Genomic DNA, 54,376 nt, shown 5'->3' with positions numbered 1-54,376 from the left:
CGGGATGCTCGACGACGGCCGAGCCGCCCATCAGGACGTCACTTCGGGACCGGACCAGCAGGCCGTCGCGCCGTGACTTCAGGTGACCTCAGGTGACCTCAGGTGAGCTCCGGCTGGCGACCTGCGGCCCAGGGCATCAGCTCGGCGACGACGATCTTGCTCCACGGTCGGGCGAGAGAGCGCAGCTCCTCGCAGCCTGCGGCGCCGAGCGCGGTGTACGGTGCCATCCCCATCCGGTCCGTCGCCTCCTCGATCTCCTCACGCCACTTGCGGCCTTGCTCGGTGAGAGCTCCCTCGAAGAGCCAGCCGCGCTCCTCCAGCCTCTGTACGGCGGCAGTCCAGTCGGCCTCGGGCCAGCCTCGCGTGCTTCGGAGCACCTCGGACGTCACAGCGCCGGTGGCCGCGTGGGTGACCAGGGCTTCGATGCCGCTCAGGCCGGCGGTGAGGAGGGCGGCGAGATGGCCGTCGCCGCGATACTCGCGCAGCAGGCTCTGGGCGTGCCAGAGCACCAGGTGGGGAGCCTCGGGCCAGGGCAGTGCCGTGTGCGCGGCGTACAGAGGCCGCCCGCTGAGCTCGTCCGCCACGGCTTCCGCCGCCCGGCGGGCCAGCGCTGCCGCCCGCGACATCTCCGGGGAGTCCACGGCATCGCCCAGCACGCGGCGCAGCGTGGCGTCGGCCGATTCGAGCCGGGCGGCCAGGATGTCGGACGGCGAGGCGATCTGCCAGGCGGCCGGGATCGCCTGCCGTACCAGATCAGGGTTGAAGTTGTAGAAGGTCGCGATCACCGTTTCGGCGGGCACCGGACCGAGGGCGGCGGCTCGGGAGGCGAAGTAGCCCATCCGGCCGCTCAGCCCGAGGCTCTCGTAGGCGGCGCTCGCCTCGGGAGAGAAATAGATCATGCCGTGCAACGGCTCCAGAGTGCGCCAGGTCCGGCGTTCCAGCGTCATGCTGGAGAAGATACCGACCGGTAAGTATGGTGTCCACAACCGGTGTGTCGGGCTACGTCCGGCCGTGGACCGGCGGGTGTGACCACGCGATGCCCATCCCTATCTCGGGTGGGTCGCTGGGGTACGGCGGCGCCCTGGCGTAGTGGTGCCTACGGGGCTTCGCCGCGCCGGCCGGGGGGTGGCGCGCACGGAAGTGGGCCGCGCCAGTGCTGGGGGAGACTGGCGCGGCCCGTTTCGCCGGGGAACCGCCGCATGCCCGGAGGGCGGTCCGGCGAGATCAGTGGGCGAACTGCTCCTCCTCCGTCGACCCCCGCAGCGCGGTCGTCGAGGAGTCAGGCGCCACGGCCGTGCTGACCAGGTCGAAGTAGCCGGTGCCGACCTCGCGCTGGTGCCGCGTCGCGGTGTAACCGCGCGATTCGGCGGCGAACTCGGCCTCCTGCAGCTCCACGTACGCCGTCATGCCGTCCGTGGCGTACCCCTGGGCCAGGTCGAACATGCCGTAGTTCAGCGAGTGGAACCCGGCGAGCGTGATGAACTGGAACTTGTACCCCATGTGTCCCAGCTCCCGCTGGAACTTGGCGATGGTGGAGTCGTCCAGGTGCTGCTTCCAGTTGAACGACGGTGAGCAGTTGTAGGCGAGCATCTTGTCCGGGTACGCCGCCTTGATGGCCTCGGCGAACTCGCGGGCCACGTCCAGGTCGGGCGTGCTGGTCTCCATCCAGAGCAGGTCCGAGTACGGCGCGTACGCCAGGCCGCGGGCGATGCACGCCCCCAGCCCGTTCCTGACCCGGTAGAAGCCCTCGGGCGTGCGCTCGCCGGTGGTGAACGCCTGGTCGCGCGGGTCCACGTCGCTGGTCAGGAGCGTCGCGGCCTGTGCGTCGGTCCGCGCGATGATCAGCGAGGGGACTCCGGCGACGTCCGCGGCGAGGCGGGCGGCGGTCAGGGTCTTGATGTGCTGGCCGGTCGGGATGAGCACCTTGCCGCCCAGGTGGCCGCACTTCTTCTCGGAGGCGAGCTGGTCCTCCCAGTGCACGCCCGCGGCGCCGGCCGCGATCATGCCCTTCATCAGCTCGAACGCGTTCAGCACCCCGCCGAACCCGGCCTCGGCGTCCGCCACGATCGGCGCGAGCCAGTGCGGGGCGTCGGTGTCGCCCTCCGACCAGGTGATCTGGTCGGCGCGCAGCAGCGCGTTGTTGATGCGGCGCACGACGGCGGGCACGGAGTTGGCCGGGTACAGGCTCTGGTCCGGGTACGTCTGCCCGCCCAGGTTCGCGTCCGCGGCGACCTGCCAGCCGGACAGGTAGATCGCCTTCAGTCCCGCCTTCACCTGCTGGACGGCCTGGTTACCGGTCAGCGCGCCGAGGGCGTTGACGTAGTCCTCGGTGTTCAGCAGGTCCCACAGCCGGCCGGCGCCGAGCCGGGCCAGCGTGTGCTCCTCCTGCACACTGCCGCGCAATCTGATCACGTCTTCGGCGCTGTAGGTGCGCTCGACGCCCTCCCAGCGAGGGTCGTTGTCCCATTCGTCCTGCAGCTGCTCAGCAGCTCCCTTGAGGCGATCGATCATTGTTCACTCCCTTGTCGTCCCCTGGGGCTCACAGCCGAGTGTGTGCCCTGGGAGGGGCCGCCCATAGTCATGGATGACGAGAAGAACGGCGAAAATTTCCAGACCATGCATTACTGGCGGGTATTCAACAGTGAAGAAATCGATAGTTTTCCCGTTGGCCTAGACCAATCCGAGCGACACGGCACTCGGGCTCCGACCTGTTCAGGAGACTAGAAAATGGGCCGAATTTCTGTCTAAGATGCCGACATGGCGCCCTTGCTAGGTGAAGAACCGCTGTCTTTGACGCAGGAGCTTGACCTCATCGCGTTCGGCCAGCGCCTCCGGCACCTGCGCAAACAGCGCGGCCTCACCCTCTCCGACCTGGGGTCGCGCGTCGGCAGAGCGCCCAGCCAGCTGTCGCTGCTGGAGAACGGCAAGCGCGAGCCCAAGCTCTCGCTGCTCAAGGGGCTGGCCGCCGCGTTGGGCGTGCCCATCGAGGAGCTGCTGCGCCGCCAGCCGCCCAACCGCCGCGCCCAGCTGGAGATCGCGCTGGAGGAGGCGCAGCGCGACCCCATCTACGCCGGGCTCGGGCTGCCCCGGCTGAAGGTCTCCGCCCGCGTCCCGAACGACGTGCTCGAACACCTCCTCGGCCTGTACGGCGAGCTGCGCGCCCGGCAGGCCCGCGGCACCGCCACCCCGGAGGAGGCCAGGGCCGCCAACGCCGAGCTGCGGCGCAGGCAGCGGGAGGTCGGCAACTACTTCGGGGACATCGAGGAGGCCGCCGCCAAGGCGCTGGCCGCGGTCGGCTACCGTACGGGCGCGCTGTCACAGAGCATGATCCAGAGCCTGGTCACGCACTTCGGCTACACCGTGCACACCGCGCAGGACCTGCCGAGATCCGTACGTTCCATCACCGACCTCCGCAACCGCCGCATCTACGTCAAGCACGAGCAGCTCGGCATGCACACCCCGCGCACCATCCTGCTGCAGACGCTCGGCCATCTCGCGCTCGGCCACGACAAGCCCCGCGACTTCGCCGACTTCCTGCGCCAGCGCACCGAGGCGAACTACTTCGCCGCCGCCGTCCTCGTCCCCGAGAAGGCCGCCGCGCTCTACCTCCAGGAGGCCAAGGCCGACCGGGCGCTGTCGGTGGAGGACCTGCGGGACGTGTTCGCGGTGTCGTACGAGATGGCCGCCCACCGCTTCACCAACCTCGCCACCCACCACCTGGGTCTCGTCTGCCACTTCGTGCGCAACGACGCCGGGGGCACCATCTACAAGGCGTACGAGAACGACGGCATCGTCTTCCCGGCCGACGAGCAGGGCGCCATCGAGGGGCAGCGGATGTGCCTGCAGTGGTCGGGGCGGCAGGTGTTCGCCTCGCCCGACCGGTTCTCGGTGTACTACCAGTACTCCGACTCGCCCACCGGGACCTACTTCTGCGTGGCGCACGTGGATCCGTCGCGGGAGCGGGACTTCGCCATCACGCTGGGGGTGCCGTACAAGGAGTCGCGCTGGTTCAGGGGCCGTGAGACCACCAACCGCACCAAGTCCAACTGCCCCAACGGCGACTGCTGCCGCCGCCCGCCCGCTGAGCTGTCCGAACGCTGGGAGGGCTACGCCTGGCCGTCCGCCCGCGCCAACTCCCACGTCCTGGCCGCGCTGCCGCCGGGGTCGTTCCCCGGGGTGGACGAGGCGGACGTGTACACGTTCCTGGAGCGTCACGCCACCACCGCATAATCTGAAGTGTGGGGATACGGGGGGAGGGGTCGCATGCTGCCTGAAGTGCGAGGATGGTTGCGGCACCGTACTTCGTCCGCCGCGGACTGGCCGCTCCGCGACCTGAAGGCCGCCAAGGGGGAGACCACGGTGAGCGTGGTGCTGCCCGCCCGCGACGAGGGGGAGACCGTGGGCCAGATCGTCGGGGTGATCCGGCGTGAGCTGGACGGGCTCGTCGACGAGATCGTGGTGATCGACTCGCGTTCCTCCGACGACACGGCGCTGGTGGCGCGCCGCGCGGGGGCCTGCGTGCACGCCCAGGACGAGATCCTGCCGCAGCTCAAGCCGATGGACGGCAAGGGCGAGGCACTGTGGAAGTCCCTCGCCGTGACCTCGGGGGATGTGCTGGTGTTCGTGGACGCCGACATCCGGAAATTTCGCGCTTCTCTGGTATTCGGCCTGCTCGGGCCGCTGTTCGCGGACCCCAGCGTGGTCTACACCAAGGGTTGCTATGACCGCCCCTTGCACGGCACCGCCAACGGCGGCGGCCGCGTCACGGAGCTGGTGGCCCGCCCGCTCATCAACCTCCACTGGCCGCAACTGGCCGGTTTCGTCCAGCCCCTGGCCGGGGAGTACGCCGGCCGCCGCTCGGCCCTGGAACGCGTGCCGTTCCTGACCGGTTACGGCGTGGAGCTGGGGCTGCTGATCGACCTGCTCGACCTGGCCGGGCTGGACGCGTTCGCCCAGGTGGACCTGGGCTCGCGCGAGCACGCCCCGCAGTCGACCGAGGCGCTCGGGAGGATGGCGTCCCAGATCATGCTGGCCGCCTGGTCACGCCTGCTGCGTCAGGGCAAGATCGAGACCCGCCACGAGCCGTCCGTCCGGCTGGCACAGTTCCGGAGGGGGCTGGACGGGCACGACATCCTGCTGCGCGACATCGGGATAGGCGAGCGCCCACCCATGATCACCGTGACTCCTTGAACACGATCACCGTGGCTCCTTGGTCACGATCACCGTGACTCCTTGAAGCCTGCCCCGACGAACGCGGCGATCTGGTCGCGCATGGCCTCGTGGTCGTCCGCCGCGTCGCCCAGGATGATGCGCCCGAGCTGGCGCATCATCGAGGGGAACAGCGCCAGCCCGGTCATCATGAACACCATCCGGGCCACCTCCGGCGACGGCTCCACACCCAGGCCCTCCGCCAGCGAGGCCGTCTTGCGGCGGCAGCGCTCCACCCGCACCTCCTGCCCGGCCGGCAGCCTCTCCTGGTCCCGGTAGTTGAGCGCCTCCCACATCAGCAGCCGCACCAGCTCGGGATGTGAGTGGTAGTAGTCCGTCAGCCGGGCCACGTAATCGGCGGGATCGGCGCCCGGGAGGGCGATCTGCGTCGTCAGGTCGTCGAGCGCCTCCTTGATGACCTCGTCGAACAGCTTCTCCTTGCTGCCGAAATGTCCGTAGATGCGCTCTTTGTTGACGCCGGCGCGCTCGGCGATGCGATCCACGCGGGCGCCCGCCACGCCGTACGCGGCGAACTCCTCCCGCGCGGCCTCCAGCAGGGCGGCGCGCGTGGCGGCGGTCGAGACCTTGGGTGCCATGCCGCCCATGATAGCCACCAACTGGTTGGTTGTAATCCAACCAAACTGTTGATATCCAACTAGTTGGTTGGCTACCGTCCCGACACATGACGACCACCTTTTCCCCCGCGCCGCACCACCTCGCGGCGACCTCGCCGGCCCGGTTGCCGTTCGGGCGCACGCTGGCGGCCTTCACCCTCACCGCCGTGCTGGTCAGCGGCCAGCTGTACATCGTGATCCCGCTCCTGCACGACATGGCCACCGGGTGGGGCGCCTCGGCCGGCGGGCTGACCTGGCTGGTGACCGCGTTCGGCATCGGGTACGGAGCCGGTTTCCTGATCTTCGGTCCGCTGTCCGACCGGTACGGGCGCCGCAGGCTGCTGATGATCGGACTGCCCCTGGCCGCGCTCACCTCGGCGGCGGTGGCGTTGAGCCCGAACCCCGAAGTGGCGCTGGCGTTGCGGGCGGTGCAGGGGCTGGCGGTGGCGATGTTCCCGCCCGCGGCCCTGGCGTACCTGGCGGAACGGGTCGAGCCGCGCCGCCGCGTGGGCGCCATCGCGGCGATCACCGGCGCGTTCCTCGCCTCGGCCGTGCTGCTCCAGGTCGCCGCTCAGCTACTGGTGGACGTGATCGGCTGGCGCGGGCTGTTCCTGCTGTCGGCGGCCGGGTTCGTGCTGGCGTTCCTGGGCGTGCGGGCCGTCGCACTGCCCGATCTGCCGCGGGAGGGCGGCGGCTCGCCGCTGTCGGTCTACCGTGCAGTGCCGGGCCTGCTGTTCCACCGCGTTCTCAGCCTCCGTTACCTGGCCACGATCATGCTGATGGCGGGCTTCGTGGCCGTTTACACCGGTCTGCAGATCTACGGCGTGAGCTCGTCCTCCGAACTCCTCGCCCTCCGCGCGGCCGGGCTCCCGTCGATCGTCCTGGTGCCGCTGCTCATGCCCTGGCTGGCCCGGATCCACGCGACGATCAGGGCGGCGGCGTTCCTGGCGGCCGGAGCCCTCGCCCTCGCCGCCGTCGGCCTCACCGGTACGGCCGTGCTGGTGCTGCTGCTGGCCGTCTACGTCGCCGCCATCACCGGCGGCCTGCCCAGCCTGAACGAGGCGATCTCCGCCGGTGCCGGACCTGCGCGGGGGACGGCGCTGTCGCTGTTCTCCTTCGCGCTCGCGGTCGGCGGCAGCGTCGGCCCGCAGCTGGCCGCCGCGTTCGGGGGATTCACCCCGCTCCTGTACGGCCTCGCGATCGGCATGGCGCTGGCGGCCCTCGCCGCACTGCTCTCCGGGGTATTCCATCGCGTAGCTACCGACCGGTAAGGTGTCCTGTTACCACTGGTAACATCGGGTCGAGGAGAGTGCGCACATGACCGGCTTCTGCCCGGAGCCCAGCGACGACGTGGTCGAGGTACGCGACTGGGTGCACGCGTTCGCCCGCGACGTGATCCGCCCGGCGGGCGCCGAATGGGATGAACGCGAGGAAACCCCCTGGCCGGTCATCCAGGAGGCGGCCAAGATCGGCCTCTACTCCCTCGACTTCTTCGCCACCCAGTGGTTCGAGGAGAGCGGGCTCGCGCTGCCCGTGGCGTTCGAGGAGATCTTCTGGGGCGACGCGGGCATCGGCCTGGCCATCGTCGGCACCGGCCTGGCCGCCGCCGCCCTCGCCGCGAACGGCACCCCCGACCAGATGGGGGAGTGGCTGCCGCAGATGTTCGGCACGGAGAACGACGTCAAGCTGGGCGCCTTCTGCGCCTCCGAGCCCGACGCCGGCTCCGACGTCGGCGCCATCCGCACCCGCGCCGTCCAGGACGGCGGCGACTGGGTGCTGGACGGCGTCAAGACCTGGGCCACGAACGGCGGCATCGCGAACGTCCACGTGGTCGTCGCCTCGGTCGACCCTTCACTCGGCACCCGGGGCCAGGCGTCCTTCGTCATCCCGCCCGGCACCCCGGGGCTGTCCATGGGCCAGAAATTCCGCAAGCACGGGATCCGCGCCTCCCACACGGCCGAGGTCATCCTGGACGGCGTCCGCGTACCGGGCTCCTGCCTGCTCGGCGGCAAGGAGAAGCTGGACGCCCGGCTGTCCCGCGTACGCAACGGGGAGCGGGCGGGGGAGCAGGCGGCGATGCGCACGTTCGAGACCACCCGCCCGTCGGTCGCCGCCATGGCCGTCGGCATCGCGCGCGCGGCCTTCGAGTACGCCAGGGACTACGCCCGCGAGCGCGAGCAGTTCGGCCGCAAGATCGGCGAGAACCAGGCGATCGCCTTCCTCCTCGCCGAGATGGCGACCCGCGTGGACATGGCCCGCCTGCTGACCTGGCGGGCCGCCTGGATGGCCCGCAACGGCAGGCAGTTCTCGCAGGCGGAGGGCTCGATGTCGAAGCTGGTGGCGGGGGAGACGGCGGTGTGGGTGACGGAACAGGCGATCCAGATCCTGGGCGGCGCCGGATACACCAGGGAGCACCCGGTGGAGCGTTTCCACCGGGACGCCAAGATCTACACCATCTTCGAGGGCACGTCGGAGATCCAGCGCCTTATCATCGGCCGCGCGGTCACCGGCCTCCCGGTTCGCTGAGAACTTCGCACGTTGGATGGGGCGGCGTCGTCGCCGGCCCTTGGCCTTGACCGGCTTCGGAATGACCTTGGCAGCGACCAGCGCAGGCTTCCACGTGCGCGGCTTCCCGCTGGGCTTCTCCCAGGGCAGGGTGTACGGCCGCGGCGTGTGGGCGTGTGAGCTGGTGCAGCGCATTGCCCGGCAGGCCGGGATCACGCCCAAGGTGACGCCGCACCAGGCGGCGCTGGGCTCCACGCCCACCCATCCGACCCCGTTCGCTGCGGCACACGTGGGCGTCGATCGCGGAGGCGCGCGAGATCCAGGAGGCCTTGGGTCATGAGTCGTTCGAGACGACCCTGATCTACCTGCATTCGCGGGATCAACTGGAAAGAGCTCCTTCCCGATTGGTGGCGTCGGCCGTCGAGCAGGGCTCCGAGCGCGTCAGCTGATCATGAGTCCACCTGTACCGGGAGGGGATTGACCAGCACTGTCGCAAATTGACGGTTTCGCGGGTCTCTTCCGGGAAAGGACATGCCCACCCCCCGCTTGGGAAGCGTTTCACCTGGGAGATGCCATGCTTTCGCCTGCTGTCCCTAACCCCGCCAAGCCTCATGTCACGTCCGCGGGCCGCCGGGCCGGCAAGTTAAGCCGGGGCGCTGGTTCACGGAAGTTCTGCTCGGGCGACCCGTACGACTTGGCGGGCAACGCTCACCTGTGGAGCGAGTTCGGCGAGGATGATCAGGGCACGCTCTACCGGTGCGATATCTGCGGCGTGACGGATGTCGGGTGACTCGTGTCGGCCGGCTACGTGTCTAGGTCGAGGTCGAGCGCGCTGGACACGTCGGCGTGGGTTCGTCAGTGCGGCGCGATCGAACCTGGGCATGTGGACCGACCGTGCGGTGTGCGGCGGGTGCCGGTTCCGTGCGGACCACGCCGAGGACGTCGAGCATTACCGGCTCGCGGGCGTCTGGTGATGCGGGGCGCGAATCTTCGCAGTCATCGCGTTCGGGGACTTTTAGGATGATGATCGCGCAGGATTCGCGCCTCTCAAATCAGGCTCACGAGGCCGCGCCGCAACTCCGGCCTCCAATCGTCGCCACCGCCGGGCCGACAGCCTCTCCTCCGGCACCGGCCCCTTCGAGCGCAGCGCCTGCGTCCCGCCCTCGCGCCAGGCCTTGCGCCGGGCGGGTCACCGACCGCTCGTGCACCCGTAACCGTGCGGCGACTGTCTTTGGTCGACTCGCCGGCCTCGAACCACTCGGCCGCTTGCAGCCGTACACGTTCTCGCCGTTCCTGCTCGGCAGGCGTGTACTCACCCCTTTGCCCGTACCGCATACCACGCCTGAAGACTCTACGCATTCAAGTAACGTGGCAGCTTTACGTGGGTGAATCCTGTGATGTTCTGCACTGTGCAGCCGTTTCGGCAACGGTCACAGCTGCCCGCCACGGCAGCAGGTGTATTGGCAATGGCCATAATAGTGCGGTCGGCCGCGTATGAGAAGACTGCAATTAGGGCATACGAGGGTTTGTACTGGATTGACGCGGATGACGGCTGCATCTTTCAGCGCCAATATGCCTTCCACGATTTCGCGCCCGTGCTCCTCGATGCCCTGTTTGAGAAACTCATACATTCCGTAGATGTGTCCGCACCTCGGACAGTCGATGCGATTTGAATATCCATTGATGTCCAGGTCGAAGTCCGCCTTGATTTGCCTGGCCTCCTCGTCGGAAACGGGCTCGGTTCCGGTCTCCTTGAGGCGCTCGGGCGTCCAGTAGCGCATCATGACCTCTTCGTGCAGTGCGCGTGGGACATAGAAGGTGGCCTTCTTGTTCTCATCGGTTGCTCTAAGTATCGCGTCAACGATCATCGAGTCTTCGCTAGAGATGACGGTTTTGCCCTGCTTTACCACGGTAATGATCGAAGCAATGTCCATTTCTGGCATGCCTCCCCACCTATCTAGCCCCTTTTGTAGGGTGGTTTGTTGAGTGATATCGGAACTCTTCCCTTGCCGGGGCGGGCTTATTCGTGACATGCCCTGCTTTGATCAACTCCAGTCCGGCCCCTGACCGCCATTTTTCCAAGCTGCATATTGGGAGGCCTCAGTTCTGTGCGTCGATGCTAGTGATGACAAATGACCACAACTGATGGCAGGCGTTTTTCCAGGTAGGAGTGGTTTCCGGGAGAAAATGCCCAAATTGGGTCTTTCCTGTATCGCGGATCTACGCCATCTTCCAAGCTTGTCTTTTAACCTCTGGTCTTCGCATTTGCTCTGACAGGCGCCAATGGTGATGGAACCCGCATAGCGGGCTGTGGTCGTGTGGCCATGTCGATTCGGGAGAAGAGAGGTGGCCACCGACCCAATCGTCAAGGTGTGCATTGCCGCGTTCGAGACCGAACTGATCGTCTGAGGTCAGTAGGATTTGCCAGATGAAACGGCGCGATTATGAAGGACCCGGCGACCTGTGCGCGATGCAGGACCTGACACGGCGGCTCTGGTCGCCCGAGAGTCGTTGGCACATCGGAGACCTGGCTTGGTCTCGTTTTCAGCACGTCGGCAGGGAGCCGGAGTGGCCTACGTCGTTGTGGGAGCACGATGGTCAGGTCGTCGCGTGGGCGTGGGCGCAGCGGCCCGGCACTCTCGACCTGCGGCTCGACCCCGCCTACCCCGAATTGGCGGAGGAGATTCTGCGCTGGTTCGAAGGCGCAGTCGAGGGTCTGGAGCGCGACGTCACGCTGCTGGAGTCCGAGACGGACCTGGCAGAGGTCCTGCGCCGGCACGGATACCGCGCGCAGGAGTCCGGCGTGTTCTTCACCCACATGCGCCTCGACCTCGATGCCCTGCCCGAGCCGAAGGTCCCTGCCGGCCATACCTTGCGTGCTGTGCGCGGCGAGCAGGATGCCGAGGCCAGGGCGGCGGTGCATCGGGCCGCGTTCTCGCTGCCGGGCCTGCCGCCCTCGCGGGTCACGGGTGAGAGTTACCGCCAGGTCATGGGGGCCTGGCCCTATCGCGCTGAGCTCGATTGGCTTGTCGAGGCGCCGGACGGCACCCCGGTGGCCTTCTGCCTGGTCTGGCTGGATGAGGAGCACGGGGCGGCGCTGCTGGAGCCCGTGGGTACCGATCCGGCGCACCGTCGGCTGGGCCTGGCGAGCGCTGCTACGCTCGCCGCCCTGCACGCCGCGCGGCGGCTGGGCGCGCGGTCGGCCTTCGTGGCGCCCCGGGGCGACGACGGCCATCCGATGGCGCGCAGGACCTATGAGTCGCTGGGCTTCCGCGGCTTCGTGCGCACGGTGACCTTCGTCCGCTGAGATCTGCCCGGTCACCGCTGGCTCGACGTGCCCGTGGCCGATGAGAAGGGCCGGCTGGGCCATGACGGCGGTGTCGTCGACGGCCCGGGACTGTACGCCCTGGGGCTGCCCGTGCTGCGGCGGCGCAGGTCCACGTCCATCCACGGCATCGAGGCCGACGCGCGCGAGGTGATCGACCACCTCGCGCGGTACCTGGCCACCTCGCGCGGTACCTGGCCGCATCCCGCTGATCTCGGCCGTCAGGCCGACGTGGGCAGGTCGAGGTGCGCCGCGCTCGGGCGCGGCGGGCAGGCCCGGTGCGTCCGGGGCGGTGGGCCGCCGCGTCGCGGGCCCGGCGGCGTCGAGCTCCAGGCGGGCCGGTCCCGGCTGAGGGGATCCAGGCTCGCCGGCTGCGGTGGCCCCAGGCGAATCATGGTGCTTGAGGGCTCAGCGGGTCCGCAGCACCAGTTCGCCGATCTCGGGGAGTACGGCGTCCGCGACCGAGATCTTCTCCTGGATCAGCCCGTTGGCGTGGAAGAGATCGGCGGCGTGCTGCTCCTCGGCGACGAACTCCTCGCTGACCGGGTGCAGCCCCCAGGGGCGGGTGCGCAGCGCGTGCTCCCAGGCCTCGAGGTCGCCGTCGAACAGGGCGGCCGCCTCGCGCGGGTGAGCGGCGGTCCAGCGGTCGGCATCCTGGAGCGCGGTGACGATCCTGGCCAGCTCGTCGGGCGGCCAGCAGGGTGGGGTAGGCGTCCACGCCCAGCTGGGCCGCGCGCCGGAAGTCGGCTTCGGCGGCGGCGCGCGTCGCGGGTGCCTCGACGTCGGCGGCGACGGCGTCGGCGTCGAGTCCGGCCGCCTCGGCGACCCTCCGGTAGGTGTCCGGTTCGGACAGGCTGTGCCCGTCGATGTAGAAGGCGTTCTGGAGTGCCGCGGCCAGTTCCGCCGCCCGGCCGGGGGCGGTCTGACGCAGGGCGGCCATGCCCCGCGCGGCGGCCTCGGAGTCCATCACGAAAGCGCCGTCGGCGATCAGCCGCTCGTAGCCCTCGCCGAACTCCGCGCCGGTCAGTGTGCTGATCTTGGCGTTCGCGCCCTGGATGTAGCCGAACCTGCTGATCGGCACCCGGCCGGCCCCGGTGAACAGGCCGCCGGAGACGACCTCCACGGGGATGTCGGGATGCCTTTCGGTGATCTCCAGCAGGGTGCGGGAGAACCCGTGTGACCAGCCGCAGTACGCGTCGAAGACGTAAACGAGTCTCATGGGAACCTCAGGGATGTGGCGCCCGCCCTGCGCGAGCGATTCATCTGAGGTAACAGTATCTGACTTGTCAGTTATTTCCTCTCAGCGCAGGCGGGGAAGCATGTCCCGGGCCGAGTGGCTGAGCAGTCGCAGGTCCTCCGCGAAACGCTCGCGATGGGCGGCCGGGAGCGGCTCGAGGAAATAGCGCTTGATGTTCTCCAGATGGATCTCCGACGCGCGCACCGCGGTCTCCTCCCCGAGCGGCGTCAGCCGTACCAGCCGGCCGCGCCGATCGTCGGGATCGCCCGTGCGCTCCACCAGGCCGGCCGCCTCCATCCGATCGACCAGCCGCGTCACCCCGCCCGTGGTGAGCACCTGCTCACGGCTGATCGTCCTCATCGACAGCCCTGGGCCGCCCGCCCGCGCCAGGATGAGAAGCACCTCGTACATCAGATGGCTGATGCCGCACTCCTCCTCGATCGCCCTGCCGAGGATGTAACCCAGCCGGTTGGCAGCCCCCTGCAGCCGCCCGAAGGCCAGGATGAGCTCATGGTCGGCCGCCTCCTTCGCCGTCGAGATCCGTTCCTGCCCACCCACGACGCCACCGCCTTTCCTCACGCCGGAACCTACCGCGTCGCTGACGGGTCCTCTGCGGGACGGGTGTCCCCGCTCGCCTCCTCCAGCCGCAAAAGGTGACGAACGCCACCACCTCTCCTTGAGCGTGGCCGTACGGACCGGCCCTATCTTTGTACTGACTGGTCAGTTTAAAGGCGGGTGGTTGTGGTGATCGTTGCGGAAGGGCTGGCGATCGAGGGGGTGTACCCGGAGGTCTCGTTCAAGGCCGGGGCCGGCACTCTCACGGTGGTCGCGGGTCCGGCGGGAAGCGGGCGGACGAGCCTGCTGCTGACGCTGGCCGGGCGGATGAAGCCCACCAAAGGCGCCCTGAACGTCGCCGGGCACGCCCGGCGCCGCGCCATCCGCAAGGCCGTGGCGCCGGCGCTGATCGACGGGGTGACGGATCTGGACCGGTCGCTGACGGTCGGGGAGCACCTGCGGGAGCGGCGGCGCCGGCCGTACCAGGAGATTCTTGACCGGGTCGGGCTGGCGGGCCAGGAACGGGTGCTGGTGCGGGCGTTGGATCGCGAGCAGCACGTGCGGCTGGGCCTCGCGCTGGCGCTGCTCGACGAACCCCAGGTGATCGTCGCCGACAACGTGGACACGGGTCTGCCCGTCGAGCGGCAGCAGGCGCTGTGGGAGCTGCTGCGGAGCCTGGACCGAGCGGTGGTGGCCTCGTGCGTGACGCCGCCCGCCCGCTTCGACCAGCTGGTGGAGCTGTCATGAAGGGCATGCTGCGGTCGCGGCTGACGAGGGCGGCGCTGGCGGCGGTGGTGGTGCTGCCGCTCCTGTACGCGGGCCTGTACCTGTGGTCGTTCTGGGACCCGCAGGGCAATCTGGACCGCGTGCCGGTCGCGTTGGTCGTCGAGGACCAACCCGCTCAAGCAGGGAGCAAGACCCTGCACGCGGGCCGCGACCTGGCGGGCGAGCTGGTGAAGCGCGACGTGTTCGGCTGGCACGAGACCACCGCGAGGCAGGCGGCCGACGGGGTCGCGGACGGCACGTTCTACCTGTCGCTGACCGTGCCCGCCGATTTCAGCGCCAAGCTGGCCTCACCCGCCGACGACGCCGCCGCCCCGAGCCCGGCACGGCTCGGGCTGCGCGTGGACACGGGCCGCAGCTACATCATGGGCAGCATCTCGGACGCGGTCTTCAACGAGGTACGGGCGGCGGCCGAGCGCACGGCGATCCACGACTACTTCGACAACGTCTTCGTCTCGATCGGCGACATCCACGACAAGACGGTGGAGGCCGCCGAAGGCGCGGACAAGCTGCACGACGGCGCAGTGCGGCTCGGCGACGGCGTCTCCCGGCTCAGCAGCGGCCTGGGCACGGCCGAGAACGGAGCCCGGCAGCTCTCCTCCGGCCTGAACACCGCCAACAGCGCCACGGGCAGGTTGCGTGACGGCTCGGCCCAGGTCACGCAGGGCCTCACGCAGGCACAGCAGGCGATCGGGCAGCTGCGCGACGGCCTGAACAAGCTCCACGCGCAAGGAACGTCTCCGCTCAGTTCCGGTGCGAAGGAGGCATACCAGCAGGTTCACGCTCAGACCCGCACGGTCAACCAGCTCGCCGATACCTACGTCCCCGTACTGGACGAATGGGGCCCCAAGATCTCCCGGGCCGCCGAGGCGGTCGCCGACGCCGCGGACAAGGTCGCCGGCAGCGGCGGGTCGTCGACCGGCGCGGCACAGGCGGCCGACAGCGCTCGCCTCGCGAACGCCCAGGCGGGAAGCGCGGCCGACAGCGCCAGGGAGGCGAGCTCGCAGGCGCAGGCCGCGATCGACCGCCTCGGCGCGGACGCCGACCCCGAGGTGCGCGAGCTGATGCGGAACGCGGCAGCCGCCGCGCGACGGGCCGCGACCCAGGCGGACCAGGCCCAGGACGCCGCCCGGCCCGGCGCCGGCAGCGGTGCGGGAAGCGGGAGCGACGCCGCCGCCGACCTGCGGAACCAGGCGCGGGAGCTGGCGAAGCAGGCTCGCAAGATCGCGGCTGTGGCGCCTCGGCTCGGGTCCGGGCTGGACCGGGCCAGAGACCAGTTCAACGCCCTGGACGCGGGCCTGGGCAAGCTGGCCGACGGCGCCGCGAAGGTGAACTCGAGCCTGGGCACGGCCGCGACCGGCGCCGACCGGATCTACCAGGGCGCGACCAAGCTGGCCGACGGCTCCCGCCAGGTCACGAACGGCATCGGACGCCTGGGCGGCGGGCTGGTCAGGCTGAGCGACGGCGCGAGCGAGCTGAGCACGGGCGTGGACCGGCTCCACGACGGCGCGGGCCAGGCGGACAAGGGCGCGACCAAGCTCGCCGAGGGATCGAAGCAGCTGGCAGGCGGGCTCGGCGACGGCGCCGCCCGGATACCCGACTACGACGGCAAGCAGCGCGACGACCGCGCGGACGTGATGAGCGACCCGGTGCGGCTGGCCAAGACCGTCGACAACGAGGTGCCCAACTACGGCACCGGCTTCGCGCCGTTCTTCCTGCCACTGGCGCTCTGGGTCGGGGCGATGATCGCGTACATGGTGCTGAAGCCGCTGAACCAGCGGCGGCTGGCGGGCACGACGGGCGCGGTGCGGATCGCGCTGGCGGGCTGGCTGCCGGCGGCGGCGCTCGGGACGGCGCAGGTGGGCGTGCTGGTGGCGGTCCTGCGGTTCGGGCTCGGGCTGGAGGCCGCGCACTGGGCCGGGCTCGCCGGGCTGCTGCTGCTGGCGACCGCCGCGTTCATGGCGGTCGTGCAGGCCGTGAACGCGCTGCTCGGCCCGCCCGGCCGGGTCGCCGCGCTGGCGCTGCTGATGCTGCAGCTCACCTCGGCGGCCGGGACGTATCCCATCGAGACGTCGCCAGGGTTCTTCCAGACGATCTCCCCGTGGCTGCCGATGAGCTGGGTGGTGTCGGCGCTGCGCAGGCTGATCAGCGGTGGCGATCCCACCGTGGTGTGGCAGGCTTGCGGCGTGCTGTCGGCTTTCCTCGTACTCGGGCTCGCGCTCACCACGCTCGCCGTGGAGCGCGGCCGCACCTGGTCCGTCAAACGCCTGCACCCGGAGCTGGCGCTGTGAGCGAACGCAACGAGCGCACCGCCAGGCGCGGGAACAGGCAGGACACCCGGCAGAAGGTGTTCAGGGCGGCCGTGGAGCTGATCGCCGAGCATGGGTACGCCGCCACCACGGTCGACGCCATCGCCGAGCGGGCCGGGGTGGCCAAGGGCACCGTGTTCTACAACTTCGGCAGCAAGGAGGGGCTGTTCGAGGCGCTGCTTGAGCACTCGATCAACCTGCTCGCCGAGGCGCTGGCCGCCGCCGACACCGGGGAGAGCGCGCTGGACGCGCTCGACTCGGTGGTGCTCGGCCAGCTCAGGTTCTTCGAGGAGCACGGGGCCTTCGCCCGGGTGCTGCTGGCCGAGATGTGGCGGACGGCGTGGCAGGAGACGGTGGCGCGGCTGCGGCAGGGCGCGCTCGGCGTTTACGCGAACGTGCTGCGCAGAGCCGCCGCGAACGGCGAGGTCCGGGCCGACCTGGACGTGGAGACGGCGGCGACGGCCGTGTTCGGCATGGTCCTGACGGTCGCCATCGAGCGCCGCGCCCTGTATCCGGACCGGCCGCTCGAGCGGACTCACGCGACACTGGCCGAACTCCTGCACGGCCGCGTCAAGTAAGCCCCGCAGGGCCGGCTCTCCTGACCGCGAACGCGCGCTTTCTCACCGCCGACGGCTGTCATGGAACCTACAAGCGCGTAGCCTGTCCGAGGGCGGGCGTGCCCGCCTCACGATGACGCTTCGCACGCGGACAGGCGGGCGGATCCAGGGAGGGCGATGTCGCTCCGAGGAGAGAGTCCGTGGTGGTCACCGGCGACCTGCGTCAACACGGCCGAGATTCCCCCTCGTGAGGTGTGGAGTGCCTGATCGTGGGGCATCGGGTCCGGGTGGATGTGGTCACGGTGTCCTCCTGGAGGGAGCTGGATGACGCGATCAGCGAGGCCGGTCGCCGCGACGGTCCGGCGCACGCGCATTCCACGCTGGTCTTCCGCGGCCTGGCCCGCAGGACGTACTCGCACATGTCCGGCCTGGCCCGGCTGAGAGGCGACTACGCCGCCCTCGAAGCCCATCTGATCCGTAACTTCCGCAAGTACGCGCACCGGCAGGAGCCGGGTCCGACGATCTGGGACTGGCTGGCGCTGGGCCAGCACCACGGCCTGCCCACCCGGCTGCTGGACTGGACCTTCTCCCCGCTCGTGGCCCTGCACTTCGCGACCGCGTCATGGCCCGAGGAGGACGCCGTGCTGCTCGCGGTGGACTGCGAGGGAGTGCACCGGCTGCTGCCCGAGTCGCTGCGCCGGGGCCTCGAAGATGAGGGAGCGCTCCTGTTCACCACGGAGATGCTCGCCAAATCTGCGCCCGATCTCGTGGGCTTCGACCGGTTGGGCGGGGAGGAGCCGTTCCTGGCGTTCTTCGAGCCGCCGTCGTTGGACGAGCGCGTCGTCAATCAGTCTTCGGTGCTGTCGGTGTTCTCCGACCCGACGTACCAGCTGGAGCAGTGGCTGCAGGAGCATCCGTGCCTGTGGCGCGGATGGGTGGTGCCAGCCGAGGTGAAGGCGGAGATCAGGCAGCGCCTCGATCAGGCGAACATCACCGAGCGGGTGCTGCTCCCCGGGCTCGACGGGCTCGCGGACTGGCTGCGGCGCTACTACTCTCCCGGCTCGATCCGGTACGGCGAGGCCGACGGCGGCGCCACCATGGCGGAGTGAGCTGTTTCTCGATCGGCATCGAGGGCAACGGATGTTCATGGTTCGTAACGTCATGCGAGGCGCCCTGGGAGGTGCCGTCGCCACCGCGGCGATGAGTGTCGTGATGCTCGCCGGGAGCCGCGCGGGATTGATGAGGGGCCAACCGCCCAAACACATCGTCCGAGCGGCGTTACCGGGTCACAAACGCCGGCGCAAGCCTGGCGAGGGTGCGCTCGGAGCGCTGGCTCATCTGGGCTTCGGCGTCACGGCGGGTGCCCTGTTCGGCCTGATGACGAGGGGACGCCGGACGCCGGCCCCCTTGGGCGTCGGTTACGCGCTGACGATCTGGATCTCCAGTTATGAGGGCTGGATCCCGAGTCTCGACATCCTTCCGCCGATCTCGGAGGACCGGCCGGGGCGTCCGGCCGTGATGGCCGCCGGGCATGTCGTGTACGGGACAGTGCTCGCCCTGACGCTGAACCGGCTCAACACCCGGCACTCTCGAGCGGGACAGCTGTGACGTCCTGTCCGAGCCGAAGGCCTTCTTGTCTCCTGCCCGGCGCACCACCGCGGCTCTCAACCGACACCTTGGTATGGTGCCCAGGTTGCACCGCTTGGAGAGTGACGGCAGCGCTCAAGGGAGAGGGGCCGAACGACGATGCAAGCGTCAGAGGTCCGGCGTGCGGTGGCCGCGGCCATGTCGATCGCCTCATCACTTGACCTGACAGCCGACGACGCGATCGTTCTTCATGACTCGAACAAGCTCACTCTGCGTCTGCTGCCGTGTGACGTCCTGGCACGGGTGGCACCTGTAGCGCATCAGGTCGCACAGTTCGAAGTCGACCTTGCTCAGCGGCTCGCCGCAGCCGGGTGCCCCGTGGCCGTTCTCGAGCCTCGAGTGGAGCCACGCGTCCATGAGCGTGATGGATTCGCGGTCACGCTGTGGACCTACTACGAACCCGTGACACCTGGACAGGTCTCACCCGCCGACTACGCCGATGCGCTCGGCCGGCTGCATGCCGGCATGCGCACGCTCGATGTCCCGACGCCGCACTTCACGGATCGGGTCGAGCAGGCTCAACGACTCGTGGCGAACCGCGACCACACTCCGGCGCTCGCCGACGCGGACCGGGAGCTGCTCGGCGACACGTTACGAAACCTGAGACGGGCGATCGGCGAGCGCGGCGGCGCCGAGCAGCTGTTGCACGGCGAGCCGCACCCGGGCAACCTGCTCGCCACGGAGAAAGGGCTGCTGTTCATAGACCTTGAGACGTGTTGCCGTGGGCCTGTCGAATTCGACCTCGTCCATGCGCCCGAAGAAGTCAGCGAGCACTATCCGGGTGTCAATCAGGACCTGCTGCGCGAGTGCCGGCTCCTCGTGCTGGCGATGATCACAACGTGGCGCTGGGATCGGGGTGACCAACTCCCGAACGGGCGCCGGCTGGGCACAGAGTGGCTCGGCCAGATCCGAGCAGCGCTCGATCGCCAAGGGCTGGATGCCCATGGCTGAACTGGCACCGCGAATACCAGATCGAGGACGTGCTGACCTTCCGTGACGTGACGTGACGTGACGTGACGTGGCGCGCTCCGCGCCCGCCGCGGGCATGTTGCACCAGGTCACCGGGGGAGTGGTGGACCTGTTCCGCTCCGCCGGCCGCCCGCCCTTCGACGAGCGGGACCTGCGGCACGTCGCCGCGCTGGCTCCCGGGATCGCCCAGAGCCTGGCCGGCCTGGCCGTCCCCGGCGGGCAGGGCAAGCGTGGCGAGGGCGCCGAGGCACCCGTCGCCGCCCAGCGCGACCCCGGGCCGGCGGTCGTACGGCTGCGCGGCGACAGCGGCGAGCTGGTGGCCCGGCTGTTCGGCGAGCACGCCCTCCCCCTCATGCATGCCCCGGACGCCGAACTGGTGCACGTCTACGACAACTGATCGGCCTGCCCCGCCGGCGTGACGTCTGGCGAGGATCCTGGGCGACGTCGAGCCGTCGGCCCGGCCCGGGTCAGCCCTGCTTGCCCATGGCCTGACGGATCACGTCGCGCACCCGGTCCATCATCGCGATGGGGGTGCCCAGGAGCAGGTTCTTGGTCGCCGATTCGGTGCCGGGGTGCGGGTGGGTGGGAGCCATCGCCTCCGCGGCCTTGACGCCGAGGGCCATGCTCCGGCGCTCGGCCTCGGTGGTGTGGCCGCGCAGCTGGGTGAACTCGTAGCGTTCCTCGCTGCGGGCATGTGCCTCGACGGCGGCACGCAGTACGGCGAGCTTCTCCGCGAAGTCCGGGGCGTTGGGCCCGGCCTGGTCCATCTGCTGCAGGAGTTCCTTGGCCTGGTTCTCCTCGGCCAGGCGGTCGTCGACGACGGCGTCACCGCCGTCTATCTTGAGGCGGGCGTAAGGGTGGACGATCTCCTCCTCGGCCGTCTCGTGCACGGCCAGCAGCCGCACCAGCCGGGTGAACGCCTCGCCCCGCTGGTCCGGCGCGGCCTGCTCGACCTCGTCGAACAGGTCCCTGATCATCGCGTGCTGAGCGAGAAGCAGGTCGATGACGTCGTTCTCGCCCATCGTCTCGGGCATCGTCCTCTGGGTGGTCATGATCGGTCTCCTCTCGGATACCGCCGGTGCCTACCCGTGACGTTGCTGGTCACGCATGGCCTTACCGACTCCGGGGCGTTCTGCGGTGAGCCGCAGAGATTGCCCCCTGAGCCCTCGGGTAAGCCCGGCTTGCGGATGCCACCGCCTGGATTTGACCGCCGTCGACAAGGAGCACGAGGCACATGACTTTCAACCCGTTGCGGGAGCGGGGTATCCCGCTGGACAGGCAGTTGCGGAACTGGCGCGAGCTGAACGTGACTCCGATCGATCCCGACCACGCCGATCCGTACACGCGGTGCCGGATCATCGCGATGAACGGGATCGAGACGGAGGCGATCTTCTTCAGCCACCAGCTCGCCCGCCACTGCCCGGACCTCGAGCTCAAGCAGCAGCTGGCGCGGGTGCGCTACATCGAGGCGCAGCAGCAGAAGGCGGTCAACTGGCTGCTGCCCGGACTGGCCTCGGTCCTGGAGACCACCCTCGCCTACGAGCAGGTCGCCGTGGACCTGACCGCCTGGGTGGCCCGGATGGAGCCGGACCAGTACCTGAAGCAGGCCTACCAGTTCGGCGTGCTGGAGGACTTCGACCACCTCTACCGGTACGCGAACCTGTACGAGATGATCGAGCACCGCAAGGCCGAGAAGATCGTCGACGCGCTGACCGAGGTCATGCCCGGCCGCCCCACGTACCTGCACCACCGGAACCCGGTGGACAACGTGCGCGAGCCGTACGACCGCAGCAACACCGCCCCGATCAGCAAGCTGCACGCCCTCACCATCATGGCGGCCGAGCAGCAGACCATGAACTTCTACATGAACGTCGGCCCCATGTACATGGAGCCGATCGCCCGCCAGCTGTATCAGGAGATCGGCCTCATCGAGGAGGAGCACGTCACCCACTACGAGTCGCTCGTCGATCCGGGCGAGAGCTGGTGGGAGATGCTGCTCAACCACGAGTACAACGAGTGCTACCTCTACCACTCGTTCATGGAGACCGAGTCCGATCCCAAGGTGAAGAACATCTGGGAGCTCCACCTCAACATGGAGCTGGAGCACCTGCGGCTGGCCGCCGAGCTGTTCAAGAAGCACGACGGCCGCGACCCGGAGCAGGTGTGCGCGCCCGAGCTGCCCGCCCCGGTCACGTTCGAGCCGAACAAGGCCTACCTGCGCGAGCTGATCGCCACCCAGATCGACTACACCACCCTGGGGACCGGCTACGTGCAGGAGGCCCACGAGCGCTTCGAGAAGATGCAGGACGCGCTCATGGGCGGCGACAAGGCGCCGTCCGAGCTGGTCATCGAGGAGAACCGGGCGAAGTCCGGCCAGGAGTACCGCCTGCAGACGGAGGGCGAGCACCCCGTCCGCAGCCTTGCCTTCCACCGCTGAGGAGAGTTCGTATGGGTCACCACCACACCCCCTGCACGCCTCGTCCGGCGCGGCAGCTCTTCGAGATCACCGCCCTGGACGCGGCGGACGAGCGGTGGCACACCATCGGGTGGGGGGTGGACCAGGCGGAGGCCGAGACCGTCGCGCAGGACTGCGTCACGCGCCCGGTCTCCCCCTACCGGGCGGCCCGCATCCGCCACGACGGCCGCCTCATCGCCGAGCATCGTCGCCTCGCTCTATGAGGGCGCCGCCTCCGCCGCGCGTGGCGTTGCCGGTGATGTACCACCGTTGGCTGCACATGACGTTCCTGCACTGGCGATACCCCGCCGAGGTTGTGCGGGAGGTGGTGCCGGACGCGCTCACGGTCGAGACGTTCGACGGGTCGGCGTGGGTGGGGCTGACGCCGTTCCTCATGACGGACGTGCACATGCCGGGCCTTCCGGCGCTTCCATGGTTGTCCAGCTTCCCCGAGACCAACTGCCGCACCTATGTGCGCGACCCGCGGGGCCGCTCGGGCATCTGGTTCCTGTCGCTGGACGCGGGAAGGCTCGCGGCCGCTCTCGGCGGCCGTACCGGGTACTGGCTTCCGTACCACTGGTCGGACATGTCCGTACGGGCCGACGGCGGCCGTCGTCGATACCGCTGCCGCAGACGGTGGCCGGGGCCGCAAGGGACGCGCTGCGACGCGGAGCTGGAAGCGGGCGCCTTACTGACCGGGAGCGACGAGCTCGCGCACTTCCTGACCGCCCGTTACCGCTTGTTCACCATGGTGGCGGGACGGCTGGCCGCGGCCGACGTGGAGCATCCTGCCTGGCCGCTGCAGCACACCGAGCTGATCAGCCTCGACCAGGACCTGCTCCGAGCCGCAGGACTGCCCGACCCCGGCGACGCCCCCGTCCTGCACGCCTCACCCGGTGTCGACGTGCGCGTGGGAATGTGGACCTGGTGATCCTCCGAGAGCGCAGGCACGCCTGGCGCTGCTCCCCTCATCACCGGCCGGGTCGTCGACTCGGCCGCCGTGCTCGCATCGGCACGGGCCAGGTGGGCGCGGGCCTCTGACCTCCTCGGCTGGTCAGGAAGCCGGGTCGCTGGGCTGAGCATGGGCGGCTGATCGGCTTCGTCGCCGGTACTCGGTGGGCGTCAGCCCGACCAGCGTACGGAAGCGGCGGGCGAAGTACGTCGGGTCGTCCCAGCCGACGGCGGCGCCGACCCGGGCGGTCGGCAGGCTCGAGTGTGCCAGCAACGTGGCGGCGCGCTCGGCCCGCAGCCGGGCCAGGAAGCCGAGCGGCGTCAGCCCGACATGCCGCCTGAACAGCCGTCCGAGATAGGCGGGATCCAGGTTGACCGTCCGGGCGAGATCGTCCAGCCGCCACGGATGGGCGGGCGCTGCCTCGAGCCGGGCGATGACGGCGGCGACCGCGGGGTGGACGGTGGACTCGAGCGTCTGCCATTCGGGGTCGCGGCCGTCGGCCAGGACGCCGAGCACGGTGACCAGCCGGCCCAGCACCCGGCCCGGCCGGCTCCGACCGGCTGCGAGGTCCCGTTCGAGCAGGCCGATCTCCGCGATGGCCTCTTCGGCGGCGGCCGGATCGACGGCCGTGACCGCCACGCCGTGCGTGCCGGACGCCACCGGATCGGTCCACAGCATCCGGCGCAGCATCGGGATGTCGTACAGCGCCGCCAGCTCGCCCCGCAGCGACTGGGCGGACAGGCAGCAGTTCGCGACGGTCAGGTCGGCGCAGTCGCGGAAGGCGTGCCAGGCGCCGGGGCGGAGCACGATGACCTGCCCGCGCCGCAGCGGGTGCTCGCCCTGGCTGGTCATGTGCCGGCCGTGACCGGTTCCGATCACGGCGATCTCGAGGAAGTCGTGCGCGTGCGGCTCGATGTCGGGGTTCAGGTGGTGGACACCTGCCAGGACCGGGCCCCCGGCGAACAGCGCGTGCTCGTGCAGGACGGCAGGCATGTCGGGATCGTACGACTAGTCGCCGGGATCGGCCTAGCCCGTGGCGGCACGCCTCGACGAGGCTTGCGGTATCGCAACGGCAAGAACCCTGGAGGTCAGCGATGGCAATGATCACGACCGAGCAGTCCGGCAGCGACGTCGGCGCCGATGGCCGGGTGCCGGACGCACTGGTGGCGGCGTACCGCGAACACGGTTTCGTCCGAGTGCGGGGCGTGCTCGATGCCGGCCAGGTCGAGCGGTTCCGGGCCGGCGCCGAGGCGTTCCTGGAGGCGCATCGCGGGGAGAGCCTGGAGAAGCAGGGCACCTTCAGCCAACTGGTCAACGTCTGGCAGCGCGACCAGACGCTGCGGGAGCTCACGTTCGACGCGCGGATCGGGCGGATCGCCGAACAGCTCGCCGGGTTCTCGCTGCGGCTCTGGCACGACCAGATGCTGGTCAAGGAGCCGCACAACAACGCCGCCACGGAGTTCCACCAGGATCGTCCGTACTGGCCGCACACGGGCGACCGGCTCCCGCTGTCGGCGTGGATAGCGCTGGTCGACGTTCCTCCGGAGCGGGGCTGCATGACGTTCCTGCCGGGCACCCAGGATCGCGCCGGCCTGCGTCCGCAGGACCTCCACGAAGAGGAGGACCTGTTCGAGGCGGACCCGTCCCTGCGCTGGATCCCCCGCGTCACCGTGCCGCTCCGCGCCGGCGACTGCACCTTCCACAGCGGCTACACCGGCCACATGGCGCTGCCCAACCGCACCGGCCAGGCCCGGCTCGCGCACGTCACCATCTTCATGGACGAGGCGACCCGCTACAGCGGGGCCGGGCACGTCGTGACCGACCCTCTCGGACTCACCGTGGGCGACCGGCTGGACAGCGACGCCTTCCCCCGCCCCTGGGCCTAGCCGACCGGCGTACGGCGGCCCCCCCGGAAAGATCGGGAGGGCCGCCGGCCCGGTACGGTGCCCGGGATTGCGCTTTGGTCGCCGGGCGTCACACTGGGCGTCATGATGCGATCTTGCGCGGTCATGGTCCTCCTGGGGCTGGTGGCCGGTGCCGCACTGATCTCGTTCATCGTGTGGCCGGGCTGGGCGACGGTGTTGCCGCTGGCCGCGATCATCGGCCTGGGCTGGCTCCTGCCACGGATCTGGAAGTGGCGGGGCATCCGCAAGCTGGCCGCCACAGCCGGCTCCCTGCGGGCCCGGTCCCAGGCCGACCCCGAGGGTTACCTGCCTCAGCTGACCATCGCCCTGGACCAGCACGCCAAGGCCCTGCTCGGCATGGGCCGGGTCGAACAGGCGCTGGAGGTGAGCGCCGAACGGATCGAGCATCACCGCAGCCTGCTGGACGGCGACCCCGACCGCCGCCGCGAGCGTCTCGACGACTTCGCCGAGGCGCTTGACGCTCACCGGGGCCTGCTCCAGCTGGCCGAACGGCCGCAGGAGGCGCTCGAGGCGAACGCCGAGGCTCTGCGGATCCGCAGGGAGGGCCTCGGCGAGTGGCGCGGTGGCCCCGACCACGAGCGTGACGTGGCCCTGACGCTGGCCACCCGGGCGAGCCTGCTCAGTGCCGGCGAGCGGCACGACGAGGCGCTGGCTGCGAGCCAGGAGGCACTGACGGCGTTGCGCACGATCAGCGGGCGCGACGACTACCGCTACCTGCCCGCCCTGGCCGGCGTCCTGGACCTCCGCGCCACTTGCGAACTCGCCGCCGGTCGCGAGCGGGACGCACTCGCGGACGCGCAGGAGGCGGTCGAGTGCTGCGAGCGACTGATCAACGTGTACCGCGGTGAGTATCTTCACCTCCTGGCACGCGTCACCGGCACCCACGCGAAGATTCTTTGCCGGACGGATCCTGACGAGGCGATCTCCAGCAGCGTGCGGATGGTCCAGGTGACACGGTCAGCGGCCGGGCAGGACGCCCTCGCCTACACTCCGGCGCTGCTCTCGGCGCTCACGGCGCACGCGCTCGTGCTGAGCGCCGCCGGACGGACGCGCGAGGGCCGCCGCGTGGCGCGCAAGGCGATCTCCCTGTCGCGCCGGGCGGTTCCGGAGCTGCTCGTCCAGACGCGACAGCAGCTGTCCGGTCTGCTCCGCCGTGGAAGTGCCTCCTGATCGCGAGACGATCAGCGTCGGGTCAGGCGGCAGGATCCGCCCCGGGCGCGGGTGCAGTGGCGGGCGTCGCGGCCACCGGGGGGTACGACGACGTACCGCGCCGATACACGGCGGCATGGCCAGAGGGGACAGGGGCCGTCGCGAGGTCAGGCGCGGCGGATCGTGATGTCGCCGTCGTGGCTGCGGGCGCGGATCTCGACCGCCTCGTCGAACCCTTCCGGGCTCTCGCGGGCGTCGAGGGAGTTGAGCAGCCTGCCGTTGGCCGTGCTCACGTCGAGGAACGCCGCGCTGCCCTGCCGGATGCCGACCTCGAGGTCGCCGGTCGCGCTCGTCAGGACGACCGAGCCGCGCGCGACCTCGCCGATCCGCACGCTGCCGTGCACGTTCTTCGCCTCGACGCCGCCGTGGGCGCGCTCGACCTGCATGTCGCCGTTGGTGCCGATCAGCCGCAGGTCGCCCGTCACCTCGCCGACGTAGCACTCCCCGTCGTGGTTTCTGATCGACGCGGGGCCGGCCACCTCCTGGATCCTGACCTCGCCGGACGCGGTGGAGACCTCGGCCCGGCCGGTCGCGCGCTCGACGACGATCTCGCCGCTGTCGCTGGTCAGCTGGATCGCGCCGGCCTGGTCGAGCCGGATGTCGCCGTAGCCGGTCCGCAGCCGGCACTCTCCCAATCGGCCCGTGCAGTGGAACTCGCCCGCCATCGTCGAGCCCTGGACGTGCGAGCCCGACGGCAGCTCGATCGTCACGCGGACCGGCTCCCCCCAGTCGCCGAACAGGCCGGTCAGTGCTGACAGGCCCCACCCCTGGCGCCGCGCGCCCGCTCCGGCGCCCGCGAAGCGGGACTGGACGGACTCCTGCTGCGCGCCTTTGACGACCAGCTTGCCTGCCGCGTAGCCGATCTGGATCGCGGCCGCCCCCTCCTCGCCGTCGCCCGGCCGCGCGTCGACCACCGTGGTGGTGCGGTCGCTCGCGATGATCGTGACCTCGGCGCCGGGCAGGTCGATGCTGACCGAGATCGGGTCGGGTGTGTCGAATGTCGGCATGAAGCGCTCCTCGTGGTTGTGTGCGTCCGGGCCTCAGCCGACCCAGCCGGTGTAGCTGCGCCCGCTCGCCGAGCCGCGCCCCGCCGCCCGGCGGCCGCCGGGCTCCAGCGTGGCCGCGACGGCGCGGACCAGCCAGGTGTTGACCGACAGGCCCTCCCGGCGGGCGGCCTCCTCGACCTGGACCTTCAGGTGCTCGGGGAGGCGGAGGCTGATGCGGGCGGTGCCGCCGTCCTGGGTGCCCGGCGGGTCCACGGGCTGGACGTCCGCGCCGGACGGCCCGCCGTCGTCGAGGTCGTCGGACGGGTGCCCCGCCGGGGATCGGGTCAGGACGAAATCGGGATCGCCGCGGCGCAGGCGGACCTCCACCGAACCGGGCGCCAGCTCGCGCGTGATCTCGTCGGCGGCCGCCGACAGGACCTCCAGCAGGATCAGCCGGACGGATGACTCGAGCGGTGAGAGCAGTCGGCGGGCGAGGGCGCGCGCGTCCTCGCCGCCTGCCTCCGCGGCGACCGCGAGGTCCCTGTGGAGCCTGTCGACGTACGGCTTGAGATCCATGGCGTCATTATGACGCCAAAATGACGCCAGAACCAGACGTCACCGGGCCATGGCGCGCAGGCGGCTCTTCTGGATCTTGTTCGAGCCGGTGCGGGGCAGGTCGTCCACGACGTCGAGGTACACGGGGAGCTTGTACTTGGCCAGCCGTCCGGCCAGGAACGCCCGCAGCTCGCCGATGGTCAGCTCGCGCCCGGGGACGGTGATCACGAATGCCCGGCCGACCTCGCCCCACGTGGCGTCCGGCACGCCGATCACCGCGACCTCGGCGACCGCGGGGTGCTCGTGGACGGCCGCCTCGACCTCGGCCGGGTAGACGTTCTCGCCGCCGGAGATGTACATGTCCTTGACCCGGTCGACGATGTGGAAGTGCCCTTCGGGGTTCACGTACGCGATGTCGCCGGAGTGGAACCACCGGCCCTCGGAGAAGGCCCGCTCGGTGGCGGCGGGATCGTCCCAGTAGCCGGGGGTCACGTTGGGCCCCTGGATGATCACTTCACCGGGCTCGCCGGGGGCGGTGTCGGTCAGATCGGGCCGGACGCAGCGGACATTGGTGAAGAAGACCGGGACCCCGGCGGACCCGGCCTTGCGTTCGCTCTCGCCCGCCTCCAAGAACGTGGCGCCCGGCGCGGTCTCGGTGAGGCCGTAACCCTGGCAGAAGGTCAGGCCGCGTTCCTGGTAGGCGTGGATCAGCGCGGGCGGGACCGCCGCGCCGCCCGCCATCAGGCAGCGTACGGACGACAGGTCGGCGCCGGCCCAGCGGGGCGACCGGGCGAGCGCGGCGAACATCGTGGTCACGCCGAACATCCAGGTGACGCGGTGCTCGGCGATGAGGTCGAAGCAGGCCTCCACGTCCCAGGACGGCATGATGACCGAGCATCCGCCCTTGAGGAACGTGGGCAGCAGGCACTGGTTGAGCGCCGCCACGTGGAACAGCGGCGCGCTGACCAGCGTCATCTCGTCGGCGGCGACGTCCACCCCGACCAGGAGGTTGTAACAGTTCCAGACCAGGTTGCCGTGGGTCAGCGTGGCGCCCTTGGGCCGGCCCGTGGTGCCGGAGGTGTACAGGACGCAGGCCACGTCGTCGAGGCCGACCGGCACGTCGACGGGCGTGGGGTCGCCGGCGGCGAGCCAGTCCTCGTAGCCGGGGCCCAGCGTCACCACCGTGCGCACGGCCTGTCCGAAGGCGTGCTCGGGGGCGTGGACGAGCACCGTCGCCCCGCTGTGGGCCAGCAGGTAGTCGATCTCTGGCGCGGCGAGCCGGAAGTTCAGCGGCACGAAGACGCCGCCGAGCATGTGCGTGGCGAACATCGTCTCCACGAACGCCGGGTGGTTCTGCCCCAGGTAGGCCACCCGGTCTCCCTTGCGCACCCCGGCCGCGCGCAGCTGCCCGGCCAGCCGGGTGGCGCGGTCGGACACCTCCGCGTACGTCGTCGCGCGGCCGTGGAAGACGAAGGCGGTGCGGTCCGGCGACATCGCGGCCCGCCTGGCCGGCCACCCGCCGAGCCCTGCGTTCAACACCGTCCCGTCACCTCTCAGGCGTAGTGGCGGTAGACGGCACGGGCGACGCAGGCGGGCTTGCCGACGCCGTCGATCTCGACGGTGAAGTCGCAGAGCATCTGCACGCCGTCGCCGGGCACGTCCTCGACCTCGGCGACCCTCGCGGCCAGGCGGACCTTGGCGCCCACGCGCACTGGGCTCGGGAAGCGGACCTTCTCCAGCCCGTAGTTGATGCTCATCCTCACGCCCTGGATGTCGAGCACCTCGTTGAACAGCGGGATGACCAGCGCCAGGGTGAGATAGCCGTGGGCGATGGTGCCGCCGAAGGGGCCGTCCTGCGCCCGCCGGGTGTCGACGTGGATCCATTGGTGGTCGTTCGTGGCGTCCGCGAAGGTGTTCACCCGCTCCTGGGTGATCTCCAGCCAGGCGCTGTGGCCCAGGTCGCGGCCGGCCAGGGCCTTGATCTCCGCGAGTCCGTTCACCGTGGTCATGAGGTCTCCTTGTCGAGGCCCAGCAGGCGGGCGGCGTTGTCCTTGAGGATCTTGGGGCGGACCTCGGGCTTGATGTCGAGCTTGGCGAAGTCGGCCAGCCAGCGGTCCGGGGTGATGACGGGGAAGTCGGAGCCGAAGAGCACCTTGTCCTTGAGCAGGCTGTTGGCATATCGGACGAGCTGGGGCGGGAAGTACTTCGGTGACCATCCGGACAGGTCGATGTGGACGTACGGCTTGTGCGTGGCGACGGCGAGCGCCTCGTCCTGCCAGGGGAAGGACGGGTGGGCCAGGATGACGCGCAGCTCGGGGAAGTCCACGGCCACGTCGTCGACCAGCATCGGGTTGGAGTACTTGAGCCGGATGCCGCCCCCGCCGGGCACGCCCGCGCCGATGCCGGTCTGCCCGGTGTGGAAGAGGGCGGGCACGCCGAGCTCCTCGATGACCTCGTACAGGGGATAGGCCATCGGGTCGTTCGGGGCGAACCCCTGGATGCTCGGATGGAACTTGAAGCCGCGCACCCCGTACCGCTCCACCAGGCGGCGGGCCTCCCGCGCCCCCGCCCTGCCCTTGTGCGGGTCGACGCTGGCGAAGGGGATCAGCACGTCGGCGTGTTCGGCGCAGCTCTCGGCGATCTCCTCGTTGGCGATGCGCGGGTGGCCGGTGGCGTGCTCGGCGTCCACGGTGAACACCACCGCGGCCATCTTCCGCTCCCGGTAGTAGGCGGCCATCCGGGGGATGGTGGGGCGCTCGTGCGAGCCGAAGTACTCCTCGGACGCGCCGAACAACGCCGGGCTCAGCGAGCCGTGGCCGTCCTTGGAGACCTCGGCATGGGTGTGGACGTCGATGGCGACCAGCTCGTCGAGGTTCACCGTCAGGCTCCCTTGGGGGCGGGGATGCCGTAGGTCTCGGGCTCGGCGCCGACGCCCGTGTGCCACTGTCCGGCGATCGCCTCGGCGCTCCAGCCGCCGTCGGCGTACGCCACCGCCTTCTCCTTCGGGTGCGCCCACAGGGCCAGCCGGTCCCCGCCGACGCCGATCGCCTGCCCGGTGACGCCCTTGGAGGCGTCCGAGGCCAGGTACGTGATCAGCCCGGTCACGTCCTCGACCGTGCCCAGCCCCTCGTCCCTGCGCAGCCAGCCGGGCAGCGGCTCCCCGGTGCGCTCGGACTCGGCGATGACCGGCGCGAACGCCGGGATGGTCTTGGTCATCTCGGTGGCCGCGACCGGGATCACCGCGTTGACCATGATGTCGGCCTTGGCCAGCTCCATCGCCCAGGTCCGGGCCATCGCGACGATGCCGGCCTTGGCCGCGGCGTAGTTGGTCTGGCCGAAGTTGCCGCGCTGGCCGGCCGGCGAGCCGACGAGGATCAGCCGCCCGCCCGTGCCCTGCTCGCGCATGCGCACCGCCGCCGCGCGGGCGCAGGTGAACGTGCCCCGCAGGTGCACGTTCACGACGTCGTCGAAGTCCTCGTCGGACATCTTCCACAGCACCCGGTCGCGCAGGATGCCCGCGTTCGTGATCAGCACGTCGAGGCGCCCGAACTCCCGTACGCACGCCTCGACCAGGTGGTCGGCCGCCGCCGTGCCGCCGACGGCGGCGGTCACGCCGACGGCCCGGCCGCCCGCCGAGGTGATCTTCACCACCGCGGCGTCCACCGCCTCCTGGTCGACGTCGTTCACCACCACCGCGGCGCCCGCCGCGGCGAGGGCCTCGGCATAGGCCAGGCCGAGGCCGCGCCCGCTGCCGGTGACGATCGCCGCTTTGCCGGTCAGATCCATGTGGAACACCTCTCAGAACGTGATCACGGGTTTGATCGCCTTGCCCGCGGCCATGTCCCGCGCGGCGCGATCGATGTCGTCGAACGGGTAGTGGCTGATCAGCTTCCGCACCGGCAGCCGGCCGGCGCGGACGAGCCGGACCAGGGCGGGGATGGCGGCCCGCGTCTCGGCGTCGCCGAGGGTCAGGCCGGTCACGCGCCTGCCCGGCAGCATGCCGTTGACGTCCAGGGCCAGCTCGGTGCCGAACGGCGGCGCGCCGACCAGGACGAGCGTGCCGCGGGCGGCGAGCGCGGCGGCGCCCGCGCGGGCCACGGCGACGCTGCCGGTGGTCTCCACGATGCCGTGGGCGCCTCCACCGGACAGCTCCATGACGGCCTCGGCGACGTCGGCCCGGCCCGCGTCCACGGTGTGGGTGGCGCCGAGCTCGCGGGCCAGCTCCAGGCGTTCGGAGATCCTGTCGACGGCGATGACGGCCGTCGCGGGACTCAGGGCCGCCGCCATCACGGCCGACAGCCCGACCGAGCCGGCGCCGAGGACGACCACGGTGTCCCCGAGCCGGGGCCGGAGCACGTTCCAGACGGCTCCCACGCCGGTCAGCACGCCGCAGCCCAGGGGCGCGACCGTCTCCAGCGGCACCTCGGGATCGACCTTGACCAGGCTGCGCTCGTCCACCAGCGCCAGCCGCGCGAACGACGACTGCCCGAAGAAGTGGCCGCCGATCGGCGCGCCGGCGCGCGTGATGGTGCTGCTGCCGTCGGCTCGCCGGCCGCCGATGAGGTTCAGCGGCAGCCAGGAGGCGCAGTAGGCCGGGTGGCCGCCGCGGCAGTTGCCGCAGGCGCCGCAGGAGGTGAAGGACAGGACGACGTGGTCGCCCGGCGCGACCGCCGTGACCGCCGGGCCGACCGCCTCGACGACCCCCGCCCCCTCGTGGCCCAGGACGCCGGGCAGGGGGAACGGCAGACCGCCCGAGGCCACGGACAGGTCGGTGTGGCACAGGCCGGCGGCGGCCATGCGGACGACGGCCTCGTCGTGGCGCGGCTCGTCGAGCTCGACGTCGGTGAGGGTGAAGGGCGCCGCGCCTGACTCGACGACGGCCGCGGTGGTCATGACCATGACGGGCTCCTCAGCCGAGTGAGACGACGACGGACTTGGTCCTGGTGTACGAGGCCAGCGCCTCCGGGCCGGACTCGCGGCCGAACCCGGAGTCCTTCACCCCGCCGAAGGGCACCGCCGGGTCGAGCATCGCCCAGTCGTTCACCCAGACGATGCCCGCCTGGAGCCTGGCCGCGACGCGGTGCGCCCGGGCGACGTCGCCGGTCTGGACGCCCGCCGCCAGCCCGTAGCGGATGCCGTTGGCCAGCGCGATCGCCTCGTCCTCGGAGTCGAACGGCTGGACGGTCAGGACGGGACCGAAGATCTCCTCCCGCACGGCCCGGGAGTCGTCCGGCAGGCCGGCGATGACGGTCGGTTCGTAGTAGTAGCCGCCGTTCAGGTCGAGCCGTTCGCCGTCGCACACGACGCGGCCGCCCTCCTGCCGGGCCAGCGCGACGTACTCCTCGACCTTCTTCAGGTGCCGGTCGGCGGCCATCGGCCCGACGACCGTCGCGGGGTCGCGGGGATCGCCCACCGGGACTCCCGGCACGGCCTCGGCCAGGATCCCGACGATCGTGTCATGGAGCGGCCGGGCCACCAGGAGCCGCGGCCCGGCCATGCAGAACTGGCCGGTGTTGAACACGAAGCCCTTGATGATCGCGCCGATCGCCTTCTCCACGTCGGCGTCCTCGAACACGATGTGCGCGGCGTTGCCGCCGAGCTCCATCGTGACCGGCTTGAGCGCCTCGCCCGCCACGGCGGCGGCGTGCCGGCCGACGGCGGTCGACCCGGTGAAGGCGACCTTGTCGATGCCCGGGTGCCTGAGCAGCGCCTCACCGGCCACCGGCCCGGTGCCGGTGACGACGTTGACCACGCCGTCCGGTACGCCGGCCGCCTGGAACAGCTTCGCCATGAACAGGGCGCTGAGCGGCGTGTCGTCGGCGGGCTTGTGCACCACGGTGTTCCCGGCCGCCAGCGCGGGGGCGAGCTTCGTGCTGGACAGGATCAGCGGGAAGTTGAACGGGGTGATCGCGGCGACCACGCCCACGGGCTCGCGGCGGGTGTAGGCGAAGGCGTTCATGGGCGTGGCGCGGGTGGCGCCGTCGAGGGTCTGCGCCAGCCCGGCGTAGAACTCGTAGTGCTCGATCGCGGTCCGCACGTCCACGGGGCCGCACAGGGCGACCGGCTTGCCGACGTCGAGGCTCTCCAGCCGGGTGAGCTCGCCGGCGTTCTCCCGCATGAGGTCGGCGATCTTGTTGAGCACCCGGGACCGCTCGCGCGGGCTCGTGGTGCTCCAGGGGCCGTGGTCGAACGCCTCGCGGGCGGCCGTCACGGCCGCGTCGACGTCTGTCTCGTCCGCCGCGGCCACGGTGCCGGCCACCTGGCCGGTGGACGGGTCGATCACGTCGGTCCGGCCGCCCTTGGCCGCCTCGCGCCACTGGCCGCCGATGAACAGCCGGCCTTCCTCGAACTCGGGATCGCTCATGGTCGCGCTTCTCTCTCACGGATTCCGCCCGTGGCGGGGCCTCGGAGTGGCCTCGGCCACACGGCAGAAAAGACCGGGTACGCCGAGGACAAGCCGCCTTCGATTGACAGGAAACCTGTCGATTGGCAGTCTTGTTGCCAACAGGTTTCCTGTCAATGGCCTAGCCTGGATCTCCCCGATGACGACTCAGGAGCAGGTGGATGACCGCAGCGGCGGAACAGCAGGCGGGCACGGCCGCGGACAAGGCGCCGCCGTCGCTGCTCTACATGGTCAAACAGGTGGAGCTCGTCGTCCGCTCACGCCTCGACGAGCTGATGCGGCCGACCGGCATCACCGTGACGCAGTACACCGCGCTCACCGTGCTGGAGCGGCACGACGGGCTGTCGGCCGCCCAGCTGGCCCGCGACTCGTTCGTGACCGCGCAGTCCGTGGCCGACCTGGTGCGCGCCCTGGAGGAGCGCGGGCTCATCCGGCGCGAGCGCAACCCGGCCAACCGCCGCGAGCTGCACATCCTCCTCACCGACGCGGGGCGCGAACTCCTGGCCCGCCTCGCCGGGCCGGTACGCGAGCTCGAGGAGCTCATGATCGCCGACCTGTCCTCGCGACAGGTGGGCCAGCTCCGCCACGCGCTCTCCAAGGCGTGGCGGGCTCTTCTCTGAAGCTTTTCGGCGGCGGTGTCAACCGTAGGTCGGACATGAAAGACAGACCTCAGGTGGACGCGCTGGGACGGGTGCGTCCCCAACAATGGCCCGGTGACGTTGACGTTGGGCATGTCGTTGCCGGAGATCGTTGTGGTGCTGGGCGCCGTGCTGCTGGTGGTCGCTCACCGGCTTCCGTCCCGTGCCCGCCGGCCGGTCGCGATCGGCGCGGCGGCGGTCGTGCTGCTCTCCGCGACGGCGCTGGTCCTGGCGGGGGTGCGCTGGCAGTTCGTGCCGGTTCTCGCGGGCGCCGCCATCGTGCTGTCGGTCAGCCTCCCCGTGCTGCTGCGCCGGCCCGCGTGGCGGGCTCCGTGGTGGCTGGCGTTGCCGGGGTGGGCGGCGTGCGCCGGCCTCGTCGCCGCGGGGCCGGTGGCCTCGTGGGCGTTTCCGGTGCCCGTCTTCCCCGAGCCGTCGGGCCGGTTCCCGGTCGGCACCTTCGTGCTGGAGTGGACCGATCCGGGCCGTCCGGAGCCCGCGACGCCCGACCCGGATGACCGGCGCACGGTGGTCGTCCAGTTCTGGTACCCGGCGCGGGGGAGTGCGGCGGGCGCCGCGCGGGCCCCGTATCTCGGACGCACGGAGCGGGAGGCGCGCGTCGTCTCCGGCGCCGCGGCGGCCTATCTCGGGGTGCCCGGTTTCCTGTTCGACGGCGCCTCGGCCGCCCGCACCCGCTCGGTGCCGGGTGCCGCCGTGGCCGCAGGACGGTTCCCCGTGGTGCTGTTCTCGCCGGGGCTCGGGGGCGTGCGCACCCAGAACACCGCCTGGGCGGAGGAGCTGGCCAGTCTCGGCTACGTCGTGGTGGCCCTCGACCACCCGTACGACTCCGCCGCCGTCGTCCTCGCCGACGGCCGGACGATCCGCACCCGGGTCGCCGCGACCGGCGACGATCGCGAGGACGAGCGGCGGGCGGCCGGCTGGACGGCGGTGCGCGCCGACGACCTCGGCTTCGTCCTGACCCAGCTGGGCCGTCTCGACCGGGGTGAGCTCGCGAGCCCGTTGACCGGTCGCCTCGACACCGCTCGGGCCGCGGTGACCGGCCACTCGATCGGCGGGGCCGCCGCGTTGCGGGCGGCCCGCCAGGACACCCGCTTCGCGGCGGTCATCGACCTGGACGGCGCTCCCCACGACCCCGAGCCGCGGCCCTTCCGCCAGCCGGTGCTCGCGCTCACCCACCCGGTGGACCCGGCGGACAACCCGACCTACATTCCTCGCCTCACGCGGGTGCTCGACCTCAGCACCGCCACGAGTTACCGGCTCACCGTCCCCGGGACGGCGCATCTGACGTTCACGGACGCGCCGCTCTACCTTCCGCCCGTGCCCGCGCTGGCCGGGTCGCTGGGCCGTACCGACGGGCTGCGCCTCACGGCTGCCACCAGCGTCGCCTTCCTCGACGCGACCTTACGCGGCAAGCCGGGCGACCTCGCCGCGCGGCTGTCGCCGTACGGCGACCTCACCGTCCACCACGCGGACAGCGAAGTACGATCCGGCGGGTGAACGGGAAGCGCTGGACCGACTACCTCTACGAGCGCCACCCACCGGCCCGGCTGCACGCCTGGGCGCGCGAGCTGGCCTACTTCCGCTTCTGCCGCGCGTACGGCGGACACGCCAACGACGGCGACCAGCTGCTGGCCGCTCTGCGCGTCGAGACGCAGGACGACCTCGTGCGGACGCTGTCCGCGCTCGGCGTGCCCGTGACGTGGCTGCGTCCCGGCGACCCGCGGCCGGTCCCCGGCGTCGCCTACACCGCGGTCGAGTTCGCCCGCTGCCGGGCCGTTCGGTGACACCGCGCCGCCGGATCGAGGCCGCGCTGCGCGCCGGGATCCACTACCTGGACGTCACCGGCGAGACCCTGGTCGCGATGAGCACGTTCGACACCTACCGGGACGATCCGTGGGTGAAGGAGGCGGGCATCGTGGTGGCACCGGTGATGGCGTTCTACGGCGCGCTGGGCGACCTGCTGGCGACCGTCGCGATGGGTGACTGGCCGGCGGCCGACGAGATCTCGATCGCGGTGGCCCTGGACAGCTGGCACCCGACCCCGGGCACCCTGCTGGCCGGGCAGCGCCGGGCCGGGCGGCGGGTGGTCTTCTCGGACCACCACCTGCACGTCGTCGCGGGGGACGAGCCGCAGCCGAAGGGGACCTGGACGTTCTCCGACCCGTTCGGGACCCAGGACGTCGTGGGGCAGTTCTCCAACGCCGACGTGGTCACCGTCTCGCGCCACCTGGACACCCCGCGGATCGACGCCTTCCTGAACGTCGCCCCGCTGAAGGACCTTGGCGACCCGGAGACCAAGGGTCCGCAGGCGGCCGGCGCCGACGGACGATCGGCCCAGGTCTTCCTGGTCGAGGTCGTCGTCCGCCGGGGGGACGAGCGGCGGCGGGTGTCGGCGCGCGGCCGCGACATCTACGCCGTCACCGCGCCGATCGTGGTGGAGGCCGCCGAGCGGATCCTGACCGGCCGCGGCCGGGCCACCGGGGTCGTCACCGCCGGGGAGATCTTCGATGCCGAGGACTTCCTGCGGTCCCTCCCGCTGGACGCGCTGTCGCTGGACGGCGAGTGAAAATTCCCGCCCTATTGCGAACGCCGCGGCAATCGACGTACGACGACGCCGACGAATCTTTCCATCGGCACGTATCCGTGGTGTCGTGAGTCGTAAGAACGCGTGAGATTGTCGCCCAGGACCAGCAGATTCCCGGGCGGTACGGAGGTTTCCGCGAGCCCGGGAAAATCGACGGGCGGCACCGGATCGCCGGGCACCGCCACCGCCCGTTTGATGATGAAATCCGGCTCCTCCCATTGATCGTGGGCCGGCATTCGGTCCCGTTGGACGAGCACCACCTGGCCCCGCCGTACCCGGGCGAACGGCACGCGCCGGACCAGCACCCGGTCGCCGGACTCGTACGCCGGCTCCATGCTCCGGCCGTTCACGGTGACGAGCAGGTGCCGCCTGCGCACCCACAGCAGGCAGGCACCTCCCAGCAGGGCAAGGACGACGATCACCACGTCACGGGCAGTCGGTCCCGAAGCTCGCGCACCCGCAGCGGTGCCCGCTGATGCAGTCGTAGCACAGCTTGCCCCGGTAGTTGCGGTTGCCGATCCAGATGCAGCAGGGAATGCATTCGCAGTTGCACCGGTCGATGGCGGACGCCGTCGCCTGCGGGACGACTTTCTGGAGAAGCCGATCGCTCAATTGCTCCAGCAGTGCTTTCACGATCACCTCCGGTATGGGGTCGTTCCGGCTAGTGTCCCCGTTCACGCTTTCCGGAGCCTGTCGTGGTTCTGTCGATCGACGACAGGCGGGCGACAGGTCCGGGAAAGCGGCGGAGGCCATGATTTCCGGGAGCTTCTCAAATGCGGTCAGCGTGAAGGGAATATCGCCCATGGTGTTCATCTCGGTGGCAGTGGTCCTCGTCGGGGCGCTGTGCCTGCTCGACCTGCTGCTGACGTTCGGCGTCATCCGCCGGCTCCGCGCGCACACCGCCGAGCTGGAGCGGCTCGGCAACAACGGCATGTGGACGAGCGACCTCATCCCCGCCCCGGGCCACAAGGTCGGCGACCTCGCCGCCTCGACGCTCGACGGCGATCCGGTCTCCGCCGCGACGTTCGCGGAGCAGACGCTCGTGGCGTTCTTCTCGCAAGGGTGCTCGGCCTGCGAGGACAAGCTTCCGGAGTTCGTGAGCCAGGCCGGGGCCGTGCCCGGCGGCCGGGACCGGGTGCTCGCCGTCGTCTCCGGGGAGCCCGCCCAGATGACCGAGACGCTCGACGCCCTGTCCCCTGTGGCGCGCGTGGTCGCCGGGCAGCAGGCCGCTCCCGTGATCGACGCCTTCGCGGTGCGGGCGTTTCCCACTTTCAGCCTGGTCGAAGCCGGCACGGTGCTCGCCAGCGACAACGACCTCGCCCGCCTCCCGGCGCCCTCCAGAGCATGAGCCCGCGCCACCCCGCGATGCCGTCCGGCCTCGCACGGGTGGTGTCACCGGTACGGCGCTCGGCTTCCGGCCGCCTGGTGGGGGCGGGTGGCGTCACTGGTACGGTGCTCGGCCTGCGGTCGCCTGGTGGGCGTGGGTGGTGTCACCGGTACAGGGCTCGCGCGTCGTGGAGTCCGTCCTCGGCCTGGGCCGCAGCGTCCTGAGGGGGCTGGGCATGCTCGGCTCGGTGTCCGTGATCAGTCAGCTCGTCACGGTCGTCGTGCTGATGCCGGGCCTGCCCGTGCTCCTCGTGAAGCCGGCTGGGCAGAGGGCGTCGCGGGACATCCACCCGGCCCAGCGGCGTGAGGTGCTCTACGGGGAGCCGCCCGGAGCGGGAGGGCGGCGAACGCGGTCCGGGTAGGCGGCGGCTCAGTACAGCCAGCGGTAGGAGCGCACCACGTCCGCCGCGTCGCGCTCGGCGGCCCAGGCGGCGTCGGACACGCGCGCCGCAAGCCCCGCCCCGACGGCGGCTGATCGCCGGAGGATCAGCGTGCCGTACGGTTGGCAGCACGCTGCTCCCTCGGCGATGATGATCGGCGCAGCTCGATGAAGGAGGCATTCTGCGCCCTGACATGAGCCGGGTAGACGAGGACAGCGCGGGCGAAAGGGACTTCCGGCGCCTGTGGGCGGGCGCGACCGTGAGCCAGCTGGGTTCGGCGGTGAGCATGGTCGCCCTGCCCGTGGTCGCCATCACCGTGCTGGACGCCTCGGCTTTCCAGGTCGCCTTGTTGTCGGCGATTCAGGCTGTCACAATTGTCGTCGTCGCATTTCCCGTGGGGCGGTATATCGAATTCCGGGCCAAACGCCCGGTCCTGATCTGGTCGGATATCGCTAGATGTATTTTGACGCTCAGCATTCCGGTCGCGGCGTTCTCCGGGCTGCTGACATTCGCTCATCTGTGTGTCGCCGCTCTGGGCAACGCCGCCGGCCAGATCGCCTCCTCCGGGGCGGCGCAGGCGCATCTGAAGGCTCTCGTCCCGGCCGAGAGGCTGATGAGCGCCAACAGCCGCCTGGAGTCGACCCGCTGGTTGAGCGTGCTGGTCGGCCCGTCCCTGGCCGGTCCGCTCATCGGCGTCCTGTCGGCGGTCGGCGCGCTGATCGTCGACGCCGTGTCGTTCGTCGTGAGCGCCTGGACGATCCGGTCGCTGCGCACGCCCGAGCCGCCACCGCCCGCGCGCGAGCCGAGCCCCTCCCGGCGCGCGGAGCTGTTCGCCGGGTGGAGCTTCGTACGGACGCATCCGGTTCTGCGGCGGATGTTCGCGAGCTGGCTCATCTTCGCCGGCGCGAGCGCGATGGCGACGCCGCTGAGCTCGCTGTTCTACCTGCGCGACCTGGGCTTCACCCCATGGCAGTACGGCCTGCTCATGGGGCTGCCTTCGCTCGGCGGCTTCCTCGGCGCGCGGCTCGCGCCGAGGCTGGGCAGGCGATTCGGCCTGGTCCGCGGCCTGTGGTGGGTCAGCCTTTGGCGCGGCCCCTGGTACGCGCTCATCCCGCTGGCCTCACCCGGCACCGCCGGCCTGGTCCTTTGCGGGTTCGGCTTCGCGGGCGTGCTGTTCTTCTCCGGCCTGGCGAACTCCACCATGACGACCTACCGCCAGCTCGGCACCCCGGACCACCTGCTGGCCAGGGTGTCGACGCTCTGGATCTTCGCCACGAACGTCACGCAGCCGGTCTTCATCGCCTTCGGCGGCCTGGTCGCGAGCACGCTCGGCACCCGGGCGGGCCTGTTCCTGGTCGCGGCCTGCATGTGCGTCTCCGGCCTGTTCCTGCCCCGGCGTTCGGAAGATCACGTCTGAGACCCCAGCCGGGCGCGGAGCCCGAGCAGGACGTCGATCACCAGGAACGCCGCCAGCGAGATGCCCATCAGCGGCAGGAAGATCCCGACGGCGATGGCGACCAGGCCGAGCGGGACCAGCAGGGCCCAGGACACGTTGCGCCAGCCGCCCCGGGGGTACGGCTTGCCGAAGCCGCGGGTGGGCCGGCGGCGCCACCACATGCGGTAGCCGAGCACGATGAGGGTGATCAGGCCGATGGCAAGGAGCGCGAGGATGATCTGGTTGGCCAGGCCGAACAGCAGGCCCATGTGCCCGTCGATGCCCCACCGGGCGAGCTTGGCGGCCAGCGAGTAGTCGGCGAAGCGCAGCTCGGCGCTCACCTGGCCGGTGGTGGCGTCGACGGCGACCTGGTCCAGGCGGGTGGGCGCGGTCTTGTCGATCTCCTTCACCAGGTAGGGCGCGCCGGCGTTGGCGGGCCAGGTGATCTCCAGCGGGCCGGACAGTCCCTTGCCGGCGGCGGCCTGGGCGACGCGGTCCACCCCGACGTCGGCTCCGCCGGCCTGGTGTCCTGCGGTCGCGGTGTGCGCGGCGTGGTCGCCGCCGGAGACGTCGATCGACGGGGTCGTCCAGTTGAGCGCCGCGCGCAGCTCGTCGACGTTCTCCCCGGCGTACTTCGACCAGGTCAGGCCGGTGGCGGACAGGAACAGCAGGCCGAGCACCGCCCACAGGCCGACCGAGCCGTGCCAGGACAGCGTGCGGCGCTGCCCGCTCGCCGCGCGGTCGGGGACGATGAGGTGGCGCCGGTTGCGGCGGCGGCGGGCGACCCAGAGGGCCAGGCCGCCGAGCGCGACCACCCACAGCCAGCTGGCGGCCAGTTCGCTGTAGATCCGCCCGGGTTCGCCCAGGTGGAGCTGGCGGTGGAGGGTGGAGATCCAGGCGCGTACGGGCAGCGCTCCGGAGCTGCCGTAACTTTCCAGCGTGCCGCGCACCTGGCCGGTGGAGGGATCAACGAACACGGCCAGCTGGGTGCTCTCGGCCAGGCCCGGCTGGTTGATCAGCACGCGGGTGGTCTGGCCCGGCTCGGCGCCGGGCCGTACCGCGGTGACGGCGCCTTGGGGGTGGGCCGCGCGGGCCGCCGCGACCTGCGCGCTGAGGGGCAGGCTGGTCTTTCCGGCGGGCGCGGTGAGCTCGTGCTGGTAGACGACCTGCTCGATCTGGTACGAGGCGGCGTACAGCAGGCCGGTGCAGGCGGCGACGAGCAGGAAGGGGGCGATGAGGACGCCCGCGTAGAAGTGCAGCCGCAGCACCAGCGGGCGCAGCGCGGCCCAGGCGGTGCGGTCACGGGACGGGGGTGGGGCGTGATCGACGGTATTGGTGACGTCGGAGGTCGAGGTCATCAGGCGTTTCTCCACTCACAGCGCGCACAGGTACGTCGCGCTCTCGACAAGGGTTCGAGGTCCGCCCACGCCGTTCACAGGGCGTGGCGGAACGCGGGCCGGCGGCCCGGAAGGGGTCAGATGAGGGAGAAACGCACCGGCGGGCCCCGCCGGGAGATCGCCGCCGCGAACAGGCGCTGGAGGAAGGCGTCGTGGTCGTCCCACGCCGAGGGCCGGCCACCGCGCGGGCTCGGCTCGGCCGGCCCGCCCGTCAGGACAGACAGGACGCTCCACCAGCGGCCGACCGAGGCGACGGCGAGATGGAGCAGCGCGGCGAGAGCGGACTCGCCCCGCGCCAGCCACCAGGCCGAAATGACCGCCGTCATGGCGTGCACGAGGAACATGCCCACGCCCGTGGCGTGCTCATGAGGCGGCGGCACGTCGGCGCCGCGCGCGCCGAACAGGAGATGCATGCCGTACTGGGCGGCGAAGCACGCCGCGAGCAGCACCTCCATGCCGCGCTGGCGGCCGCCGAGCAGGAACGCGCCCGTCCAGGTCAGCGCGAGCGCGCCGAGCAACGTGCCCGTGCGCACCGGATCGCCGCCGGCCAGTCCATGCAGGGCGGCCGAAACCAGCACGCAGACCGCCGCGAACACCGCGGCGCGTATTGCGCGCAAGAAGGGCTGACCGACATGCACCCGGTCATAGTGCCATGTGATCGTGAATTCGTATACACGGAATTCGGATCTTAAAAACTTTGCCTGTTGCTTGAACCCGACGGCGGGAACCCGCGTATCTCTCCTAAAGGCGAGCCATGAGCGCGCCTGGTGGTTTTACGGGAAAGGTTCGCGCCAATGACCCTGTCCGTCGCGGTAAAGGGAATGAGCTGTGGCTGCAGTGCCTCGACGATCCGGGCACAGGTCCTGCCACTGCGGGGCGTCGAGCGGGTGGAGGTGGACGTGCTGGGGGGCCGCGTCACCGTGAGCGGAGGCCCGCTGCTCGAGGAGTCGCAGGTGCGTGCGGCGATCCTCGAGGCGGGATACAAGGTGGCCTCTTGATGGTCAGAGGCGCCTGATCTGAGGACGGCGGCACCGGTGTGCGAAGATCTGTCCGCGATGGGTCCGATGTCGGTGGTGCGGTGGGTGCGCGCGGCGAGCTTCGCCGCCACGTGCGCCGCCCTGGCCATGCTCGGGCACCTGGCGGGCGGGGGCTACTTCGACGCGGTGTCGACACTGGGCGGCTTCCTGCTCCTGCTGCCGGCCGCGCTGGCCTTGACCGGGCGTGAGCGCAGCCTGGGCGCCATCCTGCCGGCGACGGCCTTGTCGCAGGTCATCCTGCACGTCCTGCTGAGCCAGGGCGCCGCCCACCACGCGATGGCCTCCCTCGGGGCCGTCCCGGGCGCGGCGCAACTCCACCACGGAGGCTCCCCGACCTTCGGGATGCTGGTCATGCACGCGCTGGGCGTGCTGGTGACCTCCGCGTGGCTGCGGTGGGTCGAGTCGGGCCTGTGCGCCCTGGTCCGGCAGGTGGCCGGACGGGTGCTGCGCCCGCTGCTGGTGCTGGTTTTCACGGTGGCCGGGTGCACGGCCACCGGGCCGAGGGCGATCGCGTACGCGGGTGAGGACGAAACCCCGCCTATTCGCGCCTTCCTCCGATATGCCCTGGTAGGGCGGGCACCTCCTGGAGCGCACGCAGGGACCGCCTGATCCGGCACCGGCCGGCTGTGCCGATTCCTGGGGCCGATTCCTGGGGCCGATCCCCGGGGTCGATCCCCGGCGCCGATTCCCGGGGCCCTTTTCCATGCCTTTTTCCCGACACCGGGCGTGCCGTAGAGCCGTCCGGGCGTCGCGCGTTGCCGTGATGCGCCGGTCACCGCTGTGACCGGCGCCGGTCTCGCGTGCCTCCAGACTCGACCTCGAAAGAGCATCATCGATGAACCCTTGTCATGTGCGCCGCCCGCTGGCCGCCGCGCTCTGCGCGCTGATGGCCCTGACCGCGGCCGGTTGCGGTGACCCCGGCCGCCCCGCGAGCGGAGCCGCCGCCGTCCCCACCACGTCCGGCTATCCCCTGACCTTCGACAACTGCGGCCTGCGCGTCACCTTCCAGAAGCCGCCCCAGCGCGTGCTGATCCTCAACGGCACCAGCGTGGCCGAGGTGGAGAGCTTCATCATGCTCGGCCTGGACAAGAACGTCCTGGCCAACGCCCAGAGCTACGGCGTCTCCGACGACCCCGCGATGATCGGCAGGATCAAGGCGCTGCCGACGGGCGGGCTGACGATGAACAAGAACTTCGACGTCCCCGCCGAGCAGGTGCTCAAGCTCAAGCCCGACCTGGTGGTCTCCACCTGGTCCGGCGGGTTCGACGCCAGGAACGGCTTCGCCACCCGCGAGCAGCTCGCCGCCGCCGGGATCACCTCGCTCGTCAACCCGGTCAACTGCGCGATGGGCAAGCCCGAAGCCACGGAAGAGGAGAAGCGCGCCTACCGCAACCAGTCGATCAACTCCTCGCTGGAGTTCATCGCGCTGCTGGGGCGCGTCTTCGACGTCCAGGACCGGGCCGCCGACCTGATCGGCCGGCTGCGCGCCCGCGTCGAGACCGTACGGGCGCGGGTCGCGGGCCGGCCCGCCAAGAAGGTCCTCATCGCCTATCCCGGCATGGCCATGATGAACGCCAACGGGCTGCCCGCCGTGATGACCGGCGGCATCTACGACGACGTGATCAAGGCCGCCGGCGGCGTCAACGCCTTCGCCGGGCAGAGCTCGGACACGACCCGCACCCTCAACACCGAGCAGCTCGCCACCGCCCAGGTGGACGTGCTCGTGGTCGGGCAGTTCACGCCGGACGAGAAGCCCGAGGCGGAGGCGGCCAAGCTGTTCGCCGCCTACCCGCACTGGGCCGCGTCCAAGTCCAGGACGTACGCGGTGGTCTCCGACGGGGTGTATCTCGGCCCGCTCAACGCCACGGCCGTGGAGAAGCTCTCCAAGGTGGTCCACCCCGGTGACTGACACCCTCGCACCCGCACCGGCCACCACAGCCGCGCCGTCGCGGCGCCCGCACCTCGTCTCCGGGCCCGCCACCGGGCTGCTGCTGGCCGCCCTCGTCGTCGCGCTGGTCGCGGCCCTGGTGGCGGGCATCTCCGTCGGCTCGGTCAACCTTCCGCCCGGTCAGGTCTGGGGCGTGGTCTGGGCCCACCTGACCGGGCGCGGCGCGCAGGCCGACCCGCTGCTCAGCCAGGTCGTCTGGGACCTGCGCACCCCTCGGGCGCTGCTGGCCTCGCTCGCCGGGGCCGGCCTGTCGGTGGCCGGGGTCGCGCTGCAGTCCCTGGTGCGCAACCCGCTGGCCGACCCGTACGTGCTCGGCGTGTCCTCGGCCGCCTCGCTCGGGGCCGTGCTGGTCCCCGCGCTGGGCAGCGCCGTGCTGGCCGGGACGCTCGGCGTCACCGGGGCGGCCTTCGCCGCCGCGCTGCTGTCGGCACTGCTGGTGTACGTGCTGGCGCAGCGCGCGGGCCGGCTGCTGGACTCCTGGCTGGTGCTGACCGGGGTCGCCGTCGGCTATTTGTGCGCGGCGGCCACCACGTTCGTGCAGCTCCAGCTCAACCCGACCGAGCTGCAGGGCATGATGTTCTGGCTGATGGGCAGCGTCGCGGGGGCGTCCTGGGCCGACCTGGGCGTGCCCGCCCTGATCATCGTCTGCTGCCTGGCCTGGCTGTCCCTGCAGGCCCGCGCGCTGAACGCGCTGCTGGCCGGGGAGGAGGCCGCCATCGCCGTCGGCGTGCCGGTGGCGGTGCTGCGGATCGGGCTGCTCGTGGCCGGCTCGCTGCTGACGGCCACCGTGGTCAGCGTCGTCGGCGGCATCGGATTCATCGGGCTGATGATCCCGCACATGGCCAGGTTCGTCGTCGGGGCCGACCACCGCCGCGTGCTGCCCGTGTCGCTGCTGGCCGGGGCGCTGTTCCTGGTGCTGGTGGACCTGGCGGCCCGGATCGCCGACCGGCCCAACGAGCTGCCGGTGGGCATCTTCACCACCGGGCTCGGCGTGCCGTTCTTCCTGTGGCTGCTGCGCCGCCGTTCGAGTGGAGGCACCGATGCGGCTTGACCTGGCCGGCGTCAGCGCCAGAATCGACGCCCGTCCCATCGTCAGCGACGTCCATCTGACCGCCGGGCCGGGCGAGTTCGTCGCGCTCATCGGCCCGAACGGAAGCGGCAAGTCCACCCTTCTGCGGACCGTCTACCGCTCGCTGCGCCCGTCCGGCGGCGTGGTCCGGCTCGACGGGCAGGACCTGTGGCGGATGCGGCCCCGCCAGGCCGCCCGCCACCGCGCCGTGCTGCCCCAGCACAGTCAGGTCGCCGACGGGTTGTCCGCCGCCGACGTCGTCGGCGCCGGCCGCCACAGCCACCAGCGGCTGCTCGACCGGGAGAACGCCGCCGACCGCGCGGCGGTCGCCACCGCGCTGGAACGGGTCGGCATGGCCTGGGCGGCCGACCGGCTGATGACGACGCTGTCGGGCGGGGAGCGGCAACGCGTGCTGCTCGCCCGCGCGCTGGCCCAGCAGGCGCCGCTGCTGGTGCTCGACGAACCCACCAACCATCTGGACGTCGGCTCCCAGCTCCTGCTGCTGGACCTGATCCGCTCCCTCGGCCTGACCCTGCTGGCCGCCCTGCACGACCTCGACCAGGCCGCCGCCTACGCCGACCAGGTCGTCGTCCTGCGCGACGGCCGGGTCGCCGGGCACGGCCCGCCCCTGGAGGTGCTGACGCCGGCGTTCATCGAGGAGGTCTTCGGCGTGCGCGCGCACATCAGCCCGCATCCCATAACCGGCCGCCCGCACATCGCCGTGGCCTCACCCGCGCCGTGAAAGTGCGCCGCCCGGTCCCGGCACCTTCGCCGGGGCCGGCCGGCGCCGCGTCAGTGGCCCGCGTGCTGATGAGGCTTGGCGGCGACCCACTCCCTGGCCGCCTCGGCGCGATCGCGCAGGGTGGCGAGCAGCGCGGCCAGGTTCTCGTGGTCCATGTACGACGTCCTGCCGATGTCGTCGATGTGCGTGGTCACCTGGCCGGACAGGCCGGTCACCTCGCCGAGTGATGCGAGGATCTCGCGGGTCTCCGCAGCGTTCAGATCGCACATGGCCTCACCGTACGCAGCGCGGGGCCGGTCGCACATAGGCGGGCGAGCGAGGATTCCCGAGCCAACAGGCAAGAAAGGTGCACTTTCCTACGCGATGCTTTATCGATAAAGTAGCCGCCGCCGCTTACCGAGAAAAGGTGTGAACCATGAGTGACGCTGTCGTGTCCGCCGTGCTCAACGTTGACGTCAAAGGCCCCGTGATCAGCAGGCACGTGTACGGCCACTTCGCCGAGCACCTGGGCCGGTGCATCTACGGCGGCTTCTACGTGGGCGAGGACAGCGAGATCCCGAACGCCGGCGGGATCCGGCTGGACGTCGTCGAAGCGCTGCGCGCCTTGAACATCCCGAACCTTCGCTGGCCCGGCGGCTGCTTCGCCGATGAGTACCACTGGATGGACGGCATCGGCCCCAAGGAGCAGCGCCCGGCGATGGTGAACACCCACTGGGGCAACGTCGAGGAGAACAACCACTTCGGCACCCACGAGTTCATGGCCCTGTGCGAGCTGCTCGGCGCCGAGCCGTACATCAACGGCAACGTGGGCTCCGGCACGGTCAAGGAGATGAGCGACTGGGTCGAGTACCTCACCCGCGACGGCGACTCCCCGATGGTCCGCCTGCGCAAGGCCAACGGCCGTGACGAGCCCTGGCGGGTCCGCTTCTGGGGCCTCGGCAACGAGGCCTGGGGCTGCGGGGGCAACATGACCGCGCAGCACTACGCCGACGAGGCGCGCCGGTACGCCACGTTCTGCCGCGACCACGGCGACAACCGGCTGTACCGCATTGCCGCCGGCGCGAACTCCGACGACTACTCCTGGACGGAGACGCTCATGAAGGCGCTCGGCCACCTCGGCTGCGCGCGCCGGCCCGCCGGGTTCTTCCAGGCCCTGTCGCTGCACTACTACACGATCGCGGGCAACTGGCAGGACAAGGGCGCCGCCACGGTGTTCGACACCGACGAGTACTACCGGACCATGGTCAAGGCCGCCCACACCGACGAGCTGCTCACCGGCCACTCCAACGTGATGGACTGCTACGACCCGCACAAGACCGTCGGCCTGATCATGGACGAGTGGGGCACGTGGTGGAACGTCGAGCCGGGCACCAACCCCGGCTTCCTCTACCAGCAGAACACGCTCCGGGACGCGCTGGTCGCGAGCCTGCACTTCGACATCTTCCACCGCCACGCCGACCGGCTGGTGATGGCCAACATCGCCCAGACGGTGAACGTGCTCCAGGCGATGATCCTGACCGACCCGGACTCCGGGGCGCTCGTGCTCACCCCGACGTACCACGTGTTCGAGATGAACAAGGGGCACCAGGACGCCACGTCACTGCGGGTCGATCTCCTCTCGGACGTGCCCACCCGCGAGGTCGGACCGGACACGCTGGCGACCGTCTCGCTGTCGGCGAGCCGCAAGGACGACAAGGTGCTCATCTCGCTGTCCAACCTGGACGCGGCCGACGCGGCCGACGTCGAGCTGGACCTGCGCGGGGGCAGTGTGGGCGAGGTCGCCTCGCGGATCCTCACCGCGGGGGCGCCGCAGACCCACAACACGCCCGACGCGCCCGCCGCCGTCGCCCCGCGCTCCCACGAGCAGGTCACGGTCACCGGTACGCGCCTGCGGGTGCACCTGCCCGCCCACTCCTTCGTCACCGTGGAGGTCGGCGTCGCCTGAAGGCGGTGGCCTCGTGAGGCGCAGTAAGCTCGAACGAGCGGCGGCCACAGTCGGAAGCGGCCGGATCGGATCCGGCCGAAGGGGCAGGACCTGAGGAGCGGCATGGTCACCATGGGCGACGTCGCCAAGTTGTCCGGGGTGTCGAAGATGACGGTCTCCAACGTCATCAACGACCGCGCCGGAGTGAGCGACGAGGTCCGCCGCCGCGTGCTCGAAGCGATCCGCCAGTCCGGCTACCGCGTCAACGTCTCCGCCCGTACCCTCAGGTCCGGGCGGACCGGCGTCATCGGGCTGGCCGTTCCCGAGATCGACCGGCCCTACTTCGGCCAGCTCGCCGCCCACGTGATCGACGAGGCGCGGGGGCGCGGCTTCCACGTCGCGATCGAGCAGACCGGCGCGGCCGCGGCCGGGGAGATCGACGCGATCTCCCATTCGTACACCCTGCAGTTCGACGGGCTGATCCTCAGCGCGGTCGGGATCGACCCCCAGGACTCGCGGCTGACCGGCGGCGACTGTCCGATCGTGATGCTCGGCGAGCAGGACTTCGCCGCGCGGTTCGACCACGTCGCCATGCCCAACGAGGAAGGCGCGAAAGCGGCGACCACGCATCTGATCGACCGCGGCTGCCGCCGGATCGCGATGGTCACCGGCGATTCCCTCGACGGCGTCAACGTGGTGACGCGCCGCTACCAGGGCTACCTCGCCGGGCTCGCCGAACGGGGACTCGACCCCGATCCGACGCTGCTGTTCGCCTTCAGCGGGATGACGCTCGAATCGGGCCGCGAGGCGGCCTACCGGATCGTCGACTCCGGCCACGAGGTCGACGGCGTGGTCGCGGTGAGCGACACCGTCGCCCAGGGAGTCTTCCGGGGCCTGGCCGACCGCGGCGTCCGGGTGCCCGACGACATCCGCCTCGTCGGGTATGACGACATCCCCGAAGCGGCGTACATGGTGCCCTCGCTGTCCACGGTGGCCCCCGACCACCGGTGGATGGCCGCGAAGGCGGTCGAGCTGGTGACCGCCCGCATCCAGGACCCGTCCCGTCCGGCCGGCGAGCACACCGCGCCCTTCGAGCTGATGGTCCGCGAGTCCACCCGCTGACGCCCCCGCCTCAGCCCGCGCGGGGCTCCGGGGACCACCTCGACGGCGAGCCCCTCGGCCCGGCGCTGGTGGCTCCGGGGACCACCTCGACGGCGAGCCCCTCAGCCCGCGGCTGCTCGCCGGTTGACCTCAATTCCAGTTGAGGTTGCACGCTGGGAGGGTCAGTTCGAAAGCAGGCAGGAGTGAGCGGTAATGCGGGTGGTTCGGGTGATCGGGTTCGGCGGGCCTGAGGTGCTGGTGCCCGGAGAGGCGCCGGATCCGGAGGCCGGGCCGGGGCAGGTCGTGGTCGAGGTGGCGGTCGCGGGCGTGACGTTCGTCGAGACGCAGATCCGGCGCGGCACCGACAAGTGGCATGCCCGGCCGGAGTTGCCGTACGTGCCGGGCGGGCTGGTGGCCGGGCGGGTGAGCTCGGCCGGGGAAGAGGTGGATCCGGCGTGGGTGGGCCGGCGGGTCATCGCCGGGACGGGGGAGACCGGCGGTTTCGCCGAGCGGGCCGTGGCCGCGGTCGAGGACCTGTTCGCGGTGCCGGACGGCCTGGGGTTGCCGGAGGCCGTCGCCCTGCACAGCGACGGCAGCACCGCGCAGGGACTGATCGAGGGAGCCAAGGTCCGTCCCGGCGAGTGGGTGCTGGTCGAGGCGGCGGCCGGCGGCGTCGGCAGCCTGCTGGTGCAGCTGGCCCGTACGGCGGGCGCGCGCGTCGTCGGGGCCGCCCGCGGATCGCGCAAGCTCGACCTGATCCGGGAGCTGGGCGCCGAAGCCGCGGTCGACTACTCCGAACCGGGCTGGACCGAGCGGGTGCTGGAGGCGACCGGCGGGGCGGGGCCGGAGGTGGTCTTCGACGGCGTCGGCGGGGAGATCGGGCGGGCCGCGTTCGAGGTGACGGCCCGTGGCGGCCGTTTCTCGGTGCACGGCGCCTCCAGCGGCGAGGCCACCGTCATCGATCCCGAGCAGGCGCGCCGCAAGGACGTGGAGGTGATCGGCATCGAGCAGCTCTTCGACTTCGGGCCGCACGTGGTGCGGTGGGCGGAGCAGATGATGGCGCAGGCGGCCGCGGGGCTCGTCCGGCCGGTCATCGGGCAGACCTTCCCCTTGGAGCGCGCCGCCGACGCGCACGCCGCGATCGAATATCGCACCGCTCTGGGGAAGACCCTGCTGCTGATCTGACCGCGCCGGCTACGGGCGACGGGCGCGGAGGTGGGCGATGCCCTTGTCCGTGCCGGTTACGGGCGGTGGGCGGGGAGGTGGGCGATGCCCTTGTCCGTGCCGGTTACGGGCGGTGGGCGGGGAGGTGGGCGATGCCCTTGTCCGTGCCGGCTACGGGCGGTGGGCGCGCAGGTGGGCGATGCCCATGTCGAGGGCGGCCTCCAGGTGCGTGACCTCGCCGGTGGACATCTGGATCAGGACGCCGCCCTGGATGCCGGCGAGCAGGGCGGCCGCCGCGTGGTCGGGGTCCAGATCGGGATCGATCTCGCCGGCGTCCTGCATGTGCCGTACGCCGGTGGCGATCTCGGCCTGCCAGCGCCGCATCAGCTCGATGACCACGGCCTGGGCGGCGGGTGTACGGCTGCCCAGCTGCGAGGTGACCGAGTTGAGCGGGCACAGGCGGCCCTGGCGGCGGTAGTGGTCGACGACCGTGTCACGCCACCGCTGCCAGGCGGGCCACGAGGTCAGCTCGCCGAGCGCCGGCTGCTGGTTCTCCAGCACGCGGTCGGCCTCCAGGCGGGCCACCGCCAGCAGCAGCTCCTCGCGCCCGCCGGGGAAGTAGTGGAAGAGCTGGCTCTTGCTTGTGGCGGTCGCGGCCAGCACGTCGTCGAGGGTCGTGGCGGCCACGCCGAACTCGCGGATGTGCGCGGCGGCGCCCTCGAGGATGCGCTGCCGCGTCGCGGCGCCCTTGCGAGTGAGCGTGCGCATGGAGACCTCCCCGGGTTTGGACTTGCCGGTCCATTTTAGCGTCGGCATCCTGGACCGCGAATCCACACTTTCGCACGGGAGAATCACCATGTCCGCACGTCTTCAGGGGCGCACCGCCCTGGTCACGGGCTCCACCGACGGCATCGGCACGGCCATCGCCCGCGCGCTGGCCGCCGAGGGCGCGCACGTCATCGTCAGCGGCCGGAACACCGCCAAGGGCGAGAAGGTCGTCGCGTCCATCGCCGAGGAGGGCGGGCAGGCCTCGTTCGTCCGCGCCGACCTCGCCGGAGGGCTGCCTGCCGTCCGCGAGCTCGCCGACGCCGCGCACCGGCTGGCCGGCGGCCCGCTGGACATCCTGGTCAACAACGCGGCGCTGCTGATCAACCCCGCCCCCACGGCCGAGGTGGCGGAGGAGCTCATCGACCAGGCCCTGGCCGTCAACGTCAAGGCCGCCTTCCTCCTCACCGGCCTGGTCGCCCCCGCCATGGCGGGCCGCGGCAGCGGCGCGATCATCAACCTCGGGTCCGTCTCCGGGCTGTTCGGGACGAGCGGCTCCGCGCTCTACAGCACCACGAAGGCCGCCATGCACTCGCTGACCAAGTCCTGGGCGGACGAGTACGGCCCCTCCGGCGTGCGAGTCAACACCGTGGCGCCGGGCCCGACGTTCACCGAGAAGGTCGCCGCGATGGCGGAGCACCTGGCGCCGATGCTCGCCACCATCCCCTCGCGCAGGCCCAGCACCCCGGAGGAGGTGGCCAAGGCGGTGGTGTTCCTGGCCGGTGACGACGCCGCCAACATCCACGGAGCCACCCTCTCGGTGGACGGCGGGCGCGCCGCGATCTGAGGCGGAAGAGCTCGGGTGCCACGGGCCCGCACCCCTGAGCGGCTCGGGTGCCACAGGCCCGCGCCCCTGAGCGGTGGTGGTCAGCGCGGGATGTCTCCGGTGGTCGCGAAGGTCTGCCGGTAGTGCTCGGCCGCCTGGGCCATGTCGGTGCTGATGAGCTCGAAGAACCGGCTGGCGGTCGCCAGCCGGACGCCCGCCGGAGTGCCGGCGCCGAGGATGTCGACACCCTCCCGGACCGTCTCGGTCCACAGCATCATCGACCGCGTGCCCACCAGCCACGCCCGGTACCAGACCTCGGCGTCGATGATGTAGCGCTCGCGCCGGTTGTCACGCTCGCGCCTGACGAGCCCCACCTGTTCGAGCCAGCCGACGCCCTTGGAGATCGACGCGGGGCTGACCCGCAGCCGCTCGGTCAGCTCGGCGACGGTCAGGTTGCCGGTGTCGCTGGTGAACAGGCAGGCCATCACCCTGGCCGCCATCGTCGGCACACCCCCGAACGCCGCGGTGAGCCTCTCCTCGAACTCCCGCACCGCCTGGGGGTCGCGCCTGCCGGCGTCCCCGGCGGCCGCCGGCGCGGCGGGCCGACGGCGGGCGCGCCATCCGGTCGCCTGCTGCGCCCGGCCCGCGTGGTAGCCGTGCGGGCCGCCGTTGCGCGCGATCTCGCGGCCGACGGTCGACCTCGGCCGCCCCAGGCGCCGGGCGATCTCCGCGTAGGTGAGCCCTTCCGCCAGCCCTTCCGAGATCCTGCGGCGGTCGTCGTACGTCAGGTGGCCTCCTGGCATGCGCCCTCCCGGCACGTCATCGTCGTGCGCAAGTATGGCGTCCGGGCACACCTGATTGCGACACGGCCTCCGCGATTGTTGCATTTGCCGACACTGTCGTTGCGCCAATTACTCCGGCCTGAACTGCTAAAACGGCGTTTCCAACTTGCCGAATCCGTGAACGCATTCGTAGCTTTCCCCGTGCGTGAACGATCGACGCTCACGTGGAGGGAAACCGACATGACCCAGTCACATCCCGCGCTGCCGACCGAGCGCGACGCGGAGTACCCCTTGGATCCTCCTCCAGGGTTCGCGCGGCTGCGCGAGGAGGGCCCGCTGAGCCGGCTGAGCTACCCGGACGGACACGTGGGATGGGTGGTGACCGGATACGCTCTCGCCCGCCTCGTCCTCGCCGACCACCGCTTCAGCGCGCGCATCGAGCTGCATCACATGCCGAACGCCGCCGTCCCCAGAACCGACCAGCCCGCCAAGCCGGGGCTGTTCCCGCTGATGGACCCGCCCGAGCACACCCGCTACCGCCGCCTGCTGATCGGCCAGTTCACGGTGCGCCGCATGCGCGTGCTCGCCGAGCGGGTCGAGGCGATCACCGCCGATCACCTGGACGCCGTGGAAGCGGCGGGCTCACCGGTGGACCTGGTGAAGGCCTGGGCGCAGCCGATCCCCGCCCAGGTGATCTGCGAGCTGCTCGGCGTGCCCTACACCTCCCGGATGCTGTTCCAAGGACACGCGCTGGCCCTCGGCAGGCTGGACGCCACGCCCGAGGAGATCGGGGCGGCGGCCGCCGCGCTGCGCGGCTTCATCGGCGAACTGGTGGCCGAGAAGCGTGCCCACCCCACCGACGACCTGCTCAGCGGCCTGACCGCGAGCGACCTCACCGACGAGGAGCTGACCAACATCGGCCTCGCGCTGCTGGGAGCCGGGCTCGACACCACCGCCAACATGCTCGCCATGGGCACCCTCGCCCT

At 71.0% G+C, this 54,376-nt stretch carries 59 protein-coding genes (1 of these 59 running past the window's edge); 36 read left to right on the top strand and 23 right to left on the bottom strand.

From position 1 onward, the window contains the following. Nucleotides 1-98 precede the first annotated feature (98 nt). Together ACFKCF_RS10635 and aceA are read right to left on the bottom strand one after the other, a co-directional pair. A complete protein-coding gene (locus ACFKCF_RS10635; RefSeq protein WP_394492811.1) occupies nt 99-947 on the bottom strand; it encodes a hypothetical protein in 849 nt (282 codons plus the stop codon). Nucleotides 948-1,224: 277 nt separating this feature from the next. Then, a complete protein-coding gene (aceA, locus tag ACFKCF_RS10630) occupies nt 1,225-2,511 on the bottom strand; it encodes an isocitrate lyase (protein ID WP_394492810.1) in 1,287 nt (428 codons plus the stop codon). Nucleotides 2,512-2,757: 246 nt separating this feature from the next. On the opposite strand from aceA, the gene ACFKCF_RS10625 reads away from it, so the two are divergent. After that, complete coding sequence (locus tag ACFKCF_RS10625; RefSeq protein WP_394492809.1) at nt 2,758-4,230, top strand: helix-turn-helix domain-containing protein; 1,473 nt, start codon at nt 2,758-2,760, stop codon at nt 4,228-4,230. Between the two features lie 33 nt (nt 4,231-4,263). Further along, entirely contained in the window at nt 4,264-5,190 is a 927-nt protein-coding gene (locus ACFKCF_RS10620) for a glucosyl-3-phosphoglycerate synthase (RefSeq protein WP_394492808.1), read from the top strand. Between the two features lie 29 nt (nt 5,191-5,219). On the opposite strand, the gene ACFKCF_RS10615 is transcribed toward ACFKCF_RS10620, so the two are convergent. Next, a complete protein-coding gene (locus ACFKCF_RS10615; protein ID WP_394492807.1) occupies nt 5,220-5,804 on the bottom strand; it encodes a TetR/AcrR family transcriptional regulator in 585 nt (194 codons plus the stop codon). Nucleotides 5,805-5,890: 86 nt separating this feature from the next. On the opposite strand from ACFKCF_RS10615, the gene ACFKCF_RS10610 reads away from it, so the two are divergent. The 4 genes from ACFKCF_RS10610 to ACFKCF_RS10595 all read left to right on the top strand — a co-directional run bounded on the left by ACFKCF_RS10610 (nt 5,891) and on the right by ACFKCF_RS10595 (nt 8,776). Next, nucleotides 5,891-7,093, top strand: coding sequence for an MFS transporter (locus ACFKCF_RS10610; RefSeq protein ID WP_394492806.1), 1,203 nt, complete (start codon nt 5,891-5,893; stop codon nt 7,091-7,093). Nucleotides 7,094-7,139: 46 nt separating this feature from the next. Then, nucleotides 7,140-8,348: an acyl-CoA dehydrogenase family protein gene (locus tag ACFKCF_RS10605; RefSeq protein WP_394492805.1), complete on the top strand. Its 1,209-nt coding sequence runs from the start codon at nt 7,140-7,142 to the stop codon at nt 8,346-8,348. Nucleotides 8,349-8,409: 61 nt separating this feature from the next. After that, complete coding sequence (locus ACFKCF_RS10600) at nt 8,410-8,667, top strand: hypothetical protein (protein WP_394492804.1); 258 nt, start codon at nt 8,410-8,412, stop codon at nt 8,665-8,667. After that, the gene (locus ACFKCF_RS10595) at nt 8,591-8,776 is read left to right on the top strand and encodes a hypothetical protein (protein ID WP_394492973.1); all 186 of its coding nucleotides are present in this window, start codon (nt 8,591-8,593) and stop codon (nt 8,774-8,776) included. The genes ACFKCF_RS10600 and ACFKCF_RS10595 overlap by 77 nt, the downstream gene beginning before the upstream one ends. Before the next feature lie 981 nt (nt 8,777-9,757). Here the strand turns inward: ACFKCF_RS10595 and ACFKCF_RS10590 are convergent. Beyond that, nucleotides 9,758-10,270, bottom strand: coding sequence for a hypothetical protein (locus ACFKCF_RS10590; RefSeq protein ID WP_394492803.1), 513 nt, complete (start codon nt 10,268-10,270; stop codon nt 9,758-9,760). Nucleotides 10,271-10,755: 485 nt separating this feature from the next. Between ACFKCF_RS10590 and ACFKCF_RS10585 the strand changes: the two genes are divergently transcribed. Further along, nucleotides 10,756-11,634, top strand: coding sequence for a GNAT family N-acetyltransferase (locus ACFKCF_RS10585; RefSeq protein WP_394492802.1), 879 nt, complete (start codon nt 10,756-10,758; stop codon nt 11,632-11,634). 409 nt (nt 11,635-12,043) lie between these two features. Here ACFKCF_RS10585 and ACFKCF_RS10580 read toward each other — a convergent pair whose 3' ends face one another. Both ACFKCF_RS10580 and ACFKCF_RS10575 read right to left on the bottom strand, forming a co-directional pair. Then, on the bottom strand, nt 12,044-12,871 hold the full coding sequence (locus ACFKCF_RS10580) for a DsbA family protein (RefSeq protein WP_394492801.1): 828 nt from the start codon (nt 12,869-12,871) through the stop codon (nt 12,044-12,046). A gap of 81 nt (nt 12,872-12,952) precedes the next feature. Further along, nucleotides 12,953-13,447 carry a MarR family winged helix-turn-helix transcriptional regulator gene (locus tag ACFKCF_RS10575; protein ID WP_394492800.1) on the bottom strand — a complete coding sequence of 165 codons (495 nt, stop codon included), beginning with the start codon at nt 13,445-13,447 and terminating at the stop codon, nt 12,953-12,955. A gap of 183 nt (nt 13,448-13,630) precedes the next feature. Here ACFKCF_RS10575 and ACFKCF_RS10570 point away from each other — a divergent pair, with 183 nt between their 5' ends. From ACFKCF_RS10570 to ACFKCF_RS10540, 7 genes are all read left to right on the top strand, one after another. Beyond that, nucleotides 13,631-14,191 (top strand): ATP-binding cassette domain-containing protein, encoded by a 561-nt coding sequence (locus ACFKCF_RS10570; protein WP_394492799.1) that lies wholly within the window; start codon nt 13,631-13,633, stop codon nt 14,189-14,191. Next, entirely contained in the window at nt 14,188-16,518 is a 2,331-nt protein-coding gene (locus tag ACFKCF_RS10565; protein WP_394492798.1) for a YhgE/Pip family protein, read from the top strand. The genes ACFKCF_RS10570 and ACFKCF_RS10565 overlap by 4 nt, the downstream gene beginning before the upstream one ends. Next, a complete protein-coding gene (locus ACFKCF_RS10560) occupies nt 16,515-17,114 on the top strand; it encodes a TetR/AcrR family transcriptional regulator (RefSeq protein WP_394492797.1) in 600 nt (199 codons plus the stop codon). The genes ACFKCF_RS10565 and ACFKCF_RS10560 overlap by 4 nt, the downstream gene beginning before the upstream one ends. A gap of 248 nt (nt 17,115-17,362) precedes the next feature. Continuing rightward, nucleotides 17,363-18,202, top strand: coding sequence for an FRG domain-containing protein (locus tag ACFKCF_RS10555; protein ID WP_394492796.1), 840 nt, complete (start codon nt 17,363-17,365; stop codon nt 18,200-18,202). A gap of 31 nt (nt 18,203-18,233) precedes the next feature. Beyond that, nucleotides 18,234-18,701 (top strand): DUF6789 family protein, encoded by a 468-nt coding sequence (locus tag ACFKCF_RS10550; RefSeq protein WP_394492795.1) that lies wholly within the window; start codon nt 18,234-18,236, stop codon nt 18,699-18,701. Between the two features lie 165 nt (nt 18,702-18,866). After that, on the top strand, nt 18,867-19,691 hold the full coding sequence (locus tag ACFKCF_RS10545; protein WP_394492794.1) for a phosphotransferase enzyme family protein: 825 nt from the start codon (nt 18,867-18,869) through the stop codon (nt 19,689-19,691). 67 nt (nt 19,692-19,758) lie between these two features. Further along, on the top strand, nt 19,759-20,106 hold the full coding sequence (locus tag ACFKCF_RS10540; RefSeq protein ID WP_394492793.1) for a hypothetical protein: 348 nt from the start codon (nt 19,759-19,761) through the stop codon (nt 20,104-20,106). 70 nt (nt 20,107-20,176) lie between these two features. Here ACFKCF_RS10540 and ACFKCF_RS10535 read toward each other — a convergent pair whose 3' ends face one another. Next, the gene (locus tag ACFKCF_RS10535) at nt 20,177-20,761 is read right to left on the bottom strand and encodes a hemerythrin domain-containing protein (protein ID WP_394492792.1); all 585 of its coding nucleotides are present in this window, start codon (nt 20,759-20,761) and stop codon (nt 20,177-20,179) included. 182 nt (nt 20,762-20,943) lie between these two features. Between ACFKCF_RS10535 and ACFKCF_RS10530 the strand changes: the two genes are divergently transcribed. Genes ACFKCF_RS10530 through ACFKCF_RS10520 form a run of 3 tightly spaced genes read left to right on the top strand, consistent with a single transcriptional unit; the run spans nt 20,944 to nt 23,095 of the window. After that, a complete protein-coding gene (locus ACFKCF_RS10530; protein WP_394492791.1) occupies nt 20,944-22,146 on the top strand; it encodes a hypothetical protein in 1,203 nt (400 codons plus the stop codon). Between the two features lie 11 nt (nt 22,147-22,157). Next, nucleotides 22,158-22,388: a hypothetical protein gene (locus tag ACFKCF_RS10525; protein WP_394492790.1), complete on the top strand. Its 231-nt coding sequence runs from the start codon at nt 22,158-22,160 to the stop codon at nt 22,386-22,388. Nucleotides 22,389-22,423: 35 nt separating this feature from the next. Continuing rightward, entirely contained in the window at nt 22,424-23,095 is a 672-nt protein-coding gene (locus ACFKCF_RS10520; protein ID WP_394492972.1) for a YqjF family protein, read from the top strand. A gap of 123 nt (nt 23,096-23,218) precedes the next feature. On the opposite strand, the gene ACFKCF_RS10515 is transcribed toward ACFKCF_RS10520, so the two are convergent. Further along, on the bottom strand, nt 23,219-24,109 hold the full coding sequence (locus ACFKCF_RS10515; protein WP_394492789.1) for an AraC family transcriptional regulator: 891 nt from the start codon (nt 24,107-24,109) through the stop codon (nt 23,219-23,221). A 101-nt stretch (nt 24,110-24,210) separates the two neighbouring features. Between ACFKCF_RS10515 and ACFKCF_RS10510 the strand changes: the two genes are divergently transcribed. Together ACFKCF_RS10510 and ACFKCF_RS10505 are read left to right on the top strand one after the other, a co-directional pair. Next, nucleotides 24,211-25,002 (top strand): phytanoyl-CoA dioxygenase family protein, encoded by a 792-nt coding sequence (locus ACFKCF_RS10510; protein WP_394492788.1) that lies wholly within the window; start codon nt 24,211-24,213, stop codon nt 25,000-25,002. 102 nt (nt 25,003-25,104) lie between these two features. Continuing rightward, nucleotides 25,105-26,211, top strand: coding sequence for a hypothetical protein (locus ACFKCF_RS10505; protein WP_394492787.1), 1,107 nt, complete (start codon nt 25,105-25,107; stop codon nt 26,209-26,211). A 146-nt stretch (nt 26,212-26,357) separates the two neighbouring features. Here the strand turns inward: ACFKCF_RS10505 and ACFKCF_RS10500 are convergent, their stop codons facing one another. The 8 genes from ACFKCF_RS10500 to ACFKCF_RS10465 are packed head-to-tail and all read right to left on the bottom strand — an operon-like array spanning nt 26,358 to nt 34,155. Then, nucleotides 26,358-27,257 (bottom strand): DUF4097 family beta strand repeat-containing protein, encoded by a 900-nt coding sequence (locus ACFKCF_RS10500; protein ID WP_394492786.1) that lies wholly within the window; start codon nt 27,255-27,257, stop codon nt 26,358-26,360. 33 nt (nt 27,258-27,290) lie between these two features. After that, the gene (locus tag ACFKCF_RS10495) at nt 27,291-27,812 is read right to left on the bottom strand and encodes a hypothetical protein (protein ID WP_394492785.1); all 522 of its coding nucleotides are present in this window, start codon (nt 27,810-27,812) and stop codon (nt 27,291-27,293) included. Nucleotides 27,813-27,851: 39 nt separating this feature from the next. Beyond that, complete coding sequence (locus ACFKCF_RS10490) at nt 27,852-29,330, bottom strand: long-chain fatty acid--CoA ligase (RefSeq protein WP_394492784.1); 1,479 nt, start codon at nt 29,328-29,330, stop codon at nt 27,852-27,854. Between the two features lie 14 nt (nt 29,331-29,344). Then, nucleotides 29,345-29,800, bottom strand: coding sequence for a MaoC family dehydratase (locus ACFKCF_RS10485; protein WP_394492783.1), 456 nt, complete (start codon nt 29,798-29,800; stop codon nt 29,345-29,347). Next, entirely contained in the window at nt 29,797-30,669 is an 873-nt protein-coding gene (locus tag ACFKCF_RS10480) for an amidohydrolase family protein (protein ID WP_394492782.1), read from the bottom strand. The genes ACFKCF_RS10485 and ACFKCF_RS10480 overlap by 4 nt, the downstream gene beginning before the upstream one ends. Before the next feature lie 2 nt (nt 30,670-30,671). Next, a complete protein-coding gene (locus tag ACFKCF_RS10475) occupies nt 30,672-31,577 on the bottom strand; it encodes an SDR family oxidoreductase (RefSeq protein WP_394492781.1) in 906 nt (301 codons plus the stop codon). A 12-nt stretch (nt 31,578-31,589) separates the two neighbouring features. Continuing rightward, nucleotides 31,590-32,690, bottom strand: a complete 1,101-nt coding sequence (locus tag ACFKCF_RS10470; protein ID WP_394492780.1) for an NAD(P)-dependent alcohol dehydrogenase — start codon at nt 32,688-32,690, stop codon at nt 31,590-31,592. Nucleotides 32,691-32,700: 10 nt separating this feature from the next. Beyond that, complete coding sequence (locus ACFKCF_RS10465; protein WP_394492779.1) at nt 32,701-34,155, bottom strand: aldehyde dehydrogenase family protein; 1,455 nt, start codon at nt 34,153-34,155, stop codon at nt 32,701-32,703. Nucleotides 34,156-34,355: 200 nt separating this feature from the next. Between ACFKCF_RS10465 and ACFKCF_RS10460 the strand changes: the two genes are divergently transcribed. The 4 genes from ACFKCF_RS10460 (at nt 34,356) to ACFKCF_RS10445 (ending at nt 37,416) form a co-directional block, all read left to right on the top strand. After that, entirely contained in the window at nt 34,356-34,814 is a 459-nt protein-coding gene (locus ACFKCF_RS10460; protein ID WP_394492778.1) for a MarR family winged helix-turn-helix transcriptional regulator, read from the top strand. A 93-nt stretch (nt 34,815-34,907) separates the two neighbouring features. After that, nucleotides 34,908-36,347, top strand: a complete 1,440-nt coding sequence (locus ACFKCF_RS10455; RefSeq protein ID WP_394492777.1) for an alpha/beta hydrolase family protein — start codon at nt 34,908-34,910, stop codon at nt 36,345-36,347. Next, entirely contained in the window at nt 36,344-36,634 is a 291-nt protein-coding gene (locus tag ACFKCF_RS10450; RefSeq protein WP_394492776.1) for a hypothetical protein, read from the top strand. Before ACFKCF_RS10455 ends, ACFKCF_RS10450 begins: the two co-directional genes overlap by 4 nt. Then, nucleotides 36,631-37,416: a saccharopine dehydrogenase gene (locus ACFKCF_RS10445; RefSeq protein ID WP_394492775.1), complete on the top strand. Its 786-nt coding sequence runs from the start codon at nt 36,631-36,633 to the stop codon at nt 37,414-37,416. Before ACFKCF_RS10450 ends, ACFKCF_RS10445 begins: the two co-directional genes overlap by 4 nt. An 11-nt stretch (nt 37,417-37,427) precedes the next feature. Here the strand turns inward: ACFKCF_RS10445 and ACFKCF_RS10440 are convergent, their stop codons facing one another. Both ACFKCF_RS10440 and ACFKCF_RS10435 read right to left on the bottom strand, forming a co-directional pair. Further along, complete coding sequence (locus ACFKCF_RS10440) at nt 37,428-37,856, bottom strand: S26 family signal peptidase (RefSeq protein ID WP_394492774.1); 429 nt, start codon at nt 37,854-37,856, stop codon at nt 37,428-37,430. Nucleotides 37,857-37,860: 4 nt separating this feature from the next. Continuing rightward, complete coding sequence (locus ACFKCF_RS10435) at nt 37,861-38,247, bottom strand: hypothetical protein (protein ID WP_394492773.1); 387 nt, start codon at nt 38,245-38,247, stop codon at nt 37,861-37,863. Here ACFKCF_RS10435 and ACFKCF_RS10430 point away from each other — a divergent pair. From ACFKCF_RS10430 to ACFKCF_RS10420, 3 genes are all read left to right on the top strand, one after another. Next, complete coding sequence (locus ACFKCF_RS10430) at nt 38,237-38,782, top strand: hypothetical protein (RefSeq protein ID WP_394492772.1); 546 nt, start codon at nt 38,237-38,239, stop codon at nt 38,780-38,782. The genes ACFKCF_RS10435 and ACFKCF_RS10430 overlap by 11 nt on opposite strands. Before the next feature lie 136 nt (nt 38,783-38,918). Then, a complete protein-coding gene (locus ACFKCF_RS10425; RefSeq protein ID WP_394492771.1) occupies nt 38,919-39,182 on the top strand; it encodes a hypothetical protein in 264 nt (87 codons plus the stop codon). A gap of 211 nt (nt 39,183-39,393) precedes the next feature. Beyond that, nucleotides 39,394-40,617 carry an MFS transporter gene (locus tag ACFKCF_RS10420; RefSeq protein WP_394492770.1) on the top strand — a complete coding sequence of 408 codons (1,224 nt, stop codon included), beginning with the start codon at nt 39,394-39,396 and terminating at the stop codon, nt 40,615-40,617. Here the strand turns inward: ACFKCF_RS10420 and ACFKCF_RS10415 are convergent. Together ACFKCF_RS10415 and ACFKCF_RS10410 are read right to left on the bottom strand one after the other, a co-directional pair. Next, entirely contained in the window at nt 40,608-41,993 is a 1,386-nt protein-coding gene (locus ACFKCF_RS10415; RefSeq protein WP_394492769.1) for a PepSY-associated TM helix domain-containing protein, read from the bottom strand. The two genes, ACFKCF_RS10420 and ACFKCF_RS10415, sit on opposite strands and share 10 nt — an antisense overlap. A 116-nt stretch (nt 41,994-42,109) precedes the next feature. Beyond that, a complete protein-coding gene (locus ACFKCF_RS10410; RefSeq protein WP_394492768.1) occupies nt 42,110-42,649 on the bottom strand; it encodes a hypothetical protein in 540 nt (179 codons plus the stop codon). Nucleotides 42,650-42,826: 177 nt separating this feature from the next. On the opposite strand from ACFKCF_RS10410, the gene ACFKCF_RS10405 reads away from it, so the two are divergent. The 5 genes from ACFKCF_RS10405 (at nt 42,827) to ACFKCF_RS10385 (ending at nt 46,828) form a co-directional block, all read left to right on the top strand. Further along, nucleotides 42,827-43,030: a heavy-metal-associated domain-containing protein gene (locus ACFKCF_RS10405; protein ID WP_394492767.1), complete on the top strand. Its 204-nt coding sequence runs from the start codon at nt 42,827-42,829 to the stop codon at nt 43,028-43,030. Between the two features lie 66 nt (nt 43,031-43,096). Then, on the top strand, nt 43,097-43,678 hold the full coding sequence (locus ACFKCF_RS10400) for a hypothetical protein (RefSeq protein ID WP_394492766.1): 582 nt from the start codon (nt 43,097-43,099) through the stop codon (nt 43,676-43,678). 226 nt (nt 43,679-43,904) lie between these two features. Next, entirely contained in the window at nt 43,905-44,978 is a 1,074-nt protein-coding gene (locus ACFKCF_RS10395; RefSeq protein WP_394492765.1) for an ABC transporter substrate-binding protein, read from the top strand. Further along, nucleotides 44,971-46,068 (top strand): FecCD family ABC transporter permease, encoded by a 1,098-nt coding sequence (locus ACFKCF_RS10390; protein WP_394492764.1) that lies wholly within the window; start codon nt 44,971-44,973, stop codon nt 46,066-46,068. The genes ACFKCF_RS10395 and ACFKCF_RS10390 overlap by 8 nt, the downstream gene beginning before the upstream one ends. Continuing rightward, on the top strand, nt 46,058-46,828 hold the full coding sequence (locus ACFKCF_RS10385; protein WP_394492763.1) for an ABC transporter ATP-binding protein: 771 nt from the start codon (nt 46,058-46,060) through the stop codon (nt 46,826-46,828). The genes ACFKCF_RS10390 and ACFKCF_RS10385 overlap by 11 nt, the downstream gene beginning before the upstream one ends. A 50-nt stretch (nt 46,829-46,878) precedes the next feature. Here ACFKCF_RS10385 and ACFKCF_RS10380 read toward each other — a convergent pair whose 3' ends face one another. After that, nucleotides 46,879-47,097 carry a hypothetical protein gene (locus tag ACFKCF_RS10380; RefSeq protein ID WP_394492762.1) on the bottom strand — a complete coding sequence of 73 codons (219 nt, stop codon included), beginning with the start codon at nt 47,095-47,097 and terminating at the stop codon, nt 46,879-46,881. A gap of 146 nt (nt 47,098-47,243) precedes the next feature. Between ACFKCF_RS10380 and ACFKCF_RS10375 the strand changes: the two genes are divergently transcribed. The 3 genes from ACFKCF_RS10375 (at nt 47,244) to ACFKCF_RS10365 (ending at nt 51,038) form a co-directional block, all read left to right on the top strand. Continuing rightward, a complete protein-coding gene (locus tag ACFKCF_RS10375) occupies nt 47,244-48,773 on the top strand; it encodes an alpha-N-arabinofuranosidase (protein WP_394492761.1) in 1,530 nt (509 codons plus the stop codon). Nucleotides 48,774-48,875: 102 nt separating this feature from the next. After that, complete coding sequence (locus ACFKCF_RS10370) at nt 48,876-49,874, top strand: LacI family DNA-binding transcriptional regulator (RefSeq protein WP_394492760.1); 999 nt, start codon at nt 48,876-48,878, stop codon at nt 49,872-49,874. 192 nt (nt 49,875-50,066) lie between these two features. Continuing rightward, a complete protein-coding gene (locus ACFKCF_RS10365; protein WP_394492759.1) occupies nt 50,067-51,038 on the top strand; it encodes a zinc-binding dehydrogenase in 972 nt (323 codons plus the stop codon). Between the two features lie 150 nt (nt 51,039-51,188). Here ACFKCF_RS10365 and ACFKCF_RS10360 read toward each other — a convergent pair whose 3' ends face one another. Then, nucleotides 51,189-51,785 (bottom strand): TetR/AcrR family transcriptional regulator, encoded by a 597-nt coding sequence (locus ACFKCF_RS10360; RefSeq protein ID WP_394492758.1) that lies wholly within the window; start codon nt 51,783-51,785, stop codon nt 51,189-51,191. A gap of 88 nt (nt 51,786-51,873) precedes the next feature. On the opposite strand from ACFKCF_RS10360, the gene ACFKCF_RS10355 reads away from it, so the two are divergent. Continuing rightward, nucleotides 51,874-52,629 (top strand): SDR family NAD(P)-dependent oxidoreductase, encoded by a 756-nt coding sequence (locus ACFKCF_RS10355; RefSeq protein ID WP_394492757.1) that lies wholly within the window; start codon nt 51,874-51,876, stop codon nt 52,627-52,629. 80 nt (nt 52,630-52,709) lie between these two features. On the opposite strand, the gene ACFKCF_RS10350 is transcribed toward ACFKCF_RS10355, so the two are convergent. Continuing rightward, nucleotides 52,710-53,411, bottom strand: a complete 702-nt coding sequence (locus ACFKCF_RS10350; RefSeq protein ID WP_394492756.1) for a helix-turn-helix domain-containing protein — start codon at nt 53,409-53,411, stop codon at nt 52,710-52,712. 219 nt (nt 53,412-53,630) lie between these two features. On the opposite strand from ACFKCF_RS10350, the gene ACFKCF_RS10345 reads away from it, so the two are divergent. Then, nucleotides 53,631-54,376 carry the 5' portion of a cytochrome P450 gene (locus ACFKCF_RS10345; protein ID WP_394492755.1) on the top strand. 445 nt of this gene lie beyond the right edge of the window, so the window shows 746 of its 1,191 coding nt (coding positions 1-746); it begins with the start codon at nt 53,631-53,633; the stop codon falls past the right edge of the window.

The sequence above is a fragment of the Nonomuraea sp. JJY05 genome (assembly GCF_043496855.1).
In the GTDB taxonomy this organism is placed as follows: Bacteria; Actinomycetota; Actinomycetes; order Streptosporangiales; family Streptosporangiaceae; genus Nonomuraea.
This window is presented reverse-complemented; position numbering and strand designations above follow the sequence as displayed.

Excerpts from the sequence above, each read along its gene's own strand:
- ACFKCF_RS10635 (WP_394492811.1), bottom strand. The coding sequence starts at position 947 with ATGACGCTGGAACGCCGGACCTGGCGCACTCTGGAGCCGTTGCACGGC.
- aceA (WP_394492810.1), bottom strand. The coding sequence starts at position 2,511 with ATGATCGATCGCCTCAAGGGAGCTGCTGAGCAGCTGCAGGACGAATGG.
- ACFKCF_RS10625 (WP_394492809.1), top strand. The coding sequence starts at position 2,758 with ATGGCGCCCTTGCTAGGTGAAGAACCGCTGTCTTTGACGCAGGAGCTT.
- ACFKCF_RS10620 (WP_394492808.1), top strand. The coding sequence starts at position 4,264 with ATGCTGCCTGAAGTGCGAGGATGGTTGCGGCACCGTACTTCGTCCGCC.
- ACFKCF_RS10615 (WP_394492807.1), bottom strand. The coding sequence starts at position 5,804 with ATGGCACCCAAGGTCTCGACCGCCGCCACGCGCGCCGCCCTGCTGGAG.
- ACFKCF_RS10610 (WP_394492806.1), top strand. The coding sequence starts at position 5,891 with ATGACGACCACCTTTTCCCCCGCGCCGCACCACCTCGCGGCGACCTCG.
- ACFKCF_RS10605 (WP_394492805.1), top strand. The coding sequence starts at position 7,140 with ATGACCGGCTTCTGCCCGGAGCCCAGCGACGACGTGGTCGAGGTACGC.
- ACFKCF_RS10600 (WP_394492804.1), top strand. The coding sequence starts at position 8,410 with ATGACCTTGGCAGCGACCAGCGCAGGCTTCCACGTGCGCGGCTTCCCG.
- ACFKCF_RS10590 (WP_394492803.1), bottom strand. The coding sequence starts at position 10,270 with ATGCCAGAAATGGACATTGCTTCGATCATTACCGTGGTAAAGCAGGGC.
- ACFKCF_RS10585 (WP_394492802.1), top strand. The coding sequence starts at position 10,756 with ATGAAACGGCGCGATTATGAAGGACCCGGCGACCTGTGCGCGATGCAG.
- ACFKCF_RS10580 (WP_394492801.1), bottom strand. The coding sequence starts at position 12,871 with ATGAGACTCGTTTACGTCTTCGACGCGTACTGCGGCTGGTCACACGGG.
- ACFKCF_RS10565 (WP_394492798.1), top strand. The coding sequence starts at position 14,188 with ATGAAGGGCATGCTGCGGTCGCGGCTGACGAGGGCGGCGCTGGCGGCG.
- ACFKCF_RS10550 (WP_394492795.1), top strand. The coding sequence starts at position 18,234 with ATGTTCATGGTTCGTAACGTCATGCGAGGCGCCCTGGGAGGTGCCGTC.
- ACFKCF_RS10535 (WP_394492792.1), bottom strand. The coding sequence starts at position 20,761 with ATGACCACCCAGAGGACGATGCCCGAGACGATGGGCGAGAACGACGTC.
- ACFKCF_RS10530 (WP_394492791.1), top strand. The coding sequence starts at position 20,944 with ATGACTTTCAACCCGTTGCGGGAGCGGGGTATCCCGCTGGACAGGCAG.
- ACFKCF_RS10525 (WP_394492790.1), top strand. The coding sequence starts at position 22,158 with ATGGGTCACCACCACACCCCCTGCACGCCTCGTCCGGCGCGGCAGCTC.
- ACFKCF_RS10520 (WP_394492972.1), top strand. The coding sequence starts at position 22,424 with ATGTACCACCGTTGGCTGCACATGACGTTCCTGCACTGGCGATACCCC.
- ACFKCF_RS10515 (WP_394492789.1), bottom strand. The coding sequence starts at position 24,109 with ATGCCTGCCGTCCTGCACGAGCACGCGCTGTTCGCCGGGGGCCCGGTC.
- ACFKCF_RS10510 (WP_394492788.1), top strand. The coding sequence starts at position 24,211 with ATGGCAATGATCACGACCGAGCAGTCCGGCAGCGACGTCGGCGCCGAT.
- ACFKCF_RS10505 (WP_394492787.1), top strand. The coding sequence starts at position 25,105 with ATGATGCGATCTTGCGCGGTCATGGTCCTCCTGGGGCTGGTGGCCGGT.
- ACFKCF_RS10500 (WP_394492786.1), bottom strand. The coding sequence starts at position 27,257 with ATGCCGACATTCGACACACCCGACCCGATCTCGGTCAGCATCGACCTG.
- ACFKCF_RS10495 (WP_394492785.1), bottom strand. The coding sequence starts at position 27,812 with ATGGATCTCAAGCCGTACGTCGACAGGCTCCACAGGGACCTCGCGGTC.
- ACFKCF_RS10485 (WP_394492783.1), bottom strand. The coding sequence starts at position 29,800 with ATGACCACGGTGAACGGACTCGCGGAGATCAAGGCCCTGGCCGGCCGC.
- ACFKCF_RS10475 (WP_394492781.1), bottom strand. The coding sequence starts at position 31,577 with ATGGATCTGACCGGCAAAGCGGCGATCGTCACCGGCAGCGGGCGCGGC.
- ACFKCF_RS10470 (WP_394492780.1), bottom strand. The coding sequence starts at position 32,690 with ATGGTCATGACCACCGCGGCCGTCGTCGAGTCAGGCGCGGCGCCCTTC.
- ACFKCF_RS10465 (WP_394492779.1), bottom strand. The coding sequence starts at position 34,155 with ATGAGCGATCCCGAGTTCGAGGAAGGCCGGCTGTTCATCGGCGGCCAG.
- ACFKCF_RS10460 (WP_394492778.1), top strand. The coding sequence starts at position 34,356 with ATGACCGCAGCGGCGGAACAGCAGGCGGGCACGGCCGCGGACAAGGCG.
- ACFKCF_RS10430 (WP_394492772.1), top strand. The coding sequence starts at position 38,237 with ATGGTGTTCATCTCGGTGGCAGTGGTCCTCGTCGGGGCGCTGTGCCTG.
- ACFKCF_RS10435 (WP_394492773.1), bottom strand. The coding sequence starts at position 38,247 with ATGAACACCATGGGCGATATTCCCTTCACGCTGACCGCATTTGAGAAG.
- ACFKCF_RS10420 (WP_394492770.1), top strand. The coding sequence starts at position 39,394 with ATGAGCCGGGTAGACGAGGACAGCGCGGGCGAAAGGGACTTCCGGCGC.
- ACFKCF_RS10415 (WP_394492769.1), bottom strand. The coding sequence starts at position 41,993 with ATGACCTCGACCTCCGACGTCACCAATACCGTCGATCACGCCCCACCC.
- ACFKCF_RS10405 (WP_394492767.1), top strand. The coding sequence starts at position 42,827 with ATGACCCTGTCCGTCGCGGTAAAGGGAATGAGCTGTGGCTGCAGTGCC.
- ACFKCF_RS10400 (WP_394492766.1), top strand. The coding sequence starts at position 43,097 with ATGTCGGTGGTGCGGTGGGTGCGCGCGGCGAGCTTCGCCGCCACGTGC.
- ACFKCF_RS10395 (WP_394492765.1), top strand. The coding sequence starts at position 43,905 with ATGAACCCTTGTCATGTGCGCCGCCCGCTGGCCGCCGCGCTCTGCGCG.
- ACFKCF_RS10385 (WP_394492763.1), top strand. The coding sequence starts at position 46,058 with ATGCGGCTTGACCTGGCCGGCGTCAGCGCCAGAATCGACGCCCGTCCC.
- ACFKCF_RS10380 (WP_394492762.1), bottom strand. The coding sequence starts at position 47,097 with ATGTGCGATCTGAACGCTGCGGAGACCCGCGAGATCCTCGCATCACTC.
- ACFKCF_RS10375 (WP_394492761.1), top strand. The coding sequence starts at position 47,244 with ATGAGTGACGCTGTCGTGTCCGCCGTGCTCAACGTTGACGTCAAAGGC.
- ACFKCF_RS10370 (WP_394492760.1), top strand. The coding sequence starts at position 48,876 with ATGGTCACCATGGGCGACGTCGCCAAGTTGTCCGGGGTGTCGAAGATG.
- ACFKCF_RS10365 (WP_394492759.1), top strand. The coding sequence starts at position 50,067 with ATGCGGGTGGTTCGGGTGATCGGGTTCGGCGGGCCTGAGGTGCTGGTG.
- ACFKCF_RS10360 (WP_394492758.1), bottom strand. The coding sequence starts at position 51,785 with ATGCGCACGCTCACTCGCAAGGGCGCCGCGACGCGGCAGCGCATCCTC.
- ACFKCF_RS10355 (WP_394492757.1), top strand. The coding sequence starts at position 51,874 with ATGTCCGCACGTCTTCAGGGGCGCACCGCCCTGGTCACGGGCTCCACC.
- ACFKCF_RS10350 (WP_394492756.1), bottom strand. The coding sequence starts at position 53,411 with ATGCCAGGAGGCCACCTGACGTACGACGACCGCCGCAGGATCTCGGAA.